This is a genomic window from Deinococcus aquaticus (assembly GCF_028622095.1).
GTDB classification, from domain to species: Bacteria; Deinococcota; Deinococci; order Deinococcales; family Deinococcaceae; genus Deinococcus; species Deinococcus aquaticus.
Map to the genome: position 1 here is coordinate 57672 of NZ_CP115167.1, position 51743 is coordinate 109414.

At 67.6% G+C, this 51743-nt stretch carries 74 protein-coding genes and 1 pseudogene (2 of these 75 cut by a window edge); 17 read left to right on the plus strand and 58 right to left on the minus strand.

Going from position 1 to position 51743, the window contains the following annotated elements; genetic code table 11:
• The 3 genes from M8445_RS17120 to M8445_RS17130 all read right to left on the minus strand — a co-directional run.
• Positions 1-324, minus strand: the beginning of a protein-coding gene (locus M8445_RS17120; protein ID WP_273991436.1) for a ParB/RepB/Spo0J family partition protein. The gene continues 594 nt to the left of window position 1, outside the view; the window shows 324 of its 918 coding nt (coding positions 1-324); its start codon is at positions 322-324; its stop codon lies beyond the left edge, outside the window.
• Entirely contained in the window at positions 321-1487 is a 1167-nt protein-coding gene (locus M8445_RS17125) for a type II toxin-antitoxin system prevent-host-death family antitoxin (protein ID WP_273991437.1), read from the minus strand. The genes M8445_RS17120 and M8445_RS17125 overlap by 4 nt, the downstream gene beginning before the upstream one ends.
• 199 nt (positions 1488-1686) lie before the next feature.
• Entirely contained in the window at positions 1687-1878 is a 192-nt protein-coding gene (locus M8445_RS17130) for a hypothetical protein (protein ID WP_273991438.1), read from the minus strand.
• A 227-nt stretch (positions 1879-2105) separates the two neighbouring features.
• On the opposite strand from M8445_RS17130, the pseudogene M8445_RS18360 reads away from it, so the two are divergent.
• Positions 2106-2180, plus strand: a pseudogene (locus tag M8445_RS18360) (hypothetical protein); the annotation flags it as partial.
• A 45-nt stretch (positions 2181-2225) separates the two neighbouring features.
• Entirely contained in the window at positions 2226-3422 is a 1197-nt protein-coding gene (locus M8445_RS17135; protein WP_420704114.1) for a hypothetical protein, read from the plus strand.
• Here the strand turns inward: M8445_RS17135 and M8445_RS17140 are convergent.
• Together M8445_RS17140 and M8445_RS17145 are read right to left on the minus strand one after the other, a co-directional pair.
• Positions 3415-3639 carry a hypothetical protein gene (locus M8445_RS17140; protein ID WP_273991439.1) on the minus strand — a complete coding sequence of 75 codons (225 nt, stop codon included), beginning with the start codon at positions 3637-3639 and terminating at the stop codon, positions 3415-3417. The two genes, M8445_RS17135 and M8445_RS17140, sit on opposite strands and share 8 nt — an antisense overlap.
• Positions 3636-3854 (minus strand): hypothetical protein, encoded by a 219-nt coding sequence (locus M8445_RS17145; protein WP_273991440.1) that lies wholly within the window; start codon positions 3852-3854, stop codon positions 3636-3638. The genes M8445_RS17140 and M8445_RS17145 overlap by 4 nt, the downstream gene beginning before the upstream one ends.
• 84 nt (positions 3855-3938) lie before the next feature.
• On the opposite strand from M8445_RS17145, the gene M8445_RS17150 reads away from it, so the two are divergent.
• Together M8445_RS17150 and M8445_RS17155 are read left to right on the plus strand one after the other, a co-directional pair.
• A complete protein-coding gene (locus M8445_RS17150; RefSeq protein WP_273991441.1) occupies positions 3939-6779 on the plus strand; it encodes a class I SAM-dependent DNA methyltransferase in 2841 nt (946 codons plus the stop codon).
• Between the two features lie 22 nt (positions 6780-6801).
• Positions 6802-7008 (plus strand): hypothetical protein, encoded by a 207-nt coding sequence (locus M8445_RS17155; protein ID WP_273991442.1) that lies wholly within the window; start codon positions 6802-6804, stop codon positions 7006-7008.
• A gap of 54 nt (positions 7009-7062) precedes the next feature.
• Here M8445_RS17155 and M8445_RS17160 read toward each other — a convergent pair whose 3' ends face one another.
• Entirely contained in the window at positions 7063-7848 is a 786-nt protein-coding gene (locus M8445_RS17160; RefSeq protein WP_273991443.1) for a hypothetical protein, read from the minus strand.
• A 266-nt stretch (positions 7849-8114) separates the two neighbouring features.
• Here M8445_RS17160 and M8445_RS17165 point away from each other — a divergent pair, with 266 nt between their 5' ends.
• The 7 genes from M8445_RS17165 (at position 8115) to M8445_RS17195 (ending at position 14063) form a co-directional block, all read left to right on the plus strand.
• On the plus strand, positions 8115-9119 hold the full coding sequence (locus tag M8445_RS17165; RefSeq protein WP_273991444.1) for an AAA family ATPase: 1005 nt from the start codon (positions 8115-8117) through the stop codon (positions 9117-9119).
• Between the two features lie 17 nt (positions 9120-9136).
• A complete protein-coding gene (locus tag M8445_RS17170; protein ID WP_273991445.1) occupies positions 9137-11611 on the plus strand; it encodes a S8 family peptidase in 2475 nt (824 codons plus the stop codon).
• A 248-nt stretch (positions 11612-11859) separates the two neighbouring features.
• On the plus strand, positions 11860-12501 hold the full coding sequence (locus M8445_RS17175) for a hypothetical protein (protein WP_273991446.1): 642 nt from the start codon (positions 11860-11862) through the stop codon (positions 12499-12501).
• Between the two features lie 71 nt (positions 12502-12572).
• Positions 12573-12785 carry a hypothetical protein gene (locus tag M8445_RS17180; protein ID WP_273991447.1) on the plus strand — a complete coding sequence of 71 codons (213 nt, stop codon included), beginning with the start codon at positions 12573-12575 and terminating at the stop codon, positions 12783-12785.
• 66 nt (positions 12786-12851) lie between these two features.
• Positions 12852-13460: a hypothetical protein gene (locus tag M8445_RS17185; protein ID WP_273991448.1), complete on the plus strand. Its 609-nt coding sequence runs from the start codon at positions 12852-12854 to the stop codon at positions 13458-13460.
• Positions 13461-13477: 17 nt separating this feature from the next.
• On the plus strand, positions 13478-13630 hold the full coding sequence (locus tag M8445_RS17190) for a hypothetical protein (protein ID WP_273991449.1): 153 nt from the start codon (positions 13478-13480) through the stop codon (positions 13628-13630).
• Between the two features lie 115 nt (positions 13631-13745).
• Positions 13746-14063: an HU family DNA-binding protein gene (locus tag M8445_RS17195; RefSeq protein ID WP_273991450.1), complete on the plus strand. Its 318-nt coding sequence runs from the start codon at positions 13746-13748 to the stop codon at positions 14061-14063.
• A gap of 52 nt (positions 14064-14115) precedes the next feature.
• Here M8445_RS17195 and M8445_RS17200 read toward each other — a convergent pair whose 3' ends face one another.
• The 9 genes from M8445_RS17200 to M8445_RS17240 form a co-directional block, all read right to left on the minus strand.
• On the minus strand, positions 14116-14451 hold the full coding sequence (locus M8445_RS17200) for a hypothetical protein (RefSeq protein WP_273991451.1): 336 nt from the start codon (positions 14449-14451) through the stop codon (positions 14116-14118).
• Positions 14448-14624: a hypothetical protein gene (locus tag M8445_RS17205; RefSeq protein ID WP_273991452.1), complete on the minus strand. Its 177-nt coding sequence runs from the start codon at positions 14622-14624 to the stop codon at positions 14448-14450. The genes M8445_RS17200 and M8445_RS17205 overlap by 4 nt, the downstream gene beginning before the upstream one ends.
• A 17-nt stretch (positions 14625-14641) precedes the next feature.
• Complete coding sequence (locus tag M8445_RS17210) at positions 14642-15448, minus strand: hypothetical protein (RefSeq protein ID WP_273991453.1); 807 nt, start codon at positions 15446-15448, stop codon at positions 14642-14644.
• Positions 15449-15508: 60 nt separating this feature from the next.
• A complete protein-coding gene (locus tag M8445_RS17215; protein ID WP_273991454.1) occupies positions 15509-16054 on the minus strand; it encodes a hypothetical protein in 546 nt (181 codons plus the stop codon).
• Positions 16055-16168: 114 nt separating this feature from the next.
• On the minus strand, positions 16169-16726 hold the full coding sequence (locus M8445_RS17220; protein WP_273991455.1) for a hypothetical protein: 558 nt from the start codon (positions 16724-16726) through the stop codon (positions 16169-16171).
• A 94-nt stretch (positions 16727-16820) separates the two neighbouring features.
• Positions 16821-17450, minus strand: coding sequence for a hypothetical protein (locus M8445_RS17225; RefSeq protein WP_273991456.1), 630 nt, complete (start codon positions 17448-17450; stop codon positions 16821-16823).
• Positions 17447-17833 (minus strand): hypothetical protein, encoded by a 387-nt coding sequence (locus M8445_RS17230; protein WP_273991457.1) that lies wholly within the window; start codon positions 17831-17833, stop codon positions 17447-17449. The genes M8445_RS17225 and M8445_RS17230 overlap by 4 nt, the downstream gene beginning before the upstream one ends.
• A complete protein-coding gene (locus tag M8445_RS17235) occupies positions 17830-18261 on the minus strand; it encodes a hypothetical protein (RefSeq protein ID WP_273991458.1) in 432 nt (143 codons plus the stop codon). Before M8445_RS17235 ends, M8445_RS17230 begins: the two co-directional genes overlap by 4 nt.
• Before the next feature lie 79 nt (positions 18262-18340).
• Positions 18341-18616 carry a hypothetical protein gene (locus M8445_RS17240; RefSeq protein WP_273991459.1) on the minus strand — a complete coding sequence of 92 codons (276 nt, stop codon included), beginning with the start codon at positions 18614-18616 and terminating at the stop codon, positions 18341-18343.
• 62 nt (positions 18617-18678) lie between these two features.
• Between M8445_RS17240 and M8445_RS17245 the strand changes: the two genes are divergently transcribed.
• The 3 genes from M8445_RS17245 to M8445_RS17255 all read left to right on the plus strand — a co-directional run bounded on the left by M8445_RS17245 (position 18679) and on the right by M8445_RS17255 (position 20502).
• Complete coding sequence (locus tag M8445_RS17245; RefSeq protein ID WP_273991460.1) at positions 18679-19317, plus strand: hypothetical protein; 639 nt, start codon at positions 18679-18681, stop codon at positions 19315-19317.
• Between the two features lie 94 nt (positions 19318-19411).
• Positions 19412-20038 (plus strand): ParA family protein, encoded by a 627-nt coding sequence (locus M8445_RS17250; RefSeq protein ID WP_273991461.1) that lies wholly within the window; start codon positions 19412-19414, stop codon positions 20036-20038.
• A complete protein-coding gene (locus M8445_RS17255; protein ID WP_273991462.1) occupies positions 20035-20502 on the plus strand; it encodes a hypothetical protein in 468 nt (155 codons plus the stop codon). Before M8445_RS17250 ends, M8445_RS17255 begins: the two co-directional genes overlap by 4 nt.
• 67 nt (positions 20503-20569) lie before the next feature.
• Here the strand turns inward: M8445_RS17255 and M8445_RS17260 are convergent, their stop codons facing one another.
• From M8445_RS17260 to M8445_RS17415, 32 genes are all read right to left on the minus strand, one after another.
• Positions 20570-20938 carry a hypothetical protein gene (locus M8445_RS17260; RefSeq protein WP_273991463.1) on the minus strand — a complete coding sequence of 123 codons (369 nt, stop codon included), beginning with the start codon at positions 20936-20938 and terminating at the stop codon, positions 20570-20572.
• A 52-nt stretch (positions 20939-20990) separates the two neighbouring features.
• Complete coding sequence (locus M8445_RS17265; RefSeq protein ID WP_273991464.1) at positions 20991-21203, minus strand: hypothetical protein; 213 nt, start codon at positions 21201-21203, stop codon at positions 20991-20993.
• 38 nt (positions 21204-21241) lie between these two features.
• Positions 21242-21619, minus strand: coding sequence for a hypothetical protein (locus M8445_RS17270; RefSeq protein ID WP_273991465.1), 378 nt, complete (start codon positions 21617-21619; stop codon positions 21242-21244).
• A gap of 63 nt (positions 21620-21682) precedes the next feature.
• The gene (locus M8445_RS17275) at positions 21683-22135 is read right to left on the minus strand and encodes a hypothetical protein (protein ID WP_273991466.1); all 453 of its coding nucleotides are present in this window, start codon (positions 22133-22135) and stop codon (positions 21683-21685) included.
• A gap of 95 nt (positions 22136-22230) precedes the next feature.
• Entirely contained in the window at positions 22231-22557 is a 327-nt protein-coding gene (locus tag M8445_RS17280) for a hypothetical protein (protein ID WP_273991467.1), read from the minus strand.
• Positions 22558-22654: 97 nt separating this feature from the next.
• Positions 22655-23443, minus strand: a complete 789-nt coding sequence (locus M8445_RS17285; RefSeq protein WP_273991468.1) for a hypothetical protein — start codon at positions 23441-23443, stop codon at positions 22655-22657.
• A gap of 361 nt (positions 23444-23804) precedes the next feature.
• Positions 23805-24224, minus strand: a complete 420-nt coding sequence (locus tag M8445_RS17290; RefSeq protein WP_273991469.1) for a DMP19 family protein — start codon at positions 24222-24224, stop codon at positions 23805-23807.
• Positions 24225-24313: 89 nt separating this feature from the next.
• On the minus strand, positions 24314-24883 hold the full coding sequence (locus M8445_RS17295; protein WP_273991470.1) for a hypothetical protein: 570 nt from the start codon (positions 24881-24883) through the stop codon (positions 24314-24316).
• A gap of 155 nt (positions 24884-25038) precedes the next feature.
• A complete protein-coding gene (locus tag M8445_RS17300; protein ID WP_273991471.1) occupies positions 25039-25548 on the minus strand; it encodes a hypothetical protein in 510 nt (169 codons plus the stop codon).
• Positions 25549-25551: 3 nt separating this feature from the next.
• Positions 25552-25710 carry a hypothetical protein gene (locus M8445_RS17305; protein ID WP_273991472.1) on the minus strand — a complete coding sequence of 53 codons (159 nt, stop codon included), beginning with the start codon at positions 25708-25710 and terminating at the stop codon, positions 25552-25554.
• Complete coding sequence (locus tag M8445_RS17310) at positions 25707-26159, minus strand: hypothetical protein (protein WP_273991473.1); 453 nt, start codon at positions 26157-26159, stop codon at positions 25707-25709. The genes M8445_RS17305 and M8445_RS17310 overlap by 4 nt, the downstream gene beginning before the upstream one ends.
• Before the next feature lie 20 nt (positions 26160-26179).
• Positions 26180-27061, minus strand: a complete 882-nt coding sequence (locus M8445_RS17315) for a hypothetical protein (RefSeq protein ID WP_273991474.1) — start codon at positions 27059-27061, stop codon at positions 26180-26182.
• Between the two features lie 37 nt (positions 27062-27098).
• Positions 27099-28130: a hypothetical protein gene (locus M8445_RS17320; protein ID WP_273991475.1), complete on the minus strand. Its 1032-nt coding sequence runs from the start codon at positions 28128-28130 to the stop codon at positions 27099-27101.
• 66 nt (positions 28131-28196) lie between these two features.
• On the minus strand, positions 28197-28538 hold the full coding sequence (locus M8445_RS17325; RefSeq protein WP_273991476.1) for a hypothetical protein: 342 nt from the start codon (positions 28536-28538) through the stop codon (positions 28197-28199).
• Positions 28535-28777: a hypothetical protein gene (locus M8445_RS17330; protein WP_273991477.1), complete on the minus strand. Its 243-nt coding sequence runs from the start codon at positions 28775-28777 to the stop codon at positions 28535-28537. Before M8445_RS17330 ends, M8445_RS17325 begins: the two co-directional genes overlap by 4 nt.
• The gene (locus M8445_RS17335; RefSeq protein WP_273991478.1) at positions 28774-29019 is read right to left on the minus strand and encodes a hypothetical protein; all 246 of its coding nucleotides are present in this window, start codon (positions 29017-29019) and stop codon (positions 28774-28776) included. The genes M8445_RS17330 and M8445_RS17335 overlap by 4 nt, the downstream gene beginning before the upstream one ends.
• A gap of 16 nt (positions 29020-29035) precedes the next feature.
• Positions 29036-29389 (minus strand): hypothetical protein, encoded by a 354-nt coding sequence (locus M8445_RS17340; RefSeq protein WP_273991479.1) that lies wholly within the window; start codon positions 29387-29389, stop codon positions 29036-29038.
• A complete protein-coding gene (locus tag M8445_RS17345) occupies positions 29382-32015 on the minus strand; it encodes a ParB/RepB/Spo0J family partition protein (RefSeq protein ID WP_273991480.1) in 2634 nt (877 codons plus the stop codon). The genes M8445_RS17340 and M8445_RS17345 overlap by 8 nt, the downstream gene beginning before the upstream one ends.
• Positions 32012-32548, minus strand: a complete 537-nt coding sequence (locus M8445_RS17350) for a hypothetical protein (RefSeq protein ID WP_273991481.1) — start codon at positions 32546-32548, stop codon at positions 32012-32014. Before M8445_RS17350 ends, M8445_RS17345 begins: the two co-directional genes overlap by 4 nt.
• Positions 32545-32805 carry a hypothetical protein gene (locus M8445_RS17355; protein ID WP_273991482.1) on the minus strand — a complete coding sequence of 87 codons (261 nt, stop codon included), beginning with the start codon at positions 32803-32805 and terminating at the stop codon, positions 32545-32547. Before M8445_RS17355 ends, M8445_RS17350 begins: the two co-directional genes overlap by 4 nt.
• On the minus strand, positions 32802-33284 hold the full coding sequence (locus M8445_RS17360; protein WP_273991483.1) for a hypothetical protein: 483 nt from the start codon (positions 33282-33284) through the stop codon (positions 32802-32804). The genes M8445_RS17355 and M8445_RS17360 overlap by 4 nt, the downstream gene beginning before the upstream one ends.
• The gene (locus M8445_RS17365; protein WP_273991484.1) at positions 33281-33853 is read right to left on the minus strand and encodes a MarR family transcriptional regulator; all 573 of its coding nucleotides are present in this window, start codon (positions 33851-33853) and stop codon (positions 33281-33283) included. Before M8445_RS17365 ends, M8445_RS17360 begins: the two co-directional genes overlap by 4 nt.
• The gene (locus M8445_RS17370; protein ID WP_273991485.1) at positions 33853-34092 is read right to left on the minus strand and encodes a hypothetical protein; all 240 of its coding nucleotides are present in this window, start codon (positions 34090-34092) and stop codon (positions 33853-33855) included. The genes M8445_RS17365 and M8445_RS17370 overlap by 1 nt, the downstream gene beginning before the upstream one ends.
• A complete protein-coding gene (locus tag M8445_RS17375) occupies positions 34089-34304 on the minus strand; it encodes a hypothetical protein (protein ID WP_273991486.1) in 216 nt (71 codons plus the stop codon). The genes M8445_RS17370 and M8445_RS17375 overlap by 4 nt, the downstream gene beginning before the upstream one ends.
• Positions 34301-34546, minus strand: a complete 246-nt coding sequence (locus M8445_RS17380; RefSeq protein ID WP_273991487.1) for a hypothetical protein — start codon at positions 34544-34546, stop codon at positions 34301-34303. Before M8445_RS17380 ends, M8445_RS17375 begins: the two co-directional genes overlap by 4 nt.
• On the minus strand, positions 34543-35238 hold the full coding sequence (locus M8445_RS17385) for a 3'-5' exonuclease (RefSeq protein WP_273991488.1): 696 nt from the start codon (positions 35236-35238) through the stop codon (positions 34543-34545). Before M8445_RS17385 ends, M8445_RS17380 begins: the two co-directional genes overlap by 4 nt.
• The gene (locus M8445_RS17390) at positions 35235-35426 is read right to left on the minus strand and encodes a hypothetical protein (protein ID WP_273991489.1); all 192 of its coding nucleotides are present in this window, start codon (positions 35424-35426) and stop codon (positions 35235-35237) included. Before M8445_RS17390 ends, M8445_RS17385 begins: the two co-directional genes overlap by 4 nt.
• 12 nt (positions 35427-35438) lie before the next feature.
• Positions 35439-35648, minus strand: a complete 210-nt coding sequence (locus M8445_RS17395) for a hypothetical protein (protein WP_273991490.1) — start codon at positions 35646-35648, stop codon at positions 35439-35441.
• Positions 35645-35875 (minus strand): hypothetical protein, encoded by a 231-nt coding sequence (locus M8445_RS17400; protein ID WP_273991491.1) that lies wholly within the window; start codon positions 35873-35875, stop codon positions 35645-35647. Before M8445_RS17400 ends, M8445_RS17395 begins: the two co-directional genes overlap by 4 nt.
• Positions 35872-36108: a hypothetical protein gene (locus M8445_RS17405; RefSeq protein ID WP_273991290.1), complete on the minus strand. Its 237-nt coding sequence runs from the start codon at positions 36106-36108 to the stop codon at positions 35872-35874. The genes M8445_RS17400 and M8445_RS17405 overlap by 4 nt, the downstream gene beginning before the upstream one ends.
• Positions 36108-36467, minus strand: coding sequence for a hypothetical protein (locus M8445_RS17410; protein ID WP_273991291.1), 360 nt, complete (start codon positions 36465-36467; stop codon positions 36108-36110). The genes M8445_RS17405 and M8445_RS17410 overlap by 1 nt, the downstream gene beginning before the upstream one ends.
• Positions 36468-37074: 607 nt before the next feature.
• A complete protein-coding gene (locus M8445_RS17415; RefSeq protein WP_144012424.1) occupies positions 37075-37758 on the minus strand; it encodes a hypothetical protein in 684 nt (227 codons plus the stop codon).
• Between the two features lie 335 nt (positions 37759-38093).
• On the opposite strand from M8445_RS17415, the gene M8445_RS17420 reads away from it, so the two are divergent.
• On the plus strand, positions 38094-38645 hold the full coding sequence (locus M8445_RS17420; protein ID WP_078305857.1) for a recombinase family protein: 552 nt from the start codon (positions 38094-38096) through the stop codon (positions 38643-38645).
• A gap of 7 nt (positions 38646-38652) precedes the next feature.
• Positions 38653-41598 (plus strand): Tn3 family transposase, encoded by a 2946-nt coding sequence (locus M8445_RS17425; RefSeq protein WP_078305856.1) that lies wholly within the window; start codon positions 38653-38655, stop codon positions 41596-41598.
• Here M8445_RS17425 and M8445_RS17430 read toward each other — a convergent pair.
• The 6 genes from M8445_RS17430 to M8445_RS17455 form a co-directional block, all read right to left on the minus strand.
• The gene (locus M8445_RS17430; RefSeq protein WP_273991292.1) at positions 41588-42532 is read right to left on the minus strand and encodes an ABC transporter permease; all 945 of its coding nucleotides are present in this window, start codon (positions 42530-42532) and stop codon (positions 41588-41590) included. The genes M8445_RS17425 and M8445_RS17430 overlap by 11 nt on opposite strands.
• A gap of 71 nt (positions 42533-42603) precedes the next feature.
• Complete coding sequence (locus M8445_RS17435) at positions 42604-43326, minus strand: ABC transporter ATP-binding protein (protein ID WP_273991293.1); 723 nt, start codon at positions 43324-43326, stop codon at positions 42604-42606.
• The gene (locus M8445_RS17440; RefSeq protein ID WP_273991294.1) at positions 43319-43993 is read right to left on the minus strand and encodes an ABC transporter ATP-binding protein; all 675 of its coding nucleotides are present in this window, start codon (positions 43991-43993) and stop codon (positions 43319-43321) included. The genes M8445_RS17435 and M8445_RS17440 overlap by 8 nt, the downstream gene beginning before the upstream one ends.
• Positions 43990-44556, minus strand: a complete 567-nt coding sequence (locus tag M8445_RS17445) for a hypothetical protein (protein ID WP_273991295.1) — start codon at positions 44554-44556, stop codon at positions 43990-43992. Before M8445_RS17445 ends, M8445_RS17440 begins: the two co-directional genes overlap by 4 nt.
• Before the next feature lie 129 nt (positions 44557-44685).
• On the minus strand, positions 44686-45279 hold the full coding sequence (locus tag M8445_RS17450) for a DedA family protein (RefSeq protein ID WP_273991296.1): 594 nt from the start codon (positions 45277-45279) through the stop codon (positions 44686-44688).
• Between the two features lie 98 nt (positions 45280-45377).
• Positions 45378-46184 (minus strand): COG4705 family protein, encoded by an 807-nt coding sequence (locus M8445_RS17455; protein ID WP_273991297.1) that lies wholly within the window; start codon positions 46182-46184, stop codon positions 45378-45380.
• A gap of 333 nt (positions 46185-46517) precedes the next feature.
• On the opposite strand from M8445_RS17455, the gene M8445_RS17460 reads away from it, so the two are divergent.
• Positions 46518-47342: an undecaprenyl-diphosphate phosphatase gene (locus tag M8445_RS17460; protein WP_273991298.1), complete on the plus strand. Its 825-nt coding sequence runs from the start codon at positions 46518-46520 to the stop codon at positions 47340-47342.
• A 175-nt stretch (positions 47343-47517) separates the two neighbouring features.
• Here the strand turns inward: M8445_RS17460 and M8445_RS17465 are convergent, their stop codons facing one another.
• The 5 genes in view from M8445_RS17465 to M8445_RS17485 are tightly spaced (at most 57 nt apart) and all read right to left on the minus strand, a layout consistent with a single transcriptional unit that may run on beyond the window.
• Entirely contained in the window at positions 47518-48471 is a 954-nt protein-coding gene (locus M8445_RS17465) for a S8 family serine peptidase (RefSeq protein ID WP_273991299.1), read from the minus strand.
• A gap of 57 nt (positions 48472-48528) precedes the next feature.
• Positions 48529-49470 carry a PIG-L deacetylase family protein gene (locus M8445_RS17470; RefSeq protein ID WP_273991300.1) on the minus strand — a complete coding sequence of 314 codons (942 nt, stop codon included), beginning with the start codon at positions 49468-49470 and terminating at the stop codon, positions 48529-48531.
• A complete protein-coding gene (locus tag M8445_RS17475) occupies positions 49467-50135 on the minus strand; it encodes a hypothetical protein (protein ID WP_273991301.1) in 669 nt (222 codons plus the stop codon). Before M8445_RS17475 ends, M8445_RS17470 begins: the two co-directional genes overlap by 4 nt.
• Positions 50132-51427 carry a sensor histidine kinase gene (locus M8445_RS17480; RefSeq protein ID WP_273991302.1) on the minus strand — a complete coding sequence of 432 codons (1296 nt, stop codon included), beginning with the start codon at positions 51425-51427 and terminating at the stop codon, positions 50132-50134. Before M8445_RS17480 ends, M8445_RS17475 begins: the two co-directional genes overlap by 4 nt.
• Positions 51424-51743, minus strand: the end of a protein-coding gene (locus tag M8445_RS17485; RefSeq protein WP_273991303.1) for a response regulator transcription factor. It continues 352 nt past the right edge of the window; 320 of the gene's 672 nt are visible here — the last part of the coding sequence; its start codon lies beyond the right edge, outside the window — the gene reads right to left on this strand; its stop codon occupies positions 51424-51426. Before M8445_RS17485 ends, M8445_RS17480 begins: the two co-directional genes overlap by 4 nt.

Consider the following 51743-nt stretch of genomic DNA (forward strand, 5'->3'; position numbering starts at 1 on the left):
CGTGAGCCCGGCCAGGATGGCTGCGCGCAGGCGCCGGTGCCCGGCAACCAGCTCGTAGTGTCCGGGCGCAGCGTTGGAGTTGGGACGCAGGAGCAGGGGCGAGAGGACGCCCTGACTGCGGATGCTGGGGAGCAGGTCTGCCAGATCGTCCTCGGGGGCGTCCGGCGTGTCGTTGACCCGGCTGTACCGCGGGTTGTGCCTGGGGATGACCGAGATCGTCGACACCTGCACCATGCGGGCGTCAGTACCGGCGTTGGTCTGGGCCATGACGGCCACGTTCCCCACGGCGCTCAGCATGTTCGGCCGCTTTGGCTTGCCGCTCACGCGCCTACTCCCATGAAGCCGAGCAGCTCGTCGGTAACCTGGTTGAGTTCCCTCACGGCCGGATCTTTAGGCTTCCAGCACGGGACGACCGTGCGGCTGATCATGGCGTCGTTAAAGACGGCCTTCCGGTTCGTGATCGGTGATGTGGTGGGCGCCAGTTCTACGTAGTGCTCATTCAGGATCTGAAGTACCTCGCGGTCGTGGTTGACGGCCTTGTTGAAGGACGTGACGACGAACGCGCTGACTTTCAGTTTCGGGCTGAAGCGCCGGCACTGCGCGACGACTTCTAGGACGTGGTTGAAGTTCTCGATGCTCTTCATGGAGCTGTTGACCGGGATGAGGATGTGATCGACGGCGCTGAGGGCCGCGCGGGCGAGGCCGCCGCGCGAGGGAGGCGTGTCGATCAGGATGATGTCGAACCGCCCTTCGAACTGATCGAGCATCTTGCGGAGGTTGCCGATGTCCTCGTCGTTCATCAGGAGCGTGGCGTCGATCTTGCTGAGCTTGTTGTTGGAGGGAATGACCTGCAGCTCCGGAAAGTTCGTCGCGGTCATCGGGGTGGGCGGTGTTTCTTCGGGGTCGTTCAGGTAGTTGCCGACGGTGGAACTGATCCGGTGGGCTGGGCTGGTGGGATCGTCCATGAGGCCCAGGCGGCGGGTCAGGCTGCCCTGCGGGTCGGTGTCGATCAGCAGGACGCGGTTGCGATCGCCGGTGACGGGATTGGTGCGCTGCGCGAGGAGGTAGCCGATTTCAACGGCGATCGTCGTTTTTCCGCTGCCGCCGGACTCGTTCCAGATGGCGATGCGAAGTGCGGGGCTGGTCATGGGGCTCTCCTGGCGGTCTGGTGGGTCGATGGGGATCAGAGCGGCGATCGGGGCGGTGTAGTGGGTGATCTGGTACGGCTCGCGGTGCGTGTTCAGATCCCAGAGCGTGGCGGTGAGTTCATCGCGGAATCTGCGCATTGCAATGGACCGGGTGGGCTGGTTTGGGGGTAGGTCACTGAGGGGGACAAGGCGCGCCACGGGGGTGCCGTAGTTGCTGATGGTGACGCTGTGCTGCGTGGCCGCCACGTAGTCGAGCAGGTCGGGTAATTGGGCACGGATGTCACGCAGTGGGACAGGGTTGGGTGGCGGTTCGTCCGAGAACCGCTTTTTATGGGTCATGTTGCCCGGATGGTAAAAGGTTTACCAAATGATTGTCAAACTGACAGTTGCTCCGGGACCGGGCGCATCTGGCTAGGTCACCGTGACCTAACCTCCCAGCCCTGTCGGCGACGGAGCATGACCCGGCCTGCCTCTTCGACGCGTTGCGCTTAACATGCGGCCCCCTGCCCGCGCTGTGGCGTGAGGCAGGGGGCCTTTTTTACTTCCAGTCGGCCGCGCGCACCAAGCGATAGGTGTCATTGACCTTCTCGATCTTGTCAACCCTTTGGGCCTCTTCGAGCATCGTCCGGGCCGTGTTGTATGGCACCGGCTCGGAATAGCAGATTTCAGGCGTGTCCGGCGAGGAGCGGACAACCACAAGCCAAAGCTCCTTGATGGGTAACTGTGTCATCTGAAAATCCATCTTAGACGGCGAGTTCGTCAACAGCGGATGGATAGGCGGCTATCAAGTGATCCCGTCCTGCCCTCCCGATCCTTTCTGTGGCCCGAGAGCTGGCGGGAGGAGCCTTTGTGCTGCTGGCCAGCCGGGATTCCCATGCCTGTGTATGCTGGCTCATGCCCCGCGCCGTCCCATACGCCGCTGATGCTCAGGGCGCTCTCGTAGACCCCGCCCTGGTGATGGGGCGAGGGGCGTTCTTCTGTCTGGAGTGCCATGAGCCTGTCTCTCACCGACGCGAACATCTCCGACAGGGCCGCACCGTTGTAGCTCACTTCTCCCACCAGTCTGGAAGCTCCTGCGTGGGCGAGAGTGTGCTGCATATCGCCGCGAAGATGCGCCTCCTCGAAGCCCTGACCCTTCGGGAGCGGCCATTCATGATTCGCCGCGTATGTCAGCGTCTCGCCTGTGAAGTCACGCAAGATGAACCGTGGGAATTGCCGCCCTTTGAGATAGCGGAAGCTGAGCGGGTGCTGGGCACGTATCGCTTGGATGTCGCAGCTCTCAATGAAGGCGTTGTCAGCGTCGGATTTGAGGTGTACGTCAGTCACAGGGTGGACACGGTTAAAGCGGCGAATTTGACTGTCCCCTGGCTGGAATTACAAGCTGACGCAACGGCCCGCGACCCCTATGTACTTCAACCAGTCGTGGACTCCCTGCTGACGGGCGATGAGGAAGCCGATATTCGGGAAAGTCTCAGAGTGACACGTATGCAGCTCGCCCAACGACTTAAAGAACGAATTGCACTGGCATGCACCTTGGATGTTCGTGTGAATGGCTATGCCGTTCCAGGCCGCCTAATCAACAAGCTTTTTCGGAGTCGACAGGAGGGCATTTCGTTCTTGAGCCCTTGGTGGTGTCCGGAATGCGCGGCCAAGCGCGAGCAGCAGGCGCAGGCAGCTCTGCTGGCCGAACAGAATCGGATCATTGCCGTACGAGAGCAGGCAGAACGCGCAGCCAGAGAGGAGGAGGAGCGCTTGCGGCAGAGAGAGGTACATCTGGCAGAGCAGCGGTCGGTGTTCGGACCTTGGCTGAGTGAACCATTTCCCACTTGGTACGCTGCCGATCTGGAACAGCATGCACCTGTCCTGCGGGCCGTCTGCCAGTACCTCCATCAATACTGGCCAGGGGCTGGGCAGCGCATATCGGAGTGGGCGGGGGAGACCCTCATCGCTCGCCGATGCTGGAAGTGTCAGCAACCGATCATCTGCCTGGACAGTCGGGGCTACATTGAGAACTTCAGGGTTTTCTACCCTATGGTGGAGTACTTCAAGCCTCAAGACGCGCGGCGTGGGTACTTCATCAGTAAGTGCCTAGCCTGCCGCCAGCGGCAACGGCTTCAAGACATACGCGAAGGTAAGCATGTCGTTTTACGGGATGACATGCTGCCGAGATGGGTGGCAGCTTTCGGTGGACTAGCCCGGGCAGCTGTCAGGCCGGACCGACAGACGACCTCGGGTGGATCGCCGAAGGGTATTGAAGTCGGGCATCTCAACTGAGAGCAGTGGTATCGGCGGGGACGTGGTACGCGAGCGGGTACTTCTCTGCTCGCCAAGTTTCCGGGTCGCGGGTCCAGGTGAGTGGTTGGCCTGCTTGCTCGCCGGCGGCTGTTCGTGCGGCGGCAGCGGTGTCGTAGGGGCCGAGGTGACGGACGACTTCTCCGGTGTCGACGTGCGTGACGGTGACGTAAACGCCTGGCTGCGCAGGTTCGTTCATACGGCCTCCCCTGCTGCTGGCCGGAGCAGGCGCGGGACGTAGATCAGCACCCCGGCGCCCCAGATCACTCCGAAGGCGAGGAGGACCCATTCCGGGCCGCGCGTCTCCGGCTGCGTGCCCATCTGCCACAGCAGGTACAGGCAAGCAGTAACGCTCGCCAGGCAGATCAGCAGCAGGTAGAGCAGCACACCGACTCGCACGCGATCCATCGTCATGCCTCACAGCCTACCCGGACCAGCCGCGCACGCCGTCCCACATGCGCTACCCGCACGAGTGGCCCTGACGCATACTGCGCCTTGATGCAACCCCAGGAATTCACGGCCAAGTGGCGCAAGCGGGCCTTCGAGGTCACCGAGGAACAGGCGTACCAGGAGCACTACGCCGACGTCGCCCGCCTCGTTGGCGGTCCTATCCCAGGTCAGGCCGGCGCGCCACACGGCCTGACCTTCCAGGCCGGGGTGAGCAAGGTCGGCACCACGGACTTCGGGAAGGCCGACGTGTACCTGCCGGGCCACTTTATCTGGGAAGCGAAGCGCGCCCAGAAAACGGCGGGCGCCCGTGCGAAGAAGCTCGGCGAGGCCCTCGCGCAGGCCATGCTGTACGCGTACGACCTAGGCAGCCCGCCCCTGATCGTCGTGACGGACTTCGTGGAGATCCGCGTCCACACCCTGTTCAACGGCACGATGCCCCGCACCTTCCGTATCACCCTCGACGACATCGAGCACAACCAGGTGCTCGAAGGCACTAGCCTGCGCGCCCTGGACGTCCTGCGGTTCGTGTTCCACGCCCCCGCCGAACTGGACCCCCGCCTGACCCGCGAGCGCATGACCACCGAAGCGACCGGGCAGGTCGGCGCGGTCGCCCGCGCCATGGTGAAACGTGGTCACGACCGCCCGGCCGTGGCGCACTTCATGCTGCGCGTCGTGTTCGCCATGTTCGCCGAGGACATCGGCCTGCTGAAGGACCGCCTGCTGACGGCGGTGCTGGAACGTAGCGTCACGAAACCCGCGCAGAGCGAGTCATACCTGACTGAGCTGTTCGCGGCCATGGCGACCGGCGGGGAATTCTGGGGGCATGACGTCACGCACTTCAACGGTGGCCTGTTCGACGCCCGCCCCGCCTTTCCGTTGACCGTCGAGGACGCGACGGCCCTGCTCGAGGCGGCGAAGCTGGACTGGTCGCAGGTGGAACCCGCGATCTTCGGGGGGCTGTTCGAGAGCAGTCTGGAAGCGGAGGTGCGTGGGAAGCGCGGCGCGCACTTCACGGGCGTGCAGGACATCGAGCGGATCGTGGAACCAGTCGTGATGGTGGACCTGCTGCGGCAGTGGGACGCCGTGCGCGAGGAAGCGCGCGCGCTGGTCACCACGGCAGAGGCCCAGGCAGCTCAACAGGAGAAGGACGGCTCTGCCCGTAAAGCAGCGAGCACCCGCGAGAAAGCCCGGCTCGCCGCAGCGAAGCTCGTCACGGACTTCCAGGCGCACCTGGGGGCCGTGCGTGTCCTCGACCCGGCTTGCGGGAGTGGGAACTTCCTGTACGTCGCACTGAAACGCCTGATGGATCTGGAGGCGCTGGTGCTCGCTGAGGCGGGCCTGTACGGCGTGGGCAGCTTCGACCTGCCTCCCATCGTTCACCCACGCCAGATGCTGGGCATCGAGATTGAGGGGTTCGCAGCGGAGCTGGCGAGCGTGACGCTGTGGATCGGGTACATCCAGTGGAACCACACACACGGCGGGTACTACCAGGTGCCCGTGCTGCAGCAGCTGGAGAACATCGAGAACCGGGATGCGCTGCTGAACGAGGACGGAACCGAGGCGGATTGGCCAGCCGCGACATACATCACGGGTAACCCACCGTTCCTGGGTGACAAGGTGATGCGCGACCGCCTGGGCGCCGAAATCACCGAGGCGATTCGTAAGGTGTACGGGGACCGACTGCCCGGGCAGAGCGACCTCGTGTGCTACTGGCCGGAGAAGGCCCGCGCCATGGTGGAGGCGGGCATTACGCGCCGGGCGGGTTTCGTCACCACGAACAGTATCCGGGGTGGGAAGAACCGCGTGGTCCTGGAACGCATCAAAGCGAGTGGGGACCTGTTCATGGCGTGGCCGGATGAACCATGGCTGCAGGACGGGGCGGCGGTCCGCGTGAGCCTGTTCGCCTTCGACGGCGGCAGCGAGCAGGTCAAAGTGCTGGCCGGGCAACCCGTTGCGGACATCAACCCCGACCTCACCGCACACGCTGATGTGACTCGCGCAGTGGTGCTCGCCGAGAATCGAGGGCTGTCGTTCCAGGGGCCGGTCAAAATTGGCCCGTTTGAGGTTGCTGCCGAGGTGGGCGCCCGATGGAGGAACGAGCCGAATCCCGATGGAGTGGACAACAGGAACGTGGTGCGCCCGTGGGTGAACGGCATGGACCTGACGCGGCGCCGGTCCGGAAAGTGGATTGTTGATTTCGACATCATGGATGAAGTCGAGGCAGCACGCTTCGTCGCTCCTTTCCAGTACGTGCTGGAAAAGGTCAAGCCCGAACGGCAGAACAATGCACGTGAGGTTCGTCGCCGCTTGTGGTGGCGGCTTGGAGAGACGGGAAGCGCACTGAAAACCGCCGTTGCGCCCCTCAAACGGTTTATCGGCATAGCGAGAGTCGCGAAACACCTTATACCTGTGTGGGTTGATGGAGAAACACTGCCTGACAGTGCGGTAGTCGCGATTGCTCGGGATGACGACTTCACGTTTGGAGTGCTGGCCTCGACCATTCATCGCTTCTGGGCTTTGAAACAGGGAACGGCATTGGAGGATCGCCCTCGCTATACGCCCTCAACCTGCTTCGAAACATTCCCCTTTCCTAATCCGACCGATGAGCAGCGCGCTGAGATCGAGAAGTGGGCACGGTATGTGGTGACGATGCGGGAGCACCTGCTGGCGCAGGACGCGAAGGCGACGCTGACGGGCCTGTACAACGACGTGGTCCGCCTTCGGGCCGAGCCGGACGCGACGCACCCGGTGACGGCACTCGTGAAGGCCCACGCGGATCTGGACCAGGCAGTGGCCGCCGCATATGGCTGGGAGTGGCCGCTGAGCGAGGACGAGGTGCTCGCGCGGCTGCTGGCGCTGAACTTGGAGCGGGCAGGGCACGCGTCCTGAGAGTGGGGCGTACCCTGCCCCGATGACATTCACCCCTGGCCGCCCCCTTCCGTCCGACCCACAGAGCACGCAGGAACGCACCCTGTACCACGCGCCCATGCAGTCCGGAGAGATGGGCAGCATGACCCGCGAGGGCGGTACGTGGCAATGGCGGCAGCTACGTGGGGGAGGGCCGGAGGCGTACGGCAGTGGCGGCTGGAATGACCTGCAGGCGTGGCTGCAGCGATGAACGCAGGGCGGCCCGCACCGGGATCTACGGGCGGGCCGTTTCATTGCCTGATGTTCAGGCGGGGAGGTGGCGGCTGTCGCGCTGGGGTTCGGCAGGCTGGAAGCCCAGGTACGTCGCGCGCCACTGGAACGAGTCCATCGGGCCACTGATGATGGTGGGGCGGCCGTCGTCATCCACGCCCCTGACGTGCACGACGGCACTGAGCACGCCCTGGTAGGTCACGTCGTACAGGCGGTTGTGGAAGTGAACGGCGCGGCCGTCGTGCGCCACGGCGCTGAACTGCACCGGCGTCCGTCCCCACTGGTTGACGGGCCCGGCCCGCTTGCGATCCTCGGCGGGTACGACCGCGAGGGCCAGGCGGCCCAGCTCGTCGAACAGGCCGCGCTGGCGTTCGCCCAGGGTCGCCTTGTCGAGCGTGCGCTGGAGTTTCTCCACGGTGGCGAGGGTCTGCCCGAAGTAGAAGGGGTCCTGCAGGCGGCCCACGGCGGCGGGGCTGGTGCCCATGCGCCGGGCAATCTCGCTGTCGCTCAGGCCGCTCGCCTGGACAAGCTGCTCGATGTGCAGGCTGTAAGTGTTCACGTCGGCCGGTTCGATCAGTTCGGTTTCGGGGTTCGGGAAGTCCACGAGGATCTCGGCGGGCAGGTCGTCCGCACTCCGGTACTGACCTTCGGGGCGGGGCAGCTCCTGCCGGTCGTATTCGAGCAGGGAGAGGGCGGCGCCCTGCTGGAGGCGCTGGCGCACCTGCTCGCAATCCTTGCCGGTGACGGTGACGCGGAGTTCGGGGATGAGGCCGCTGTGGGCGTCGCCATCGTGGATGTGCAGACCGAGGTACTGGGTCATGGGTACTCCTAGTGGGTAGGGTGCAGAGGAGACCTAAGCCGAATGGGGGTGGAGCCTGCGACTCCTAGGGAAAACCCGCGACAGCACGTGGTTCGGAGGCAATTTAACGACGTCTGTGGCAAGCAGTGTGCGAGGACAGTCAGACGCCTCGCGCTAGGTTGAGTGGGGATCTCAAGGCCACTTCACAGCTTTGGGACACCGACCCTGTACCCAGCCCGTATGCTTAACCCACGGGTGACGCGTAGATCCCTAGCCCTGGAGGCATTATGAGTACGGCCAATCACGTTCTCGCGCTCGTTAAGAGCCACATTTCTGGAGACGACGATGCATTCCTGTCGGTCGTCCTGCAGGTAGCTGCCCGGGAAGCGAGATCAGGCCATAGTAATGTCGCCATAGAGCTGCGTAAATTGATTGATCAGGCACGGGCCCGCGACGGACTGCCTAAACCCGAAACACCATTACCGATTGCCTTCCAGCCCACGCCACCAAAAGGCGACCTAGCGACGCTGCTCTCAGTATCGCATCCACGGCAACGTCTGAAGGATCTGGTCGTCGAGGAATCAGCCGATCGCAGGTTGGCTCGCATCGTTCATGAATACGCTCAGCAGGACCAACTGCGGTCGCACGGCCTGTCTCCGCGACGGAAAATCCTGATGATCGGTCCGCCTGGAAGCGGCAAGACGATGACGGCGCACGCCTTGGCTGGTGAGCTTTCCCTGCCACTCATGACCATCCTGCTAGAGGGCATCATCACAAAATTCATGGGCGAGACTGCTTCCAAACTCCGCACGGTGTTTGAGGCCATGGCCTCCATGCGCGGCGTGTACTTCTTCGATGAATTTGATGCAATTGGTGCCAGACGGAGCAGCGGGAACGATGTAGGCGAGATCCGTCGTGTCCTCAACTCGTTCTTGCAGTTCCTGGAAAAGGATGAATCCACCAGCCTGATCATGGCAGCCACCAATCACCCGGAGCTGCTGGATCCAGCCCTATTCCGACGATTTGATGATGTGATCGAATACGGGCTGCCAGATGCGAAGGTCGCCGAGCGTATTTTGAAAGTCCGACTCGCGAGGTTTGCTCCCGGCCGATTCTCCTGGACCTCAGCTGTTGAGGCTGCTGACGGCCTTAGTCACGCGGAAATTACCCGTGCAGCCGATGAAGCCGCTAAGAGTGCGGTGCTGAGCAGTCGCATGAAGATTTCGACGAAGGATCTTCTGGAAGCGATCGAAGAACGGAAACTTGCACGACAAAATCCTTCAGGTCGCTAGAATGCCGTCGAAAACACATGTCAGACACTCCCCGCGACCGCCAGCACGTCTACCTCGAACGAGTAGGCAAACCCCTTCCGTTCTCGCGTCGCGGTGGAGGCGGACCGGAACCAGTTGAGCGAGACCGAGCACGCCATGCCGCCCGGTTGGAAGCTGCGCTGACACAAGCTGTGAAAGCCTCTTTAGGCCAGCGCGACCCAGCCATGCAGGTTGGCCTACAGGGGACATACCTTGACTTTGAGTTCGCGTCCAGGGACGCCGCCAAGGATCTCCTCAAAAGCCTGGATTCCAAACGGCCAGGTATGAACCTCGCCTCGGTACATCAAGATGACGGAACTGGAACCGTTCGCGCCACAGTGGCGATCACCGACGCCTGGATTCCGAGGCTGACTCAAAAAATTACCGACTATCGCGACAAGGAGACAAGAGGCGGAAACCCACAGAACGCGCCGTTGATCACCAATATCGAAGGCATCCGCCACGCTGCTCTGCTCTCCATCTTCGTCGGGGATCGGAGTAGGCTGCCGCCACCGAACGAATCAATCTGGTGGGAAATCTGGATTCGTCGAGATACCCGTGAGGAGTTCACTGAATTGGCACGGCGGGCTGAACTCAATGTTTCAAGCACCACCCTGACGTTCCCTGATCGAGAAATTCTTCTTGTTGAAGGCACTATGGATACGCTGAGTCGGATCTTCGTCAACTCCCTGATGATGACTGAAGTGCGGCTTGCCCTGGACACACCCAGCGCGTTCATCAATATGCGCAACGACGAGCAGGTGGAATGGAGTGATGAAGCTGCTCAACGGCTACTGCCTCCAGATCCGATGGTCCGGAGTTCTGTATTGATTCTGGACAGCGGTGTCAATCGGAGCCACCCGCTGATCGCACCTTATCTCGACCCTAAGCACTGGGACGCTTGGCACCCAGCCTGGGGTCCGGACGACATGGCGAGATACGAGGGCCACGGCACAGCTATGGCTGGTTTGGCACTACACGGCGATCTCGAAGGTTTTCTGAAAGCCACCACGCACATGCAGCATAACCATGTGTTGGAGTCAGTGAAAATTCTGCCTCCAGCTGGGGCCAATCCAAAGCATCTCTACGGCCGGATTACGCAGGACGCTGTCCTGCAGATGGAGGCCATTAATCCTGAGCACTGGCGCGTCACCTGTCTTGCGGTCACGGCCATTGATGACGCCAAGGGAGGCCGCCCGACGGCTTGGTCCGCAGCCATTGACCAGCTTGCTAGTGGCGCAGATGATGAACCGCAGCGCCTCATCGTGGTGTCCGCGGGTAATTCTCAGCCAACGACAAAGGATGTTTTGGGGAATTATCTCGATTTTGCAGATCTCTCTCAGGTGCATAGCCCAGCGCAGGCCTGGAATGCGCTGACTGTTGGCGCCTATACCGAGAGAACCAACGTGGTTGACGCTAGATACGCCCACTGGTCTCTTGTAGCACCGTTCGGCGATCTCTCTCCTACCAGCAGCACCTCGCAGTCGTGGCATGAGCAGTGGCCCATAAAGCCTGATGTAGTCCTTGAGGGCGGGAATCTGATTGCTAACGCGGCGATGGCTGCCCACGCGCCGCATTCGGACGTGCGGCTGCTGACGACAGACTTTGATTTACCTACGGCTCAGTTCCGGGAATTTGGAGATACCAGCGCCGCCGCAGCTCTCGCGTCTCAGATGGCGGCTCGCTTGGCGTCGGCGAATCCTCATTATTGGCCAGAAACTGTACGCGGGATGCTGGTCCACTCAGCAGACTGGACCGATGCGATGAAGGGCCACCGAGTCCATCCTCCTCTATCCGGTAACCGCCTGCTCTTGCGGCGGTACGGCTATGGTGTTCCGAATCTCGACCGTGCGCTCCAGAGTGCCAGCAACGATCTGACCATGGTCATCCAGGACTCCCTTCGCCCTTTCAAGTTTGAGGATGGGCGAACGAAGACCAACCAGATGAATATTCACCGGTTTCCGTGGTCCAGCCTGGATCTCACTGCTTTAGAGGGAATAGAGATGGAGTTGCGTGTCACGCTCTCCTACTTCATCGAACCCAACCCCAGCGAGCGTGGATTCATCCAACGTTTCCGCTACGCATCCCATGGCTTGCGGTTTGCGGTGAAAGGTCCCCTGGAAACCGAGGAGACCTTCAAGGCTCGAATACAACACGAAAGCCTTCCTGATGAAGGCGCAGGCATCCGGGATGCCGGAAACGAATATTGGGAACTGGGACCTAAGCTCCGAACATCGGGGTCGCTGCATTCTGACCGTTGGCGAGGCGATATTGCGTCGCTACAGCGCTGTGAGTCTATTCTGATTTATCCAGTAAGTGGCTGGTGGAGAGAAAAACGCGGCGGCACTCCAGAGTACTGGGACAGGGATGCCCGCTATTCCCTGATGGTGAGCCTGCGGGCGCCTGAGACCGATATCGATATCTACACACCTATTGCCACAGCCTTGACAGTGCCTGTTGAGATTGAGAACTGAGCCATTACGCAGCTCCAGTCTGATGGGTGAGATGCACAGCGTGGACGGCGCGTAGGCCCTGACGGACAGTCTGGTGGACGCGGAGGTGCCGCTGGATCAGGTGGCGCTGCATCTTAACGCGGACGAGCTTCGCTACCGCCAGCGCGGCGGCGTTTGACCAGATTGATGGGACATACGGCAACGCCTGGGAGTGACGAGAGCGCTCATATGAGTCACCGCTCATCGTGACCCACTGCTAGTGTGACGGCGTGACCACGACCGCACCAGCCGACATTCCCGAGGTCCAGCTTCACAACAGCAGCAACCACGCCATGCTGGCCCTTGGCCTCGCACAACAGGGCGCCCTGAATGGCAAAAGTGTGCAGGCTCAAGGAGAGCAGTTCAGCAGAGTGGTGGACAGACTGGCGAACGACCCTGGATTCGATGTGGTAGCAGCGGAAACTGCGGCGGAATACCTGAAGACTCAGGCGATGCGCGTCGATCAATTCTGGGCTCGGTTCGGCCTTCGCCGGGGCACGTACCTGGCACTGCTGCCCGCTCTGCTCCTGTACGCCGTCACCGAAGGACAGCCGTACGAGTTGCTCGTTGGCCTGGGGGTGGCCCTAGCCACGCTCACCTTCGTAGCCGGGCACTATGCTGATCTCATCCAGATCGACATGAAAACCGGTGAGTCCCTGCTCAAAGCGGCCACCAAGCGGCGCACACAGCTTCAGCAGGCGAATCAGCTGGTGCCCGCCGCGGTGGGTATTAATTTGGTCGCGGTTGAAAAGCGCGTGAGAAAACAGCATCAAGCGGTGAAGTGGATCATGGTAGTCGCTCTCGCTGCGTTTCTCATCTTCGGGGTCGCTGTCTTCCTGCATGTCAGGACGGCTGGCTTACCAGCAGCGTAGGGTGAGCGGCAGGGACGTCCGAGACCTAACCTCCATCGTAGATCGCAGACCTGCTGGACGCCGCGTGGCGCGTGGATCAGGGGGAGGACGCCAACGCGCTGGATCTGGACGTTCGCGTAGCGCTGGCCGACCGCCTGAGCTGCGACAAGAACCTGCGGGCCGAGGCCTGGGCAGCGTGGCGCGACGACCGGTTTGCGCACGGCTCCAACGTGAACGAGGCGGAGTACTGGCTGGACGTCGAGTTCGTGCAGCCCTGCCCGGAGGACTGGCCCACTGAGGACTAACGCCCCCAGTGGGGGCGGCGCGCAGATGAGCGTGGGCGCGGGCCGCGGCGCGTATAGCCTGCCCACATGACGGACGCCGCGCGCTTCGTGCAGGACCACCCCTACCAGATGCTGTACGGCCTGATCGGCCTTGCGGTCCTGCTGGTCATCAACGAGATCCGCCACGCCATCGAGAAGGCCGCGATGCGCCGCGCGTTCCTTCGGCCAGCCGCTAGCATCCCAGCCGCCACGCCAGCTGCGCCCGCAGCCGCCAAGACGGGCGGCGCGCTGGGCAGTCTGGCGGTGGCCGTGGTGATCCTGGGCGGGGCGTTCTACGTCCTGCCATTCCTGCAGGGCCAGCTCGGGCAGGGGGGTGGCGCGGCGGCCGTGGCGGGAGCCCTGACCAGCGGCACCTACCGGGGCCTGGGGAGCAGCCCACTGGGCAGCGCCGACCTGACCCTGGAACTGGACCTGCTCAGCAGCCCCAAGCAGGTCACCCTGACCAGTCCGACCGCGGGGCGATTCCGCCTGGACGGGCAGGTCACGCCGGAGAGCGGGGGCACGTACCTGTCCGGCACGCTGGTGAATGACCAGGGCGTGGGGCTGGGCACGATCAAGGCGCATGTGACACCGAGCCGGGTGACCGGAACGGCGGGCATCGGGCCGGCGCAGTGGCAGCTGGACCTGCGGCGCTGAGCGGGTACGCCAGGGGCATGACCGCGACCCTGACCCGTTCGACCCGAGCCTTCCTGGTGGGCGCCACGCTGCTGCTAGCGGCGCTGGGCGTGTCCGGCACGGGCCATACCCTTCAGGTCTGCCCGGAGTGCATCAGCGTTCAGCTGTTCGACCCCTGCCTGGGCTGCTGAGGGGAGGCCGCGTCCGGCACTGGAGCTGGGGTGCGTGCCACACGAGCGGGCGAGATTGGGTACTGCTACGCAAAGTACCTTGCGGTGCGTGCTGCACAGACCCCAGGATGCGGGCATGCCGAAACCATCCCCGACTGCCAAACCCGCCACCACTGCCTCCAAAATCGCCAAGACCGAACTGGTCGACCGGGTCGCCGCCGAGACTGGCCTGACCAAGAAACAGGCCGGTGATGCATTCGACGCCCTGATCGATGGCATCGTCAGCGGCCTGAAGAATGGCCAGAGCGTGGGCCTGCCCGGCCTGGGCACCCTGAGCGTCCGCGCGACCGCCGCCCGGACCGGCGTGAAGCCCGGCACCAGCGAGAAGATCCAGATCCCGGCCGGCAAGAAAGTCGGGTTCAAGGTTGCCAGCGCCCTGAAAGACACCCTGTAACGCGGCAAGACTAGCGCCGGGCCTCACGTTCGAGGCCCGGCGCTTCGTGTGATCAGTCGCCGAGGGGCAGCGGGCTGGTCAGGGGGCGGTCGCGCTGCCCGGTCAGATCCTGTCCGGGCGTGGTCTGGGCGAAGCGTTCGGCGAGGGCTGTGAGCTGGGCGGTGCTCACCAGGGCGCCGAGCAGGCGGGAGCGGGCGCTGAGGCTGGGGGTGGCGCGGTACAGGCCGGGCTGGACGGCCTGGGCGCTGCCGACGTGCCGACCGTTCCAGGTGAGGGCCGGGGGCAGGCCGGGGCGGGTGACGAGCCCCACTCCGGTGGGCGGGGCGCGCAACTCCTCGGCAATGTAGGCGTCGGGGGTGGGGGACGGCTCGACCTGGGCGGGGTTCATGCGGTCGCCTCCTGGCCGTGCTCGTCGGTTTCCAGCTCGCAGCTCAGGCATTCGTGGCCTTCGAGCTGGCCGGTGGGGTCGTGGTGCAGGGCGATGAAGGCGGGGTGGCCGCAGCGGGGGCAGCTGGGGCCGGGTTCGAGGTGGGGGCCGGGCTGGGTGAAGGTGTCAGGCATGAGTATATGATTTCTCTTTATGCGGGCGGGGTGGTGTGTCTATTCTGTGGCAGCAACCGCCGCGCCACGCTGGCCTGCGACGCGGCTGCGTCGACCAGCTGCACGCCCCGCTCGACCGCCTGAAGCGCGTCGCGCACCTCGGGATTCCCGGCCGCATCCAGGGCCAGGACGCGCAGCAGGCGGCGCAGGTCCGGGCTCAGGCGGGCCAGGGCGTCCTCCAGGCGCGCAAGGCGCACCTCGGTGCTCTGCTCCGCCAGCGTGGTCATCGCGGCCGCGAACGCCCGCGCCTTGGCCTCCTCGTGCCGGGCGTAATAGCGGCCGTCCAGGAACCAGCCCCAGAACCGGGCACGTGAGCCCTCGACCTGCAGGCGGAAGCGGCGGGTACTCACCGGCAGGCGGCCCTCGCCGTCGTCCAGGATCGCGGTGACGCTCCCGTCCCGGCTCGACCCGACCAGCCGCTCGCCCTGCCCGTCGCGGACCGCCTCGAACGGCACGAACTGGCGGCTGAGCCCGTCCCAGGTCGCGCCCCGGCTCTCGGTGCTGGAGAACAGCTGCAGGTCAGAGAACGCCGCGCTGTACGCCGCCTGCAGGAACACGTAATCGGTGGGGGTGCCGCCGGGCAGGGTGAGCGCGCCGGTGATCACGCCCCCCTGGACGAACACGGTGAGGTGACCGGACCGCGCGCGGGCCTCGGCGAGCTGGGCGGCGGCGCCGGGGGCCACGGGCAGGTGCAGGTCGAGGCCTTCGAGGATGCGCAGGTGGGCGAGGGCACCCTCGACGAGCGGGCTGGGGAGGATCACGGTGGCGTTGCGGTAACTGGTCATGGGGTCTCCTGGGGAAGGGCCCGCCCCGGCCGGTCGCGCGGGGCGGGCAGGGGAAGGGGTTCAGGCGGCGCGGCCGTCGCGCACGGTCAGGTGGAGTGCCCGGTGGGTGAGCTGGAAGCCCGCGAGGTTGCGCGGGACGCCCTGGCCGGAGTCGCTGATGAACAGGGCGTGGCCGCTGGGCAGGAGGCTGTGCAGTCCGAGGTGGCGGGGGCCGTCCTTGAGGATGTCGAACTTCAGACCGTGCACGAGATCCGCCCAGCTGGTCACGCCTTCACGGTGGGCGACCGCGTCACACCAGGCGGGCGCGGCGCGGCTGGCCTCCAGTAGGTAGGCGTGTGGTTCGAGTTCGTCGGCAGGCGTGACGTTGATCGCGACGATGTGCAGGCCGGTCTCGTCGGTGTGGAGGGTGACGCGGTCGGCGTGCTGGGCGTGGCGGGTAGCCGCGGCGCGCAGGTCGGCCTGGATCTCGGGCGCGACGGTCATCATCGCCTCGACGTCGTCGGTGGTGCGGACGTGCGCGGTGCGCTGGCCGTCCCAGTCGTGGGGCAGGGTGAGCAGGGCGTTGATGATGGTGCGGCGGCCGGTGGGGGAGATGAGTTCGTTCATGGCTATATGATCTCATTTAATGCGGAGGTATGGTGTGCCACTTGTGTGTCGGAGCCGGACAAACGAGCGCCGGACCCGGCAAGTCACGCGGGTCCGGCAGCAGGGGGCGGGGGCTCAGGCCGCGGGGAACAGCTCGGTCACCTCACCGCCCCGAACGAACAGGTAGAACGTCTCTTCCGCAATGGACTCGTCGGCCACGCCCACGTAGAAGTCCTGCAGGGTGTCCGGGAGGCGCGAGTCCCCGTTGGTCAGGCTCATGGCGTGCCCGTTCGGCAGCGGCGCGACCAGGGCGGCACACCCACCCCCGGTGTCCTGCGGCGCGAACTCCAGGCCGTGGGTCAGGTCCGCCCAGTCCTGCGCGCCCTCGCGGCGGGCGACCGCGTCACAGGCCTCAGGGGACGCGCGGTAGGCCTCGGCCAGCAGCGCCTGCGCCTGGACCTGCGCGGCCGGCACGCGGCGGACCGCGACGATGTGCAGGCCGGCCTCGTCGGTGTACAGGGTGGCGCGGTCCCCGAACTTCTGGCCGTACGCGGCGGCGCGCAGGTCGGCCTGGGCGTCGGGGGCGACGGTCATCATCGCCTCGACCTCGTCGGGGGTGGTGACGTGGATGGTGTGAACGCCATCCCAGTGGGCGGGTAGGGTCAGGGCGGCCGTGATCAGGGTGCGTTTCATAGGTACCTCCGGTGCGCTGGACACGTTGTAATGATGGCATTTTATGCTGTGCATGTGGTGTGTCGTTTGTGTGTGGCACGGCGAGAACGCCGCCCTACACCGCCCGTGCCAGATCGAACAACCCCGGCTGCCCCGCTCCCGCCTCCACCCACCCCTGCACGTCCCGCAGGCCCCGCTCCACGCCGGTGAAGCGCAGGTAGGTGCCGTCACACGAATCCGCGCCCAGCGCCACGCAGGCCTGCACCCGCCGCGCACTGTTCACCCGCCCCACGTGCACGCCCCAGTACCCCAGCGCCCCCGCCTGGGCGATCAGCGCCGGGCCGTGCCGCCCCCGCCACGCGTCCGACCCGGCAAGGAACAGCCAGTTCGCACTTTCGGGCAGCGCCAGCGCCTCCTGACCGTCCTGCGCCACGACCGCCACCGGGAAGTCGTGCGCCTCGATCACGGACCGCCAGCGCGGGAACAGCGCCAGGGTGGCCGCCGCGTCCCCCACCACGTCCGGCGCGGCCACGAACAGGCAGCGCGGGGCGAACGGCCGCAGCCGCTCCAGATGCGCGAGAAACGCCGCCGCCTGGAAGTGCCCGGTGAACCCGTCGTTGTCACTCGCCCACCAGCGACCCTCTGCGAGCGGCGCCAGTCCCCGCACCCGGGGGCCCACCATGACCCCGACGTGCGGCGACGCGCCCCCCAGCCGGCTGCCGGTGGCCACCAGGTACATCGTCACGCCGCCACCCGCAGCCGCAGGAGCATCTCGCCCAACTCGCGCCGCCGCGTGAACACGTCGAAGATCCGGTCCAGCGCGGCCCGCTCGTCGGGCGTGAAGCGGGGACCGTACACCCACAGCAGCTGCGCGGTGTGCGCCCGACCCCACGCGAGGAGGGCTCCAAGCGCCTCGTCCCGCGCGGCCCGGGCGGCGGTCAGACCCAGCTCATCGTCCGCCTGATCCATCAGCTCGGCCCACTGGTCCTCGGTGCAGTCGCCGTGATCGAGGCGCAGGGTCAGCAGGTCCTGCACGAAGGCCACGTCGACCGCCACCCGCCGCACCTCCTCGCGGGCCAGGGCGTAGTTGCGCTGCACGGGGTGCAGGTGCGCCCAGCGCCCGCTCACGCGGCCCCCCGGATCAGGCGGGCCGCGTAGCCGCGCACCTGCTCGGCCTCGTGGGGCTGCACCTGGGTGAGGCTGCTGATCACGCGGCCCAGCGCGGCGCTCGCCACGGCGTAGTGATTCCCGGCCAGGATGCCAGCCAGGGCGAGGTCACGGTGCAGGCGGCTGGCGGCGGGCTTGGGCAGCCCGATGCGGACCTCCTCGCGCAGCTGCACCTGACCGTCGCGTTTGGCGCGGTTGAGGATGGCGACGGCGGCCGCCTCGGTCGCGTCCCGGCCGTCCACGCTGGCGCTGATGACGCCCTGGCCGTCAGCGGCGAGGGTCACGCGGTGCTGGCCGAGGATGACCGGGGCGGTGCCGGACTCGTAGCGGCCGTAGAGGGTGACGTTCCAGGTGCGGGTGATGTGGCGGGGTTTGGTATGGTTGCGCATGGCCTTGCTCCTTGATGGGGGTGGGGTTTGAGGTGGCGCGGTGAATCTTGGCGGACGATCCGCGCCCTTCTCTTGTTAATTATGATGGCAGATTGTGCGCGTGTATTGGTGTGAATAACCTGTGCTCCCACGGGTCCGGCTCGAACGGAAAGCGGCCCCCCGCCTGCGCGAAGCGCTCGACCGTCACCCAGGCGTACTCGACTGGCGCGAAGCCCTCCACCCAGATCGACGGCCACGCCCGCTCCGCCCCGATCACCCGCGCCGGACGTTCCTCCCCGCCCGGCAACACGGCCGTCCAGGCGGCCAGACCGACCAGCTCGTACCTTCTATCTCGGGAAATATCGCTGTTTCTCATACCTGATTGTTGCTCTGACACGATGGAAACAGGTGTGTCTCATCTGTGTAAGATTGCTTTTCATGCGCCCGGTGCGCATGATGACGGACATGCCCACCACCACGCCCGCCGCCCCACCCGACCGCGACCAACTGATCGCCACCCTGACCGCCGCCGCCCGCGAGCGCGCCGCCGCCCTCGGCCTGGACCGCGTGGAACTCGCCCGCCGCGTCCACGACACCAGCGAGCCCACCAGTCACCAGATCAGCGACCTCGACCGCATCCTGAACGGCCGCCGCCTGGGCCTGCTCGCCGCCACGGGCCTGAAACTGCTCGACGTGCTCGGCCTGCAGGAACTCCGCCCCGTCTGGGGTCCCGTGGACCCCGGGCCCAGCCAGCGGGCCGCGAACCTCAGCGCCGCCACCGACCTGCGCCTGGGCACCGACACCAGCATCCGCGGCCGCCTGACCTACGCCGCCGCGCGCCGCGCCGTGGAGATCGGCATGACGCGCGAGGAACTCGCCCGCCGCGCCGGCCTGGTCGACCTGGACCGCGACCCGCCACCGCCGGACCACACCCTGAGGGCCATCGCGACGAGGTACATGACCGGCCGGACCAGCCTGCTGACCAGCAATGGCCTGGACGTGCTGCGCGCCCTGGGCCTGGTGGAACTTCAGCCGGTCTGGCGTGCGCCCCGCAAGACCCGCAGCGGGAAGGCGTGAGCCTGCTCACACGGGTGCAAGCCCCCGCGCACGCGTGCTACCGTGGCCGCGTGATACCCGAGATTTCCGAGGCAGAACGCAGTCTGGAGCGCGTGTGAGTCGCGGTCCCATCCTCATCGGCATGGCCAGCCTGAAAGGTGGCGTCGGCAAGACCACCAGCGCCGTGCATATCGCTGGGCGCTTCGCCGAGCAGGGCCGGAAGGTCCTCCTGGCGGACGGCGACCGCATCCGCACCGCGACCACCTGGGCGGCCCGCGGGCACCTGCCGTTCACGGTCGGCAGTGAACGCAGCCTCGCGCGCGCCGCCGAGTACGACGTCGTGATCATCGACAGTCGCGGCGGACCCGAGACCGTGGAACTGGTGGAACTCGCGCAGGCCTGCCATCAGCTGGTGCTGCCGGTGCAGGCGGACATTCCCAGCATCGACGGAGCGCAGCAGACCGTGAACGTCCTGCGGGAGCATGGCGTGCGGGACGAGCAGTTCGTGGTGATGCTGACCCGCGTGAAGAAACAACGGGTGGGCGAGGGGCGCGAGGCGATCAGCAGCCTGAGCATGCCGCTGCTGACCGGGAAGATCCGGCAGAGTGACGCGTTCATCGACGCGGCGAACGAGGGGGTACTGGTGCGGGACGTGCGGGGCAACAAACTGGCCAAGAGCTGCTGGCAGGACTACATCGACGTGACCCGCGAACTCGAAGCGCGGATCGGGGCGCGGGCATGAGCGGCAAGCGCAGCGGCCTGCTCGGCGGGCTGGACGCCCTGCGGCAGAACCGGCCCCGGGACGACGAGGACGGCGGCGAGCAGCAGGCCGCGCAGACTCAGACCCCGCCCGCCCAGGCCGAGCCTGTCCCGGCGAAGCCCCGCGCGCCCCGGAAAGCCCCGGCGAAGGCGACTCCAGCCCAGAAACCGGCTGCAGCTCCGGCCCGCCCGGCCGGTGGGGTGACCCTGCCTGCGTGGGACGGCGGGACGGCCAGCCGGAACGGCGGGAAGAATCCGAACCTGGGGACGCGTGTGCGACCGGAGCTGAAAGCGGCCCTCGACCAGCTGGTGTACGGCCTGAAGCAACAGGGCTGGCCAGTGGATCATCATCACGTCGTGGAGCTGCTGCTCGAACCCCTGCTCGACCAGGACGGTGTCGAGCGGATCATCGCCGAACTACCCGCCCGCCTGGGCCACCGCGACTGACCCTGGCCCGGAACACGACCGCGCCCCCGCCAGCCTGATCAGGGCTGGCGGGGGCGCGGCGTTGGGCTCAGCGGGTCAGGGGGTGGATGAACGTCCAGGGCTGGCGCAGGCGTTCCTCCTGGCGCCCTGCCTCGGTGGCGGCGTCCAGTTCGGCCTGACGGCGGGCACGCAGGCCGGGCACGGTGAAGAACCCGAGGTGAGCGCCGGGCTGGCCGCGGTACGTGCCGGAGATCTCCAGGTCGTCGGCGGCGTAGCGGGTCACGTGCAGCGTGACGGGCTGCCCCAGGTCGGCGGGCGTGGACAGCAGCAGGGTCGGCTCTCCGGCCTGGGGGTCGGCGAAGCGCAGGACGTGCGTGACAGCGTCGGAGAGCGGGCCGGTGAAGGCGAGCTGCTGGGCGAGGCTGGGCTGGGCGGGCTGAGTGGTGGGGACAGACATCGGGACCTCCAGAGTGGGGAGTGCCCCGGCTTTGACCGGGGCGGGGGACGGTTCAGGCGAGGGTGATGATGACGGCGACCGTTTCGCCGTCCAGCTGCTCGCCGTACCCGGCCCACTGCGCGAGGCCTTCTTCGGGCTGCCCGGCGACCCCGTGGTCGGCACCGTCGTGGGTGGGGGCGAGCAGCACGGGCGCGTGGCCGAGGCCGCGGGCGTCGAGGGCCTGCAGGGCTTTGATCATGTCGCGGACGGTCAGGGTGTCTTCCATGCCTGTATGATGCCACATAATGCGTGAGTGTTGGTGTGTCAAAAGTGTGTGGCCACCGCATCCGCCCGCCACGCGAGGAACGCCCCGACCCCATCCTCGAAGGCCAGCTCCGCCGGGAGCGGGGCCTCCCGGACGGCATGCAACACCGCCCCCAAGTGGACGTGATCGACCTCCAGGTAGTAACGCTCCGGTGAGGGCAACACTCCCTCATCCGACGGCTCATCGTCGAACGGCACCATCACCGACACGGTCAGGCTGCTGGCCGCGCACGTGGCCGCCAGCACCCGCGTGCCGGGGCGATGCGCGCCGCCGCGCTCCTGCACGGCGGACGTGTCGAAGGTGCCCCCCAGCACGTCCCGCAGGCGGGGCAGGGCACTCAGGGCGTCGGTCAGGATGGACAGGAACAGGATCTGCATCGGGGGCCTCCAGGGGCTGGGGGCGCGGCCCTGGCATGGGGGCCGCGCGGGTCGGTGAGAGGATCAGGCGCAGGCGGGCGTGCCGATCAGGTTCAGCAGCTGCTCGCGCGCGCCGTTCAGCAGTTCCGGCACCAGCGCCAGCGACGCCGGAGTCGCCGGGGTCAGCGACACGTTCAGGTTCACGAAGCCCGCCGTCACGTCGAGCACGTCACCGGGCTGCCCCTGCGCCGCGCAGAACGCCAGCAGACCCGAGAGGTGCGCCAGGGCACCCGGCCGGTCGCCGAGGCCAGGGAAGGCCGCGTTCAGGCTGACCCGCAGCGCCGCGTCGATCTGGGAGCGGGGCAGGTCGAGTGGGACGAGCACGGCCAGGCGGGAGCCGCGGTGGCTGGTCACGCCGATCAGGTAGGCGACCTCGCGGCCCCCCTCGTGGGTGACGGTCACGCCGCGCAGGGGCTCGCCGGGCGCGGCGCAGAACGAACCGGCAACGGGGGTCAGGACGGGGAACAGGATGGGCATGGGGGGCCTCCGGAGGCTGGGGGAGAGGAACGGGGTGGGCCGGTCGGGCGGTGTGTGGGGGCGCGAGTCAGAGCTGCCCGCGCCCCCCGTGGCGGTTACCAGATGAGCGGCACGGCGCGCAGGGCCACGCCGCTTTCAACCGACACGCCGAACAGGCCGCCGTCCGGGGCGCACACGTACACCGGCAGGGCGTCTGGGGCGGCCAGCAGGGTCAGTTCGTTGTCGATGGCGGCGAGAACGTCCTCGACCGTGGCGTCCCAGCTGGGAGCGGCGGGCTGGGCGACGATGGTGGCGTGCTGGGGGGTGGTTTCGAGGTCGAAGCGGCCGGTGTCGCCGGAGGGGAGCAGCAGGGTGACGGTGGCGGTGCGGGGTTCGGTGGCGAGGTGGGCGCGCAGGGCGGTCAGGGTCAGCGTTTCGTTCATGGCTATATGATGCCGCTTAATGCGCCCCGCGTGGTGTGTTGAATGTGTGTGGGACGGCAGACCCCCGCCCAGACAGAGCGGGGGCCGGACAGTGGGTTCAGGCAGCGTCGACCTTCATGCCGCGCGCCCAGCGGCGCACCTGCAGGCTGTCCTGATTGGCCGCGTCGTACACCGGGCGCATCGCGGCGGCCCCGGGCAGCCCACGGCGGCGCGCGGCCCCTTCGCGGCTGCGGATGGCGGTCACGACATCGAACAGGCGGTCCCAGGCGGCGTTCGCCCCGGCGTAGTCGCCGCGCAGCGCGCAGACCTCCAGCTGGGCCTGCAGGGCGAAGCGCTCCTCGACGCGGGCGCGCCAGGTGTCGCGGGCGTCCTCGGCGTCGCCCTGGAGGCGCCCGTGGCGGGCGGCGTCGGCCTCGCGGGCCTCGGCGTCGGTGCCCTGGGCGCGCAGGGCCGCCGCGACGCGGTCCCAGCCCTCGTCGGGCAGGGCGTGGGGGGCGGCCACGCCGCGCACCTTGGCGGGGGCGTCCACCTGGGCGACCGGGGGCAGCTCGGTCTCGGCGGGCTCGGGCAGCGCGACCGGGGCGGGGGCATCGACGGGCTCGTCGACCGGCGCGGCCTCGGGCTCCTGAACGGGCTCGGCGGCGGGCTCTTCAGTGCTGGGCTCTTCGGCGGCGGGCAGCAGGGCCTCGACGCGGGCCTGGATGCGGATGATCTTCAGGCGGCGGTTCATCAGGGCGGGGTTGCGGGTTTCGCCGGCGGTCAGGCCGGTCTCGACCACTTCGAGCAGGGCGCGGGCCTCGTTGAACTGGCCAGCCTGGGCGGCGGTTTCGGCTTCTTCGGCGGCGGTGAGGGCTTCGGCGAGGGCGGTCTTGATGACTTCGTTCATGGGTCTATGTTGTTATTTCTTGCGCGCCGCGTGGTGTGTCGAACGTGTGTGGAAAAAAGCCGCTGCCGTGCGCGTTTTCCCTGTTCTGAAGCGGAAAAAATGTGTGCGGAGAGGCCGTGTGCAGATGCGCCGGCGCGGGCGAGGGGGCCGCGCCTCGACGCCCTGACTGGGGCCTAACGAACCGGCCCCCTGGCAGGGGGGGCGCACCAGAGGGCCAGGAAGGGGACTGCGCGACGCTCCGCGCCCCGCAGTCGCCCCGGCAGGTCCGCTGGGGCCGCAGCGGGCAGCGGGCGAGGCGCGGCGGGCATCACGGGAACCGGCCCCCCTGGATGGGAGGGCCGGTGCGGACTGCGGGGGGTGGTCACTGCCAGCGCAGCAGGTACTCGCCCAGCGCCGTGCGGAAGTCGTCGGTGAGGGCATAGAACCGGTCGTCGAGCGTGGCCAGATCATCGGCCTGCTCGTCGGACAGCAGGTGGAACGACGGCGGGGCGAAGCGGTGGGTCTGATCGATCAGCGCGAGGATCTCGGTCACGGTGGCGCGCTGGGCGGGGCAGTGCTCGGCGAAGCGGGACAGGGCCACGCGCAGCACCGCCTCCTGGTGGTCGCGGTACCCGAAGTTCACCCACTGGGCGAAGCCGCCGTTCCCGACCGAGGCGATCAGGGTGTGCAGCACGATCAGGTGGCGGTCGCGCTGGCGCAGGGTGTCGACCCAGGCGTTGAAGTCGAAGTTGCGGGCGGCGGTGAGCAGGCGGGTCAGTTCGGATTCGAGGGCAGGAATCATGGATTTATGATGCTGTGAAATGCGGCTGATGTGGTGTGTCAAACCTGTGTGGGAGCGGGCCGGGGTGTCAGCGCCCCGGCCCCCGCTGGTCAGTACCAGACCGTGCCGACCGGCTGCGTGCCCGCCACGAGCAGGATCATCCGGCGATCGCGCTGGGGCCGCGCGAACACCGGGGTCTCGTCGGCCTGCCCCGTCCAGTTGAGCGCCACCTGCGTCACCGCTGGGCAGAGCAGCCGGATCTCCCACAGCAGGTCTGCGAACGTGGCGGCGAGGGGGTGGGCCTGGGCGACGTCGCAGGCTTCCTGCGCCACGGACACGTTGTCCAGTGCCGCGGTCCGGACCGCGACGCCGGTGCGGGTGAGGGGCAGGGTGCGTGCCCGGGCGGCCAGCGCCAGGGCGTCCTGCAGGTTCTGTTCGAGGATGAAGCGGCGCGCCCCACCGATGACGTCATGGGCGACGGGCTGCCCGGCGGGGACGGCCGTGGCGATCTGGGAGAGGTGGTCGTGGGTGAGGGCGTACGCGGCGCGGACCTCGCGCAGCAGGCGCTTGGCGCGGGCCTGATCGCTGGGGAGGCGGGGCAGCCCGGCAGGGGCGCGGGTGAGCGGGTCGCGCAGGGCGGCGGCGAGGTGGGCGTGGCGGTCGGACAGGTTGGTTTCCATACCTACTATGATGGTTTTTCATGCGCGGGGTGTGGTGTGTGGCTTGTGTGCGGATAACGCCTTCTCAGACGCAAAAAATGAAGCATGGACCATGACGCTGCCGTGACCCCCCGCGCCTCCCATAACAGGTAAGGGGGCCGCTCGAAACGGCCCCCTTACCTGTGGTGAGACTTGGCCTGCAGCGCCCCCGGCGGAGGCCCCCGCCTCGCCCACGCCTGGAACACGTGCGGCCGCACCTGCCACCGGTCGTAACTCCACACCTGCCGCCGCCCGCGCCGGGCCTGCACCATCAGCAGCGTCACGCCGCACCGCGAGCAACGCCAGTGCTCCCCGAACTCCCGCTTCCCGTCGACGTGAATGGGTGGGGGCAACGTGTGCTCGCACAGCGGCCCGGCATACCCTTCCGCGATCAGGTGCGCCCGGGGCCACTCCGTGAACGCGAACGGCCGCACCACCGGATCGACGAAACCCGCGTCCTCCCCGATCTCCTCGCACTCCAGCGCGCCCAGACGGCCACCGTCCTCCACCCACACCCCGACCAGCAGCCGCTCACCCCGCACCACGACCTTCAGGTGCAGGCCTTCGAACACGCACAGCGCCGCCTGCCCACTGGCCCGCGCTGAATCCGCGAGCGCCGCGATCACTTCCGGCCGGGTGAGCTGCATCGCTCAGGCCACCTGCGCTGGCGCGGCCGTGATCCGCTGGCCGGACGCATCGACCAGGTAGTCCCGCCCGAGCACCGGGTCCAGCACATCCTCCAGGAACACGGTGGATATTTCGCGCGTGGCGCGCTGGACGCCGAACAGAATGCCGTTATCGGGTCTCACTCGCCTTTCCCCCCCTGGGGCGCCGCAGCCCGGGCCGGGATCAGCGCGAACCGGAACCACAGGCCTTCGTCCTCCGACTCGTCGTGATGCTCCCACTCGCCGTTCTCGATCCGCTCTGCAGCATCCCGGAGGAGGCGCGCAATCTGGTAGTAGTTGCTGCTTCTTGCCGCCAGGACAAAATTACCGCCGTTCATCAGGCGGTCCACCGCCGCCTCCCAGGACATGTCCTGAGGCGCGTCGGTTGCTCGCGTGGCGCTGGCATGGCCGACATAGGCCGGCACAACATCGGATGCAGCGGCCCCATGCAGCAGGCCAAACACCGCGCGGTTGAGCAGGAACCGGGCGTCGCTGTCGTTCGGGTTGACCATACCGATCGTGATCTGGAGGACGTGAGTGATCGGGCGGGGTAGCTGCGCACTGGGGAGGGCGGGAACGGTGTCGTTGGGCATAAACATCTCCAGGTGAAGGGTCAGGCGGAAGGGGAGACTACCTGCAGGCGGCCTCCCACCTCCTCGATGTGATGGAAGGCTTCAAGGGCGGCGATCACGCGGTCGGTGCGGCTGTTCGACCAGTTCAGGCGGGCGCCCAGCAGTCGTCGGGAGAGGCCGCACGGTTCGCGGCGCAGCGCTTCGAACATGCACCGCTCGTCGAACGTCAGTCGGGCCGGGAGTGGCACCGGCGGGCGACTCTCCGCGGAGAGCGGCGGCTGCGGCGGGGTCGTGTTCAGGCTGTAGGCCGGATCGCGCGCGTCTCCCGTACGAGCGACCACGCCTGCAATCAGGAGGGCGTTCAGGGTGCGGTCGACCACGTCGCGGGTCAGTTCCGTGCAGGCATGGATCTCCTCGGGGTACCACTGCAACGACGGCCGTTCCTGCAGGAGCGTCAGGACCTGCGCGCGCGGGGATAATGACCAGGTGGGCTGCGTGTCAGGCTCAGGGGGTGACGGCACCCCGGCCGGGTCAGGCTGCGTGGGAACTTCGGCGGGTACAGCGGCCGCTGGGGCAGGGGCAGGGGCAGGGGCCTCCGGGAGATCCGCAGGGGGTTCCTCCTCGCGGTCCTGCTCGTCCTCCGGTAGGGGCATGGACGGCACGGCGGGTAGTGGCTCCGGCAGGACGGCCAGTGATGCGACCCGCTGGAACTGCAGGGGCCGGGCCTTTCGGCCCGTGCCGGGAACGATGGTCACCAGATCCGGCGCGAACCTGGGCAGCTGGCGCCTCACCGACCGGCCCGCCAGCTCCAGAGTGGAGACAGCGTCCTGCACGGTGAACACGTACCCACCCGGCAGCTGCTCGATCCAGGCCTGCAGCACCTCGGCGGTGTCCCACCGCAACTCCAGCGGCTGCCCCGTCACCCGGACCTCTCCCGGTCTATGCCGCGCGGGCCGCCCTTCACGCGGCGATCTGCGCGACGACGGCGCGGAGCTGGGCGCGCTGCGCGGCCGCGTCGGGGAACAGCGCCCGCCACGCCTCGACCGCCGCGGCGGAGATGCCGGCCGGGCAGGTCACCACGGCCCGCTGCACCGTCGCCGCGAGTCCCTGGTCGACCAGGAACCGCCGCAGGCTCATGGCTTCGAGGACGCTGCCCAGCGTCATGGTTTCCTGCACGTCGGTCAGGCCCTGCGCCTCGTCCCGCTGCTGGAGTTCGGCGTTGAGTTGCGCCGCGACCCGCTGCGCGGCGGCCTTGTCGTCCTCCAGGCGGCGGCGCGTTTCGTTCCAGGTGCGCTCCCGCGCGACCATCGCGGCGCGCTCGCTGGCCAGGGTGCGTTCCAGTTCCGCCTCGCGGGCCGCGGCCTGAGCTTTGACCTGTTCCAGCTTGGTCTGCAGGGTGTCGGCGCGGCGCCGCTCGGCGGTCGCGTCGGCCTGAGCGCGTTCGGCCGCGCCGCTCATCAGTTCGCGTTCGTCGTTCAGCAGGCCGTCCAGTCGCACGAGTTCCTCGCCGAGCTGGTCGTTCACCAGCTGCGCCATCAGACTGCCGATGCGTTTCTCGACGTCCTGGAACATCGTCACGAACTCCGGGAACTGCCCCACGAGGCGGCGTCGGGTGGTTTCCTCCGACTGGCCGATGGTGTGGATCAGGCCGACCTGACACATCAGTTCGACGTACGCGTCGATGGCGACTTCGAGCAGGGTGCCCGTCGCGCCCTGGCCGTGCTCCTTGAAGTACTCGGCGGTGAACTGGCTGGCCAGCTGCGTCAGGATGCCCTTGTCCCGCATCGGCATGCTCTGGAGCTTGCGGGCCAGTGCGGCGGCCTCCGCGACGTGCTCCTCCTTCACGCCGGGCGGGACGGGCACGGTCATGCCGTGCGCCACGACCTCCTGCACGGGCCTGCCCAACGGGGCGCCTGCCTTCTTGTGCGCGAGGAATTCCTTCAGGGTGTCGCTGACGACGGGAAACGGCTTGTGGCTGCTGAGATTGAACATGGAAGGCCTCCAGGCGGGGTCAGAACAGGGACGGCATGATCGTGGGGCGGGATGGGACACGCCGGTTCACGCGGATCTCCGGAGCGCCACGCCGGTGCGGTGGCGCGGGGCGGCGATGTCGTCCAGCCAGGCGGTGAATTCGCGCCCTCGTGGGTTGCTGGTGAGTTCGTAGGCGTGCAGCGGCAGCCGCTCGACGCCCTGCCGGGTCAGTTCGGCCCGGATCAGGGGCGTGACCGGCACGCGGCGGATCACCTGATGGGCTCGCAACATATCCACGGCTCGCCTCAGTGCCGAGGACCTGATCGGCCCGGCGGCCAGACGCCCGGGCAGTTGCTCGACCGCGAGGGGGGCCCGCTCGGCGCGCAGCGCGGCGGGGATGTAGTGCAGCAGGACGTGGAAGGCGCTCACGCTCGCTCCTGGCGGCGCTGCTGGGCGGCGCGGGTGAGGTGCCGCTTCGGGGGCAGACCAGCCGCCTTGCGCAGGGCAGCGCCGTAGGTCTGCCAGTTCTCGTACCCGGCCTGCAGGCTCAGTTCATGCAGGCAGGTCGTGTGACCGACGTCCGAATGACCCTGGGCCCTGAGCAGGAGGCTCATCTGGCGGGCCCTGGCCTTGACCTCCAGCACGGCGGGCGGGTCGGGGGGCGTCATGCGCTCACCGGCCACCGGACCTGCGCGGTGACGAGGTGGGCGAGGTACGTGTTGGCGTGGTCCCAGCCGCGCCGCCACTGGCGGAGCGTGCCGGGCTGGTTGCGACGCTGTTCTTCAGTCCGGGCCTGCCAGCCCGCCTCGAACAGGGCCGCGCTGTGGGCGCTGGCGACGTGCGCGACGATCACGCCGCCGAGCACGGCCAGCCCCACCCGCTCGGGCTGCCCGGGGAGGGGTGCGGGCACGCGGGTAAGGGTCAGGTCAGGCATCGGTGGTGCGCTCCCCGAGCAGATCGACCGTCGTGACGAAGCCATACGGGCCGCGCTGGGCCAGCACGATGGCGGTGGCCACGGACAGCGCCACGCCGACCTCCAGCGGAGCAGGCTCCCGCCCGATGCGGCCGTTCACGGCGGTGAGCTGGTTGCGATCCGTGAAGCGCACGCTCAGACGGCACGGTTCGTCCCCTGCCAGGCCGAACACGTTCAGCAGCGCCTGCGAGTAGGCCACCTCGGTAAAGCGGTCGGGGTGTTCGAACAGGGGAGCCAGGGCCGCGTGGATCTCCAGTTCGAACTGCGTGTCGACCGTCCGGGTGAAGGGCTGGGCCGGGTCAGGCATGCGCCGCCCCCTCGGCGTCTTCGGGGCGCAGCGGCCGGGGCAGGAAGTGGCGCTCGGCCAGTTTCGGGGCCTCGTCGAGCAGCATGGCCCGTAAGTACTCGTCGGTGGTGTTCGCCCGGTCGCCCAGCCCCGCGTCGTCCCAGATCTCGTGCAGGGCGAGGGTGTTGCAGCCCGCGAGGTACGTCTCGGTCAGCGTCCACCCGGCCTGCCCGGACTGGACGAGGTGGCCGGCGCTGTCGGCGTCCAGCGCGATCTCGATCATGCTGGCGGCCAGTCCCTGCCACACGTCGAGCAGCACCTGCTCCGGCGCGGCCAGCAGGGCGGGCAGGACGTGATGAAGTCCGTACTGAACGCCGACCTTCAGGTGATGACCGCGTTCGATCTCCATCAGGCCGCCGGTCAGTCGCACCAGTTCCTGGGCGGCCGTGCGACTGGCCTCCGTTTCCAGGTATCCCTGCCCGTCGTAGGTGCACGCGTAGATCAATGCGGCAAGGCCTGCGGTGGGCACAGCGCTGAGCTGCGTGGCAACGTGTGAGGTCAGGCCGTACGGGGTGTACCTGGGCGTCCCTGACACCGCCGAGGTGGCCTGGGATGCCGCCGGAGCCTGAGCCGCTGCGGGCCGTTCCGGTGCAGGTTCGGCGGACTGGTCGGGCGTCTCGTGGATCGCGGCCCGGCGGGGCGCTTCGAAGCGGTACTGCGGGGCGGGGTAGGACGGGCTGATCAGGTACCCGGTGTGGCGGGCCAGTTCGCCGGTGCGGGTGTTGACGGCGTACACGACGCCCGAGTCGCCCTGGGCGGCCTTCACGTACCGCCACAGCTGGGTCTCCGGACCTTCAGTGACGTCCGCGAACACCGCGCCGTTCTTCACGTCCTCCTGCGCCTGCGCCACGGCGTGCTTCACCTGAAGACTCATCGCCAGATCGAAGTCGTCGAAGCGTTCGGGCATGTCCCCGAACAAGTCGGCGGCCGTGACCGTACCCGCGTACCAGGTGCGGGGGAACTGCGCGCGACTGGTGGGGAACACCGCGTCGTGGATCAGGAGTTTGAGTTGCTCGGGCGTGGTGCTCTGCGTGTACTTCAGCTGGCGGCGCAGCAGGTCTTCCTGCAGGCCAGGCGTGGCCTGCGCGAGGATCTCGACCTGCCCGAGGGTGAGCTTCCCGGCGTCGTACAGGGCGCGCAGGTCAGGGATGAGGTGGCGGCTGATCTCGACGCGGCGGGCGATGGTGCGCTGGCCCAAGCCGAAACGGGCGTGGAGTTCCGGGACGGTGGCGCCCCGGTCGATCATGGCGGCGAACGCGTCGGCCTCCTCGAGGGGCGTCATGCGGCGGCGCTGGACGTTCTCCGCCGTGGCGACCTGCAGGAGTTCCAGGTCCGTGAGTCGCTGGACCAGGACGTTGACGGGGTACGTGTCCGGCACCTCGACCCACTGGTGCCCTTCGCGTTCGAAGCCGGTGACGAGCAGGCCGATGGCGCGGTAGCGGCGCTCGCCGGCGGCGACCTCGTAGAAGCCGTGGCGGTCAGGGTGGGGGCGGACGACCAGGTTCTGCTGGAGGCCCTCGGCGTGGATGCTGATGGCGAGTTCTTTCAGGGAGGCCGCGTCGAAGGCCTTGCGGGGGTTGAGGGGGCTGGGCAGGATCTTGTTCCACGGGACCTGCTGCAGGCCCAGGGGCGTGGGTTCGAACGCCGGCACCTGGAAGCGGACGGCGTCGCCGGGCTGGTCCTCTGTGGGGAGGGGGGCGTCCTGCTGCTCCGGTTCAGCTTCCGCCTGGGCGTCGGCGGGGGTGAGGTCGCTGAAATCGCGGTAGTAGAAGGCCTTGCCGTACCTGATCTGGCAGTCCTTGTTGTAGAGGCGATGGCCGCTCTCGAAGATCTTCTTGATGACGCCGGTGGCGCGGGTGTCAGGGTTGGGGAAGCCGTACGTGAATTCCACGGGCATGCCGACCGCCCAAGTGACAGCGGGGGCCTGCGCGGCGGGTTCGGTGGAGGTGACGCCGAGGTCCGCGAACATGCCGGCGAGTGTGTCGCGCTGGATTACGTGCACATCGCTCTGATCGAGCGTTCTGGTGATCGCTGGCTCTTGTGTCCAAGCGCACTCAAACGTCCCTGTCTCCGTGTCTACGGCAGTGACCATCCACTCGCCGGAGTTGCTCGGGTTCAGGATCAGATCACGAGGCGTAAGAGCTGTGCGCGGCGGCAGCGTGGTGGGGGTGCAATCGGCACGCGACACCTGCGCGTGCCGGCCGTTGGGCTGCATCACGACGACGATGTCGTCGGTGACCATCAGGACACCGGCGACGATCTCCTGGCCGTTTACGGTGGCGCGGACGTAGTGGCGGGGTTGGAGCTGGGTGGTCAGCTCGGCAGGGTCGGTGCTGGGCCGGGGGGTGGCATTGGCGGGCGCGGCAGGGTGCAGCTTGGCGACGGCGGCGCTGCACTTCAGGCACTTCTTCACGTCGGCGTGCGGGTCGGTGTTGACCACCTTGGTGCCAGCGGGGATGCTGCGGCCGCACAGGACGCGCGTGCCGTCAAACCAGTGGGCGAGGGGGCTGTTGTTGGGGTGCATCCAGCCGTTGCTGGGGGCGGGGTTCTGCGGGTCGGTGCGGGTCGCTTCTGCGGGTGCGGTCACGGGGTCCTCCGGGGTGCCGATGCGGGCAAGGCGGTATCTGGGCGGGGCCCGAAGCGGCGGGCGGCGTTGCGGTGCTCGCTGATGACGCGCAGGGCGTCGTCCAGCGCGTCAGCGCGAGTGCGGGACTGGGTGCGCAGCGCCTGATCGCGCATCGCGACGAGGTCGGCGTGCATGGCGTGGATGTGTGCGGTCACGACGAACCACATGCGGGCGACCGGCGTGTTCGCCTCGGCCCGCACGTCCTGGAATTCCGGGCTGAGCAGGGCGGCGACCATGGCGCGGTGGCGGGCGGCCACGTTGTAGAGGGCGCTGGCCACGGCCGTGATGTCGGCGTCAGGACCCTGGATGATCAGGAGGCGTTCGTCGGGCAGCTGTTCGAGGGGGGTGTGATTAAAGCTGTCGTGGAAGGCGATGACGATCTGGTCGTCACGGCGGTGCAGGCTCTCACGGTCCGTGAGGATCGGCTCCAGGATCTCCTGCCACTGCGCGAGGGTGGTGTTTCCGGCCGGTTCGGTGGGTTGCGCGGCGTTCACAGAGCGCCGCCGCGTGGGGTGGTGGCGCGCTGGAAGGCGTCCCACGCGGCAGTGAGACTGGCGTAGTAGATGAAGCTGGTGCAGGCGCGGCTGCTGGTGGCCAGGACGCACCGCACCTCACTGCGCTGAACAGGCTCTGCGCGGTCCGCGACGGCCATAAGCGGGAACTTCCGGCCGATCACAGCCCCCGCGAGGGTGTACGTGGTGCCGCCCACCTCGCGCCACGCGAGGGGATTCAGGACGTCCGTGAGGGTCACAGGGCACCGTCCGCGCGGAAGCCGTCCAGCAGCGCGAGGGTGCGAATCTTCAGGTTCTCGTCGTTGCTGGAAGCGACAGCGAATACTGTCTGTTGCAGCTCCCAGTGCTCCCCTGGATGAGCCCGGAGTTGGCAAGGTTCCCAGTGCTCGAGTTCATATTCGATGCCCTCGTCCGTCAGAGCCGTTCTCAGGGCAGCGCCGCACACGCCGCAGTGCCCGACGGTGTCTTCGCTCGGGGAGTAGGGGTTGTATTCGATCTCGCCGCCGTACTTGGCGGTAAAGGCCTCGGCATGGGCTTCGCACAGCCAGCCGTCGTTCTCGAATTCCCGGCCGAAGTAGTTCTCGACTTTGACGTAGTGCGGCACCTCGACCGGCCACGTGCCAGCCAGGACGCCCAAGCGGTCCGCGTACGAGAACAGCCGTTCGCTCAGCGTCTGCTGGCGCTCCTGCGGGGTGGAGAGGGGGGTGGGCAGGGTCACAGGAGTGCTCCGTCCTGCTCGGCGGCGCGGGCGTACATCAGGAGGTTCGTGGCGACGGCCGTGGCCTCGTCAGCCGCGAGGATGATCCGCTTGCCCTGCTCACCAATCCGGACTGTCATGCGGACGTAGCCGTCGTCAGTCAGGTCGATCCAGACGCTGCTGGTGCCGTTATCTGCGCTGACGCAGCTGACACGGTTGATCAGGCTGACGACGCTGGGGTCGCAGGCGCTGCACAGGTCCTCTTCGATCCATTCACAGCCGCCTTCACAGGCCCACTGGTCGGTGCAGCCGCAGGTACGGCAGGTGCGGGCTCCACTGAGGCGGGCGTATTCACGGCGGGCGGCGGCATCGGTGTCATCGTTCAGGCTGGGGTAGTACCGCAGATCATCGAAGTGGATCAACCCGGCGTCCTTGAAGGCGTCCAGCGCGGCCGCCACGATGCCTGCACGTACCTCCAGAGTGCGTGTCAGTTCGGCGCGCGTCACGCCACTGCCGTGGTACACGTGGCGCAGGATCTCGGCAGCCGTGGGGTTCGGAGCGGCCAGGGCGCTACTCACGGAGAGGCCCATCAGGGTTTCCCCTGTTCGGCCCGGTCGGCCATCTCAGTCAGGGCCTGGGCGACTTCGCGAGCCTGAGCAGGACTGAACCAGCCGTATACCACGGCAGGGGGGAAGTCCTCGCGCGTGTCCACGTCGATGCCCTCCGCCTGGACGCGCACGTCGCCAGCCTCGCCGGTTAATGAATTACTGAAGTCGGCTTCGATTTTCAGTTCGAAGTCGCCGTCCCCTTTAAGCAGAATGGCCTTCACTTGTTCACTCTCCCCTGGTGGGAGTCCAGGTCGATCAGGGCGGGCAGCGCGCCTCGCAGGACGTCCTGAATGCATCCGGCGAACGAGCCGAGGATGCCGCTGGTCTGGTTGTGGTGCAGCGGGCGGGACGCGTCGACCTGGGCCTGTGCGGCCTGCACTTCGCGGAGCAGCTGGGTCAGTCCTTCCTCGGTGAGTATTGGGGTGGATGTCATCGGGTCATTCCTTCGGTCAGGGCGCATGGTTCGGCGGGGCGAGTGAAGCCGGTGCGGGGGCGTCCGCGGGGCACGGGGACCGGGGCGGCCCGGATGAGGTCGCCGCGCCGCAGCAGGGTCTGCACCAGCGCCCACGCCCGCGACACGGGCAGCCCGTACCGCTGTGCGATGCCGGGCAGGGTCACCGGGCCCCGCGCGGCAAGCAGGGTGATGCCTTCGAGCAGCGCTTCACGTTCCGTCACGCGCGCCCCTTGCCGTCGCACTCGCACAGCGACTCCGGAGCGCCGCAGCCCGGGCAGTTCAGCTCGACGATCCGTTCCGGCTCCTGAACAGCTACGCGGCCGACCGCGTAGTGGCGGAGCATGGCCAGGGTGCGCTGCGCGTTCCCCAGCGCGGTGCCCTCGGGCGCGACGTCGGCGGGCAGCGTCACGCCTTCGAGCGCCTTGCGGCGCGACACGTCCAGGAAGTCGAACCGGCGGTGGCTGTACGTGCCGTGCGCCTCGGTGACCAGGATCTGCAGGCCGGGCTGCCAGTGCCGGAACGGCAGGCGGGGCAGCCCCTCGGCCGCCGCGCCCCGGTTCAGGCTGGCCTGGATGAACGGCGCGGCCCACACCAGCACGTCCAGGCCCGGCACGAGCAACTGCCCGAGGATCTCGTGCGCCTCGGCGAAGCTCGGCTCTCCCAGCAGCATGCTGGCGCTGATGCCGTGCACGGCCTGCGCGCCGTCGTCGATGGGGAGGTCCGTGCGGATCAGGGTCTCGTACAGCACCGCGCCCTGGCCGTCTAGGACCACGGCGGCGATCGGCACGCCGCCCAGGTTGTTCGTACTGATCTCCAGCACGCGCAGGTTCGGGGAGTCGGCAAGCTCGCGGATCTTCCGGTCGGCGCGGTGGGCGCGGTAGATGGCGGCGTCGGGCAGGGCAGGAGTGGTCATGAGGTCACCTCGGGGGCGGGGGGATGCGGGTGAGCGGAGGGGTCCGGCGTGGCGTCGTCCAGAGCCGCTGCCTTTCCAGGTTTTCGAGGCGTGCTGGTGAGCAGGAGCGTGATCGCCCAGGCGAGCAGCAGGGACAGGCCGGTCACCCAGGCGGCGAGGAACAGCGCGGCGGCAGTCACGTCGTTCATGGATGGGCTCCTTCAGCGGCGGCCATCACAGGAGGGGCACAGGGAGTGCCCCTCGGGTTTGAGCCAGCCGCACCCGCAGCGCTTTTCGCCGGAACCGGCGTGCTCCGCCGTGCTGGTGACGTGAACGGACCAGCTGCTCGTGACGCTGTGCATCCCGAAGCACGCACTGGTCTGGGGATGTTCAGGGTGGTTGGTCGGGGTGATGGGGGTGGCAAGCGTCATGCTGGTACCTCCTGCAGGTATTCGGAGCTGCGGCGACGCACCTCGGCGCGGGTGCTGAGGCGCCGCGCGGCGTGGCCTTCCTCGACCAACTGGTCAGCGGCGACGCGGCACTGGTTAGGCGTGAGGTCCTGTAACGCTGCGCTCAGCTCGTTGGCGGTGTAGGCCCGGCCGGGGTGCTGGCTGAGCAGCTCCGCGATGCGTCCGGCGCGGTGGGTCACGGCGCTCATGCCTGCCCCGTGCCGCGGCACTCGCGGCAGTTCAGTTCTGGCGTGCAGTGGCGAACGCACCGGCATGCTGAGGTGATGACGTAGCTGGCGCCGCAGTGGGTCAGGTAGCCGCTGCTGGTGATCAGGCCGCCGCTCTGCGCCTGGGCGCGCAGGAAGGTAACTGGGCGCTGCAGGGCGCGTGCGCGTGCGCGGATCAGGCCCTTGGCCTCGCGCTGGTTGATCTGCTGGGGCATCACCGGGGGCGCGCTCCCAGCAGGGCGTGACGCGCGTTGCGAAGCAGGTCGGTGGTGCGGTGGCCGTCCAGGCGCGCGGCTCCCCAGCACAGCAGCAGCAAACCGGTGGCGATGATCAGTGCGCAGAGGGCCAGGCTGGCCACGCCGCCGCCAGCGAGTAACAGCAGCATTCCTGCGGCGCCGCGCAGGGTGCCCTGGTGGCACCGGGTCAGCGGGCGGCACCGGGCGCAGAAGCCGGGGTGGGTGACCTGTTCGGTCTGGCAGCCATCGCAGACCAGGATGGACTGACCTGAACCCCTGGGGTACACCTTGGGCATGTTGATGGCAGGGGTGGCCGGAACGTGCTGTGCGTGGGTCATCGCGTAACTCCTTGGGCTTAACCTAGCGAAAGCCAATATTTTGGCCAAGTCGTTGAAGTCTCCAGAGTGGAGCCCGGGAGTCCTCCAATCGACGGCATCGCTGCCCCTGAGATTAGGTTTTAGCTGCGAACTTCACCTTGAGCGCCACGTCACCAAGCGGACATAGGTGAGGGCACCATCGATGCGCCACCAGGAGGGGTCTTCACCCGGGATGCCTACATTGATGCGTAAGACCAACTGATATGCCGGATGACAGTACGCCAAAACCGGACTTGCTGGTGCTTGCTTGAGCTGAGACAACGGTTGCCATCCACAGGTTGCAAATGCCCCTGGGTCGGCTATGACACTCGGATCATTCGTCCCCAATAACACGATTGCTTGGTATGACTCGTTGACTGTTTGGGTCGAGTAAGCTCCCTGAAAATGCGCAAGTGCGGCTTGGGGAAGTGGTGCGGGGCAGTTGAAATCGGACGCGGCGGATGCGACGCACAGATCACCTCCAAGTCCACTAGCAACAGCAAGTAGATCCATCAACGCCTTCACATCAATCCCCATAGGCAAAACCATAACAGAGGTGCCATGAGGCACCTCTGTTCCTACAAGCATCTCAATAAGGTTGAAGCACGAGGGGCTGCACGACGCTAGCGCGGTTGGCGGCTACGCTCCAGATACTCTCGCCTCGACCGAAAGTTTGTGCGCCATCACAGGACGCCTCGAGAAAGTACGCGAATGCGTAGCGTCCGGTCGCTGTGGTGTTTCCGCCCATAAACTTGCGTGCTGTCTGAGCGAAGCCATACCCGGTGCCAGTCGTAGAAGTGTACGGACCGAAGGTACGGTTGTTTGGGCCAACGACGGAGATGCTGTGGGTGACGGTTGCTCGAGCATCAATGCCGTCAAATGGGCTGGCATCGACGCAGCTAATACTGGCTCGTGACCAGGCGTCCAGACGACCCGCAACGATGCCGTTTACTTCCTCGGCAATTCGTGGCACTCCCACCCCAAGTTGCTGAGCACCGAGCTTGGGGAGATCCACAACGGAGGTTTCCTGCACCTCGCCTGTCGGCAGGATCGTATAGAGTACATCCTTCTTCATATCCTGAATCGAGTTCAGCCCGAGTTTGCGAAGCGCTGACTGTACTTCGGGCCGCTGGGTAACAATTTGGTCGTAGGTGGCGTCAAGCTGCTGCTGCGTGAATTCAGCAGTGGGCGCTTCGACCACATCCTGGGACTGTCCACAGGCGGTCAGGGCGGCAGCGATGACTGCCCAGCACAGCATTTGTTTGTGTAGCATACGGCTCCTTTGAGCAACCAGTGAGATTTGGGGATGCTCGTTGGCATCATACGGGGGCTTGCCTGGTACGGCACGCAGATATGACCGCCAGCCCTGAAAAAATATTCTGAGATTTCACAGCTTCAGCTCAGAAGGCTAGCCCTACATGGGGTCAATAGGTGAGGCGTCAAGCGAAAGCCACGATATGACTGGACCGCGACTGTGCGCCAAGCTTGCGGAAACGACCGTCTGTGCAATGTCTTGGACCATCTGATGGCAGGCTACTTCCCACATTGCGAAACTATGTTGCACAATGAGCTGAATTGGCAACCTGTTTTCGCAACCCTGGAGGCCCCATGCAGATTGGCTATGCCCGCGTCAGCAAGCAACACGAACAGGACACCGCCGCGCAACTGCGGGCGCTGAAGGACGGTGGGGCTGAGCGCGTGTTCACCGAACACGCTTCGGGGGGCCGCTGGGACCGGCCCGAACTCCACAAGATGCTCGACCAGCTCAGAGAAGGGGATGTGGTCATCGTCTGGAAGCTGGACCGACTCAGCCGCAGCCTCAAGGACCTGCTTCACCTGATGGAGCTGCTGGGAGATCGGGGCGTAGGCTTTCGCAGCTTGACGGAGGCCATCGACACCACCACCCCGGCGGGCCGAATGATGATGCAGATGGTGGGGGCCTTCGCGGAGTTCGAGCGGGCCATGATCCGGGAACGAACCCGCGCGGGCCTGGAACAGGCCCGGCTGGAAGGGCGTGTTGGAGGCCGCAAACGCAAGCTCTTGCCCCATCAGGAACAGGACATCCGCGAGTCGGTGGGGTCCGGGCGGCGGACAGCGGCGCAGTGTGCCCGCCTATTCGGGGTCCATCCCAGCACCATCACCCGACTGCTCCGGCGTTAGCTGGCGCGTGAAACACGACTGGTCCCCCGAAGAGCTGGCTGGGCAGTTCACCCTGACCCATCCAGAACGGGCGTTCCTGGGCTTCAAGGGCGAGGCGGCCTCGCTAAGTCTGGCTGCGCTGCTCAAGACCTTTCAGCTCCAGGGCGAGTTTCTGGACCATCCCCAAGGGGTGCCCGGTGTGGTCGTCGATTTCCTGGCCCAGCAGCTTGCGGTCTCCCCGGCATGCTGGGCGGAGGTGGACTGGTCCACCCGAACCGCTCGGCGTTACCGCGATGAGGTGGCACACTTCTGTGGCTTCCGGGCCTTTCGGGGGCTGGATGAAACCGCGTTGATCGCCCATCTCATGCCTCTGATCGCCGATCTCAATTCAGACTCGGAAACCTTGAAACAGCAGGGACGAGAGTTTTTGCGGGGAGAGCGCCTCGTTCCGCCCACGGCGGAACGCCTGGGACGTTGCCTGCGCGCTGCCGTGAACAGGCAGGAAGCCCGCTGGTTGCAAGGCATTCAGGCTCGCCTCAAGCCCCAGTCCTGTCAGTCCTTGGACGCTTTGATCAGCACTGACGCGGCGGCAGATGACCTGCAACCCCTTCTGGTCATCCGCTCCACGCTGGCCGCGCTCAAGGACACCGCCGGGCGGGTCAAGGTGGACACCGTCCTCGAAGAACTCGCCAAGCTCGACGAATTGCGCGCCCTGGGGCTGACTTCCGAGGTTTTCACTGGCGTTCCGCCCAGAGTCGTCGGGCAGTACCGTCGCCGGGCGGCCAGCGAACCGCCCCGCGAATTGCGACGCCATCCCGCCCCCTTGCGCCATGTCCTGCTGGCCGCGCTGTGCTGGCAACGCCAGACCGAAGTCACCGATGACCTGGTGGAACTGCTCATCCGGGTGGCCCACCACATCGGCACCCACGCCGAGAGCAAGGTGGAGGCGGAGTTGCTGCGGCAACTCCGGCGGGTCAGGGGCAAGAGTGCGCTGCTGTTCAAGCTGGCGAAGGCCGCCCGCGCTCAGCCGGAAGGAGCAGTACGGGAAGTGATCTATCCGGTGGTGCCGGAGCCGGTTCTCGATGACCTGATCCGCGAGATGGAGGCCGAGGGCAACTATGACCGCCAGGTGCGCCTGGTTACGCGCAATTCCTACGGCCACCATTATCGCCGGGCCATCTCGTTGCTGCTGGACGCCCTGACCTTCCGCTGCAATAACGACCGCCACCGGCCCATCATGCGGGCGCTGGAGCTGCTGGCGAAATACCGGGACCGCCGGACCTTGACCTTTCCCCTGAACGAGGACGTGCCGCTGGGTGGTGTCGTCAAGGACGACTGGCAGGCCCTGGTCCTCGATGACGTCGAGGGGCGCAAGGTCAACCGCGTCACCTACGAGATGTGCGTCCTGACCACGCTGCGTGACAAGATCCGCTGCAAGGAGGTCTGGGTCGAGGGAGCCGGGCGTTTCCGCAATCCCGATGAGGACCTTCCCGGCGACTTCGAGCAGAAACGGGCCGAGTACTACTCGGCCCTGGCCCAACCGGGTGAAGCTCAGACGTTTACCCGTCAGCTTCGCACCCACATGGAAACCGCGCTGGACGCACTGAACACCGATCTTCCCACCAACGCCAGAGTCAAGCTGGTCACGTCGAAGAAGGGGAAGGGGCGGCTGTCAATCTCGCCGCTGGCCGCCCTCCCCGAACCGCAGAACATCACCCGGCTGGCCGCGGCGCTGGTACAGCGCTGGCCGATGACCAACCTGCTGGATGTCCTGAAAGAAACGGAACTGCGGACCGGGTTCACCACCGCCTTCCATTCGGTGGCAGCCCGTGAGGTGCTGAGCCGTGAGGTGGTGCAGCGCCGATTGCTGCTGTGTCTGCACGGCATCGGCACCAACGCGGGCCTGAAGCGGATGTGCAGTGGGGGCGGGGAGGACAGCTTCGCTGACCTCCAGTACATCCGTCGTCGCTACGTCCACAAGGAACACCTCCGGGCAGCGATCAGCCGCGTGTGCAACGCCATCTTTCAGGCTAGGGACGCCACGCTGTGGGGCGAGGCCACCACCGCCTGCGCCTCGGACAGCAAGAAGTTCGGGGCCTGGGACCAGAACCTGATGACCGAGTGGCACGCCCGCTACGGCGGTCCCGGCGTGATGGTGTACTGGCACGTCGAGCAGCATTCGGTGTGCATTTACAGCCAGCTCAAAAGCTGTTCCAGCAGCGAGGTGGCCGCCATGATCGAGGGCGTGCTTCGGCACGACACCGAGATGGCGGTGGACAAGAATTACGTAGACACCCACGGCCAGAGCGAGGTGGGCTTCGCATTCTGTCAGCTACTCGGCTTTCAGCTTCTGCCGCGTCTGAAGAACATCAAGCACCAGAAGCTGTACCGCCCCAATAAGGGCGAGCCAGAAAAATACGTCCACCTGCAAGCGATCCTGACCCGCCCGATCCAGTGGGAGCTGATCGAGCAGCAATACGATGAGATGATCAAGCTCGCCACCGCCCTGCGGCTGGGGACGGCGGACGCCGAGAGCATCCTGCGGCGCTTTACCCGCCAGAACGTGCAGCACCCGACGTACCGGGCGCTGGCTGAGTTGGGGAAAGCGGTGAAAACCGCTTTCCTGTGCGACTATCTGCGCCAAGAGAGCCTGCGCCGCGAGATCCACGAGGGCTTGCAGGTGATCGAGTCGTGGAACAGCGCCAACGACTTCATCCTGTACGGCAAGGGTGGCGAGTTCACCAGCAACCGCATCGAGGAGCAGGAAATCCAGATGCTGGGCCTGCACCTGCTCCAGGTCAGCCTGGTCTACGTCAATACGCTGATGATGCAGCAGGTGCTGTCAGAGCCGGAGTGGCAGGGGCAGTTGACCGGGGCGGACCTGCGGGCCTTGACCCCACTGAAGTGGCAGCACATCAATCCCTACGGCACCTTCACGCTGAATATGCATGAGCGGCTGCCACTCAGGGTCTAGCGGGTACAGGCGAGTTGGACAAATTTTTGTCCTTCGCTAGGTTAAGCCCCAGCAGGGCGGCCTCGCCGGCCCGCTGGGTGCCGCTGCTCGCCGCGACGCTGACCGTCAGGGCCGCAGCGAGCAGCGCGCCGGGCAGGCCCAGAAACAGGAACAGCGCCTGCGCGTAGAGGGCGCCCTCACGCGCGCCGTCCAGCGTGGCGCCCAGGGTGTTGCCGACCACGGCCGAGCCAGCCAGGCGGGCCTCCACATTGTTCGCCAGGCGGCCGACCAGCGCGAAGGCCTGTCCCGGATCCGCCGGTAGGGTGGTGGCCAGGCGCACGTGCAGCTGGGTGCGCACCGTGTCCGGCCGGGCCGCGCGTTGCGGCGCGAACAGCCGCTCGAACTGCGCGCGCGGCAGCAGCAGCACGTTGTCCGGCGGGGCCTGCGGAGCGAGCCCCTTCGGGGCCCCAACTGCCTGGAACAGCGAGTCGGCGGCTGGCAGGTCAACCACACCCGCAACCGTCACGGCCACCGGCGGCGCGCCGTAACGCGTGACCATGACGCGGTCGCCGACGCCAGCGTGCAGGTTGGCGGCGGTCTGCTGCGAGACCAGTACGCCCTGGGTCGCCCCGACCAGCGCCCGGAGTTCAGCCGGGAACGCGGCGGCGTAGCCGGGCGGCAGCCCCAGCACCTTGCCCGCCCCCGTCGTCTGTGTGGTCATCTGCCCGGCGGGCCCGGTGACGGCGCTCAGGGCGGCGACATCCGCGTACCCGACCGGGAGAAGGGTCTTCACCAGCGTCGCGGCGCGGATGGCCTGCTCGGCCGCCGGCACGCTACCCTGCGGGCCCAGCAGCACCTGCCAGTCCACCGGCACCGACGCGGCCGCCCGCGCGGTCATGTTCTCCCGGCCCGTCGCGATGAACGCCAGCAGCAGCGCCAAGAAGGCGGTCGTCAAGGCCACGCCCGCAGCTGTGCCCCAAACGCGCAGTGGTCGCCGGGTGAGCAGACCACGGAGCCACGTGCCGGTCACGCTGTCCTCCGGGCCGAGCGGGTGATCAGAGACACGGCCCCGTCCCGCAGGTGCCAGACAGCATTCAGACGCGCCGCCACCGCCGGGTCATGCGTGGCGAGCACCAGCGCGGCGTTCGGTGGCAGGGCAGAAAGCAGCACGTCCATCAGGTGCTGCGCGGTCACGGAGTCGAGCTGCCCGGTGGGTTCATCGGCCAGGATCAGGCGCGGCCGGGTGACGAGGGCGCGGGCCACCGCCACGCGCTGCGCCTGCCCACCCGAGAGTTCCTCAGGGAGCTGGTCGGCCAGTGTCCCGAGGTCGAGCCGCTTCAGCCACTCCAGCGCCTCATGCAGGGCGCTGCGCGTGTCCTGGCCGTTCAGGATCAGCGGCAGAGCCACGTTCTCCAGGGCGCTCAGGGGCGCGAGCAGGCTCTGCGCCTGGAACACGAAGGACACCAGGCCGGGCCGCAGGTTCTCTGGCGCGCCCAGGGCCGGCCAGGACAGCGAGCCGGACGTGGGCGCATCAAGCGCGCCCAGCAGGTGCAGCAGGGTGCTCTTGCCGCTCCCCGAGGTGCCCAGCAGCGCGATCCGGTCGCCAGGCTGCACTCCCACGGACACGCCCCGCAGGGCGTGCACCGTCTGGGTGCCCACCTGAAAGTCGCGGGTCAACGCCTGTCCGGAGACCAGCGTCGTGTGCAGGTCGGGGGTCAGCTCGTGTGGCCGTTCGATCTCATCACGCATCGGCCCACCGCCCGTCTTTCAGGTACAGGACCCGGTCCGCCCGCCCGGCCAGGCGTTGGCTGTGCGTGGCGATCAGGGCGGCGCGGCCCTGACCGTGCACGAACTCGCCGATCACGTCCGTCACGCGGTCTTCGGTATCAGCGTCAACCTCGGCGGTCGGCTCGTCGGCCAGCAGGATCCGGGGATCGTGTGCCAGGGCGGCCACCAGCGCAGCCCGCGCGGTCTCCCCGCCGGACAGCTGGGCCGGGTAGGCGTGCAGGTGCGGCGCCAGCCCGACCCGCCCCAGGAGCTCCCGGGCCCGCACGTCGTCCCGCCGCCCGAGCAGCGAGCCCGTCAGCAGAGCGTTGTCCAGCACCGTCAGGTGGGGGATCAGGTTGCCGCTTTGCAGCATCACGCCCAGGTGAGCGGCGCGCAGCCGGGCCCGGCGCGCCTCCGGTTGCCGGGAGAGCCGTTCGCCACCGAGCTCTATCCACCCCCCGTCCGGGTCGTCCAGGCCGGCCAGGCAGGCCAGCAGGGTGCTCTTCCCGCTGCCGGAGGAGCCCAGCAGTACGGTCAGTTCGCCCGGCTGCAGCTCCAGGCTGACCCCGCGCAGAGCGCGGGTCTCGTCGTCACCCACTTGGTAGAAGCGGTACAGGTCCGTCGCGTTCAGCAGGGGCGCGCCGCTCACCGCCACCTCAGCGAGTCGGACATCTGCTTCCACGCGTCGACGTTGTCTGAGCCCAGCGGGGCCGAGAACCGCAGGAGCACCCGCTTCCCGGCGTGGGACAGCACGTACAGCTCGTTCTCCAGTGCCGGGGCGCGTCCAGTCACAGCGTTGACCGGTCCGGTGGACGTGAAGCTGGCCCGGACGGCTGGCCCGGACGGGAGCGTGACCGCCTTCACGACCGTAACCTTGAGCTTCGGAGTGGTCTTCGCCAGCGTCACCAGTTCTCCAGCCCGCACGCTGGCCGGCGTGGGTGTCCCGGTGGTGCCGGTCGTCCAGACTTCCACCGCGCCGAGCTTGGACGTGAAAGTCACGTGTGTGCCGCTGACGGTGCGGGCCCAGCCCTCGGGCACTTCCAGCGAGTAACCGCCGGCCGAACTGGCATACCGCACGAAGGCCTGATTGTCGGGAATGTCGCCGGCCGGATGGGTCTCCGGGGCGACCTGGGTGGACGTCTGGGCGTGGGCAGCGAGGGGGGCCAGGGACGCCGTCAGGAGCAGCGCGGTGGTGTGCAGGATCTTGGTCATGGTGAACCTCCACCGTGACCGTAGAACCGGGAGGTTTAGGTGCGGTAAAGATCGCGCTGGAGTGGACTGATCCGCGGGAGCATGGACAGTGGGGACAGCCGAGGTGGGCTGTCCCCACTGTCCATGCTCTCACTCCACGGTTGTGCGCGCCCGGCGGAGTTCCATGGCCACAGGGATGAAGCTCAGCACGACGACCACGCCCACAAGCAGCAGGATGTAACGGTCAAGATTCGGGATCAGGCCGCCCAGCGCGTACCCGAGCAGCGGCACGGTCAGCGCCCACAGCAGGCCCCCGATCACGTTGTACGTCAGGAACTTCGGGTATGACATGCCGCCCACCCCGGCCATGGTCGGAGCCACGGTGCGCACCACCGGCACGAAACGCGCCAGGATCAGCGCGCGGCTGCCGTGCCGGTCGAAGAAGACCTGGGTGCGCTGGACATACTCGGGCCGAAGCAGTCGGCTCCCCTCGCGGTTGAACACAGATGGCCCGAATTTCCGGCCGATGGCATACCCGACACTGTCCCCGAGGATCGCTCCGGCCGCCACCGCCAGCATCAGACCGGGCAGGTTGAGCGTGCCCTGTTTGGCGAGCAGGCCCGCCGTGATCAGCAGGCTGTCCCCGGGCAGGAAGAAGCCGGCCAGCAGGCCGGACTCGGCGAAGACCATGCCGAAGATGCCGGCATAGGAGACACTCTGGATCAGGTGCGGGAGATCGAACATGACGCCACCGTACTGACCGCAGGTAAAGGGCAGGTATACCTGCGAAGCAACAGATCCCGGACACCACGGGTGTCCGGGATCTCCTTCTGAGCCTGTGCTCAGGCCGCTTCGATGTCCGCCGGCGCGAGCGCCACCTGATCCCGACGCGTCACGGCGAGGTAGCTCACGACCCCCAGGATGGCGAGCAGGAAGATCACGCTGGTGACCGTGGTGCCCAGGCCCAGCCCGCCGTCGGCCTTCGCCTGCGACAGCGAGTCCCCGATGGACGCGCCCAGCGGCCGGGTCAGGATGTACACGGTCCAGAACGTCAGGATGCCGTTCAGCTTCAGGAACTGGTGGGCGAGTGCGGCGAGCACGATCAGCCCGGCGAACAACCCGACAGATACAAAATACCCGAGCTGCAGTTTTTCAGCCACCAGGTCACCGGTCGCAGTGCCCAGCGCAAACGTGAACAGCACCGCCAGCCAGTAGAACGCCTCGCGCCGGGCCGTGAAGATGGAATGGATCGAGAGGGTGCCTTCCCGCCGCCACCACGCGAAGAAGGTGGTCGAGAGGGCCACGGCAAAGATGGCGCTACTCGTCCACAGGCTGATGCCGAAGTTGTCGGTCATGTTGTCGGTGATCAACGTGCCGACCACGCTGATCAGGACGATGGCGACCCAGTAGATGCCCGGAACGTAGCGGCTGGAGCGGAACTGGGCGAACAGCACGGCAATCAGCAGGGCACCCATCACGAGGGTCGTGCCGGTCAGGCCGAGCTTCAGTGTGGTGTTCAGGTAATCGGCGGCCGTCTCGCCGACGGTGGTTGCGAGTACCTTGATGATCCAGAAGAACGCCGTGACTTCAGGCACCTTGCTGATCAGGGTGCGCAGCGAGGCGGACTGGGCGGTGAGGGTGGACGTCATGACCGCCCCGCGGCGGAACCGGACGACGGGGTGGCGGAAACAAGGCTGGACAGGACTTCATTCATGGAGCCTCCGGCGCGGGCAGCGCGTCGGAAGCGTATGGACGGCGGGTTAAGGGCAGGTATATCCAGGATCGGTACAGGAGGGCCGGCGCAGGAGATCGTTCAGGCGCGGTCCGTTTTCCGCAGGGTCGCCGGGGTGGGCGTTCACCGCAGGGCAACTGCCGGTTCCCGCTGTCGTTCCTCGCGTCCTCGGTAGCGACTTTCGGGGCGTTCACGTCGCCCGCGAAGTGGGTATACCCCGGCTTTACCTGCGTTCTCTACGGTCGCGCCCATGACTCCAGAACTCCAGGCGGTGATCCTCGGCGTGGTCGAGGGCCTCACCGAGTTCCTCCCCGTCTCCTCCACCGGTCACCTGATCGTCGCCGAGAGCCTGATCGGCTACCGTGATACCGGAGAGGTCTTCACCGTCGTCATCCAGCTCGGCGCGATCCTGGCTGTGATCCTCTACTACTGGCGGCAGTTGACCGGCCAGCTCACCCGGCTGCTGCGGGGCAGCGCGCCGGCCCGCACCTTCTGGCTGAACCTGATCGTGGCGTCCATCCCGGCCGCCGTGCTCGGCCTGCTGTTGGAGAAGGCCATCAAGGCGGCACTGTTCTCCCCGCTCACAGTGGCCATCAGCGCCATCGTGGGCGGCGTCATTCTGTGGTGGGTGGACACCCGGCGGCACGAGGTCACGGTCGAGCTAACCGAGCCGGACCTGGACAGCGTCACCACCCGGCAGGCGGCACTGATCGGGGTGGCGCAGGCGGTCGCGATCATTCCCGGCGTGTCCCGCAGCGGCGCCAGCATCGTCGGCGGGCTGCTCACCGGCCTGAACCGCGTGACGGCCACCGCGTTCTCGTTCTTCCTGGGCATTCCCATCCTGGGCGGGGCGGGCCTGTACAGCCTGTACAAGGCCCGGCACGCGCTGGGCAGCATTCCCGGTGGCAGCAGCACCCTGGTGATCGGCACGGTCGTCGCGTTCGTGACGGCGCTGGTGTCCGTGACGTGGCTGCTGCGCTACGTGTCCACGCACGACTTCAGGGGCTTCGCGGTGTACCGCGTGGTCATGGGCGCCGTCATCCTGGCCCTGCTTGCGGCAGGCGTCCTGCACTGAACGTGATCCACACCCACGGCGGGCGCCGTGACGCCCCTCATACGGATTCCGTTTGTTTCGTTAATAACCCGGGACAGCACCGGGTTGCCAATTCCACGTCCGGCAGTCCTCTTTTCTCCCACTCGCGTCCGCTCGGATGGAATGGTTTTTGCAAACCATTCCATCCGAGTCCGTATCAGGGGCCGTGGGACACACCGGTTCCGGCTTGGAGGGCCGCAGTGATGTCGAGGACGCCCGCGCCGCAGCCGCGCCGGGGATCCGGATCGCAGCGGCCACCTGCAAATGGCCGGGCGGTTCGCTGCAGGATGCGGCACACCTCCTGCGGACTCAGCCCCGGTTGCGCGCTGAGCAGCAGGCTGGCGGCCCCAGCCACCAGCGGCGCCGCGAAACTGGTACCCATCGATTCACGCTCACCGGTGCCGACGTTCAGGACATCCACGCCTTCCTTGTGGCTCCCTCCGGGGGCGGCGAGCGCCACGGCCGCTCCCCAGTTCGAGTAGGACGCCCGGACGCCGCGCTGATCCGTGGCGGCCACGGCCAGAACTCCCCGGCAGCCGGCCGGGGTGTTGCGGGCAGCCGGAGCATCCATGTTGCCCGCAGACGCGACGATGACACTCCCAGCCCGCAGCACCTCATCCACGGCCCGTTGCATGGCGGGGTCGCAGCCGGTCCGGGGCACATCGGCCAGTGAGAAGGACGCCGTGATCACGCGGGCAGGACGGACGTTCCTGGGGACACCCGACACGGGCAACCCGACCGCCCACCGCAGGCCCCGGATGGCCGCGCCCAGCGACGACTGCCCATGGACCCCCAGCACCCGGACGTCCAGCAGGGCGGCCTGCGGGTCGACACTGTGGACGACACCAGCCACCGCCGTGCCGTGCCAATCCGGGATCGAAGGGGACAGTCCCCGGCTGGTGAAGTCGTGTCCGGGCAGCCGCCTGCCCCCCAGGGCAGGCTGGATACCGATCCCACTGTCCAGCACCGCCACCATCATCACAGCGGCGTGAGGAGAAGGGTGCGGCATCCGCACCTGACGCAGGGGCCAGTTCACCTCGGCGTGATATCCGGTTCCGACACCCAGGCCAACCATCAGACTCAGACCCAGCATCCAGCACCGTCGCTTCATGTCACGAGGGTAGGGTGCCAGGATTGAGCCCTGGTATAGGCGCGGACACCGGGGGCCTCAGGGGGCGCTGAGCAGTTCGTTGCGGCGCACGAAGGCCCGCATGAAGCGGCCCATGATCCGCGTCTGCGTGCCGTAGGCGTTCACGGCCGCGAGCTTGGTCGCCTCCTGGGCAGCGTTCAACTCGACGCGGTGCCACGGGGTGTGGGAGGCCAGCGGCGGCACCGCCAACGACAGCTGCGGGTGCAGGCCCTTGGGCAGTGGCCACTCCACGCCGCCGTGCACCATCCAGAAGCGCAGGCGGTCAGTCTGGTGGCGCTGGGCGAGCAGGCGCTGCGCGATGAACGAAAGGGTGTGGTGATCCCGGTGGAAGTCGTGCGGGGACGGTGCGAGCATCAGATCCGGGCGCACCCGGTCGAGGACGCGGTTCAGGTCGGCCTCCAGCGCCTGCCCGGTGTACGGCGCGCCCGGCGTCAGCGCCCCGGTCACGTACACAGCCGTGGCCGCCGTGGTCGGGGCCGTGTACGCCTGCGCGTAGTTCGTGGTGGAGAGCCGCTCCAGGCCCCCGTCCGGGTAGCCGAGCATGACCGTATGGGCCGCGTCGACGCCCAGGAGCGAGGCGGCGTGGCGGGCCTCCAGAACCCGCGCGTTGCCGAGCGCGCGCATGTCCGCCGCGCTGAGATCGAGCACCCGGCGCGTGAGCATGGCGTCGAACTCGAAGCCGTCCCCGGCGGTCGCCCACACGATGGTCACGTCCGGGCCGGCCGCGCGGGCCTGCTGGATCATCCCGGCGCAGCACAGCGTCTCGTCGTCCGGGTGCGGCGAGAGCACCAGGACGCGCTCACCACGGGTGAAGGCCGGCGCTGGTGGGAGCGCCGCCACCCGGTCGGACCCGGCGTCGTATATCTGCGCCACCTGCGGGGAGTTGATCCACACGGCCAGGATCAGCAGGGCCAGCAGCGTCAGCGGAACGGCGATTGAGCGAAGCGTCCGGCGGTTCATTTGAGGATGTTCACCGCCCGGCTGGCGACCAGGACGACGGTCAGCATGGACGTGGCCGCCTGCAGCATCATCAGCCCCTTGGCCCGCCGGCTCAGCGGCAGCGCGTCGGTGGGGCTGAACGCCGAGCCGTTGGTGAACGCCAGGAACAGGGAGTCGACGTACATTGGCCGCCACGGGGGCGTGGTGGGGGTCAGCGTCATCTGCGGGAACAGGAAGTCCGGGGGTTTGCCGATCAGGCCGCGGCGCAGCGGGCCGCCCTGATCCAGCTCCCAGTACCACAGGCTGAAGACCAGCACGTTGGTCACCCAGATGTTCAGCGCGCCGGCCAGCAGGCTGACCCCGCTGGCGCTGCTGCCCCGCAGCAGGCTGAGCACCAGCAGCGCCAGCGAGGACAGGTTGGTCAGGTGGAGCAGGGCGATCACGGCGATGGCCAGGGCGCGGCTGTCCCGGGCCCAGGGCGTCACACGGGCTTCCAGCCGGATCAGGTGACGGCGGGCCTGGCCGCGCACGACCACCAGGGGCACGAGCATCAGCACCTCCAGACTGGGGAGCAGCCAGGTGGGCCCCAGGGTCAGGTGCTCGCTCAGCACCAGGTTCAGGCCCATGACGGCCAGGATGGCGAGGCGCGCCGGCCACAGCGATTCGGGCGGCGGGGGCGCCGTCATGGGGCCGGGAACCGCAGATGAACCTGGAAGGTGGACGCCGTCCACTGCGGGATGAGCTGGGCCTGCCAGCGCCGGGCGAGGGCGTCGACCAGCGCCAGGCCCAGACCGCTGCCCGCGACGGCCTGCTGACCGGCACCACGCTCGAAGGGCTGCAGCAGCCGCGGCCAGTCCTCCTGCAGGGGGCCGGGGCCTGCACTCTCCACCGTAAGCGCATGCCCGGCGGCCCGCAGGACGACGGTGTCGCCCTCACCGTATTTCAGGGCGTTCTCCAGCAGGTTGGTCAGGGCCCGTGCCACACCGTCCGGCTCCGCGTGAATGTGGGTGGGCTCGACCTGCAGGACGACGCGCTTCCCGTGCGTGGCGGCCGTGTCCTCCAGCGCCTGGGTGACACCGACGGCCACCGCGGCCAGATCGACGCTCTCCAACGTCGCCGGGGCCTCGGTGCGGGCCAGGGCCAGCAGACCCTCGGTGAGCGTCTGCAGCTCCTCCACCCGGCCGCGCATGCCGTGCAGCGCGCGCTCGTACTCGGCCGCCTCGCGCGGTTTCCGCAGCGTCAGGTCAAGCCGGCCGCGCAGCACGGTCAGGGGCGTGCGCAGCTCGTGGGCGGCCGTGCGGGCGAAGGCCTTCTCCCGCTCGATGGTGCCCGCGAGTCCGTCGAGCATGGAGTTCACGGTTCTGGTCAGGCGGGCCATCTCGTCGTTGCCCGGAGCCTGCAGCACGCGCTCGGCGTAATCGCCCCGCCGGGCGATCGCGTCGGCCGTGCGGGCCACCGCGTCCACCGGGCGCAGGGCGCGGTCCGCGAGCCAGTACCCGGCCGCGCACGCGGCAGCGATCATGAACACGCTGCCGATCAGGAGCAGTTTCGCCAGTGTCTCCAGGAAGCCCGAGAGCGCCTCGGTGGAGCGTGACACGCGCAGCACCAGGCCGTCGGCCGGCAGCGTCAGCACCCGGCGGGCATCTTCGGTGGTCAGGCCGGATGTGACGGGAAAGCGCGCCTGTGCGCCTTCCGAGGCGTTCCCGGCGCGCGCGACCACCCGACCATCGGGCCGCAGCAGTTCGATGCTCAGGTCGGCGCTGGGCTTGAGATCCGGCGTGAACGACGCCTGTCCACCCGCCCGCTCGATGCTGGCGCGCGCCACGCTGGCGGTCTCCTGCAACGTCTCGTCCAGGGACGTGCCCAGGGCCTGTTCGGACGCGAAGTACACGCCCCCGCCCCCGAGCATGATGGTCACGGCGAACACCAGCACGTACCCGAGGGTCAGCTTGACGCGCAGGCTCAGGTTCTGGATCACCCGCCGTCCCCCAGACGGTACCCGGTGCCGCGCAGCGTGACGATCAGCGCGTCGTCGGTCTTGCGGCGGATGATGCTGACGTACACGTCGATCACCTTCGCCTCCACGCCCGCCTCGCCGCCCCACAGCCGGTCGATGATCTCGTCCCGCGTGAACACACGCCCGGGGTGCAGGGCCAGGAGTTCCAGCACCCCGAACTCCCGGCGGGCCAGGTCGGCGCGGACGCCGGCGCGGTACAGTTCCCGGCCTGCCAGATCCATCACCCAGCCGCCGGGGAGCGTGAGGGTGTTCTGGGCGCTGCCACTGGCCCGCCGCA

Bases quoted from the DNA above. Each gene is read 5' to 3' on its own strand.
- M8445_RS17125 (WP_273991437.1), bottom strand. From the start codon at position 1,487: ATGACCCATAAAAAGCGGTTCTCGGACGAACCGCCACCCAACCCTGTC.
- M8445_RS17130 (WP_273991438.1), bottom strand. From the start codon at position 1,878: ATGACACAGTTACCCATCAAGGAGCTTTGGCTTGTGGTTGTCCGCTCC.
- M8445_RS17140 (WP_273991439.1), bottom strand. From the start codon at position 3,639: ATGAACGAACCTGCGCAGCCAGGCGTTTACGTCACCGTCACGCACGTC.
- M8445_RS17145 (WP_273991440.1), bottom strand. From the start codon at position 3,854: ATGACGATGGATCGCGTGCGAGTCGGTGTGCTGCTCTACCTGCTGCTG.
- M8445_RS17150 (WP_273991441.1), top strand. From the start codon at position 3,939: ATGCAACCCCAGGAATTCACGGCCAAGTGGCGCAAGCGGGCCTTCGAG.
- M8445_RS17155 (WP_273991442.1), top strand. From the start codon at position 6,802: ATGACATTCACCCCTGGCCGCCCCCTTCCGTCCGACCCACAGAGCACG.
- M8445_RS17160 (WP_273991443.1), bottom strand. From the start codon at position 7,848: ATGACCCAGTACCTCGGTCTGCACATCCACGATGGCGACGCCCACAGC.
- M8445_RS17165 (WP_273991444.1), top strand. From the start codon at position 8,115: ATGAGTACGGCCAATCACGTTCTCGCGCTCGTTAAGAGCCACATTTCT.
- M8445_RS17170 (WP_273991445.1), top strand. From the start codon at position 9,137: ATGTCAGACACTCCCCGCGACCGCCAGCACGTCTACCTCGAACGAGTA.
- M8445_RS17185 (WP_273991448.1), top strand. From the start codon at position 12,852: ATGACGGACGCCGCGCGCTTCGTGCAGGACCACCCCTACCAGATGCTG.
- M8445_RS17190 (WP_273991449.1), top strand. From the start codon at position 13,478: ATGACCGCGACCCTGACCCGTTCGACCCGAGCCTTCCTGGTGGGCGCC.
- M8445_RS17195 (WP_273991450.1), top strand. From the start codon at position 13,746: ATGCCGAAACCATCCCCGACTGCCAAACCCGCCACCACTGCCTCCAAA.
- M8445_RS17200 (WP_273991451.1), bottom strand. From the start codon at position 14,451: ATGAACCCCGCCCAGGTCGAGCCGTCCCCCACCCCCGACGCCTACATT.
- M8445_RS17205 (WP_273991452.1), bottom strand. From the start codon at position 14,624: ATGCCTGACACCTTCACCCAGCCCGGCCCCCACCTCGAACCCGGCCCC.
- M8445_RS17210 (WP_273991453.1), bottom strand. From the start codon at position 15,448: ATGACCAGTTACCGCAACGCCACCGTGATCCTCCCCAGCCCGCTCGTC.
- M8445_RS17215 (WP_273991454.1), bottom strand. From the start codon at position 16,054: ATGAACGAACTCATCTCCCCCACCGGCCGCCGCACCATCATCAACGCC.
- M8445_RS17220 (WP_273991455.1), bottom strand. From the start codon at position 16,726: ATGAAACGCACCCTGATCACGGCCGCCCTGACCCTACCCGCCCACTGG.
- M8445_RS17235 (WP_273991458.1), bottom strand. From the start codon at position 18,261: ATGCGCAACCATACCAAACCCCGCCACATCACCCGCACCTGGAACGTC.
- M8445_RS17240 (WP_273991459.1), bottom strand. From the start codon at position 18,616: ATGAGAAACAGCGATATTTCCCGAGATAGAAGGTACGAGCTGGTCGGT.
- M8445_RS17245 (WP_273991460.1), top strand. From the start codon at position 18,679: ATGCGCCCGGTGCGCATGATGACGGACATGCCCACCACCACGCCCGCC.
- M8445_RS17255 (WP_273991462.1), top strand. From the start codon at position 20,035: ATGAGCGGCAAGCGCAGCGGCCTGCTCGGCGGGCTGGACGCCCTGCGG.
- M8445_RS17260 (WP_273991463.1), bottom strand. From the start codon at position 20,938: ATGTCTGTCCCCACCACTCAGCCCGCCCAGCCCAGCCTCGCCCAGCAG.
- M8445_RS17265 (WP_273991464.1), bottom strand. From the start codon at position 21,203: ATGGAAGACACCCTGACCGTCCGCGACATGATCAAAGCCCTGCAGGCC.
- M8445_RS17270 (WP_273991465.1), bottom strand. From the start codon at position 21,619: ATGCAGATCCTGTTCCTGTCCATCCTGACCGACGCCCTGAGTGCCCTG.
- M8445_RS17275 (WP_273991466.1), bottom strand. From the start codon at position 22,135: ATGCCCATCCTGTTCCCCGTCCTGACCCCCGTTGCCGGTTCGTTCTGC.
- M8445_RS17280 (WP_273991467.1), bottom strand. From the start codon at position 22,557: ATGAACGAAACGCTGACCCTGACCGCCCTGCGCGCCCACCTCGCCACC.
- M8445_RS17285 (WP_273991468.1), bottom strand. From the start codon at position 23,443: ATGAACGAAGTCATCAAGACCGCCCTCGCCGAAGCCCTCACCGCCGCC.
- M8445_RS17290 (WP_273991469.1), bottom strand. From the start codon at position 24,224: ATGATTCCTGCCCTCGAATCCGAACTGACCCGCCTGCTCACCGCCGCC.
- M8445_RS17295 (WP_273991470.1), bottom strand. From the start codon at position 24,883: ATGGAAACCAACCTGTCCGACCGCCACGCCCACCTCGCCGCCGCCCTG.
- M8445_RS17300 (WP_273991471.1), bottom strand. From the start codon at position 25,548: ATGCAGCTCACCCGGCCGGAAGTGATCGCGGCGCTCGCGGATTCAGCG.
- M8445_RS17310 (WP_273991473.1), bottom strand. From the start codon at position 26,159: ATGCCCAACGACACCGTTCCCGCCCTCCCCAGTGCGCAGCTACCCCGC.
- M8445_RS17320 (WP_273991475.1), bottom strand. From the start codon at position 28,130: ATGTTCAATCTCAGCAGCCACAAGCCGTTTCCCGTCGTCAGCGACACC.
- M8445_RS17330 (WP_273991477.1), bottom strand. From the start codon at position 28,777: ATGACGCCCCCCGACCCGCCCGCCGTGCTGGAGGTCAAGGCCAGGGCC.
- M8445_RS17340 (WP_273991479.1), bottom strand. From the start codon at position 29,389: ATGCCTGACCCGGCCCAGCCCTTCACCCGGACGGTCGACACGCAGTTC.
- M8445_RS17365 (WP_273991484.1), bottom strand. From the start codon at position 33,853: ATGGGCCTCTCCGTGAGTAGCGCCCTGGCCGCTCCGAACCCCACGGCT.
- M8445_RS17375 (WP_273991486.1), bottom strand. From the start codon at position 34,304: ATGACATCCACCCCAATACTCACCGAGGAAGGACTGACCCAGCTGCTC.
- M8445_RS17385 (WP_273991488.1), bottom strand. From the start codon at position 35,238: ATGACCACTCCTGCCCTGCCCGACGCCGCCATCTACCGCGCCCACCGC.
- M8445_RS17390 (WP_273991489.1), bottom strand. From the start codon at position 35,426: ATGAACGACGTGACTGCCGCCGCGCTGTTCCTCGCCGCCTGGGTGACC.
- M8445_RS17395 (WP_273991490.1), bottom strand. From the start codon at position 35,648: ATGACGCTTGCCACCCCCATCACCCCGACCAACCACCCTGAACATCCC.
- M8445_RS17400 (WP_273991491.1), bottom strand. From the start codon at position 35,875: ATGAGCGCCGTGACCCACCGCGCCGGACGCATCGCGGAGCTGCTCAGC.
- M8445_RS17405 (WP_273991290.1), bottom strand. From the start codon at position 36,108: ATGCCCCAGCAGATCAACCAGCGCGAGGCCAAGGGCCTGATCCGCGCA.
- M8445_RS17410 (WP_273991291.1), bottom strand. From the start codon at position 36,467: ATGACCCACGCACAGCACGTTCCGGCCACCCCTGCCATCAACATGCCC.
- M8445_RS17415 (WP_144012424.1), bottom strand. From the start codon at position 37,758: ATGCTACACAAACAAATGCTGTGCTGGGCAGTCATCGCTGCCGCCCTG.
- M8445_RS17420 (WP_078305857.1), top strand. From the start codon at position 38,094: ATGCAGATTGGCTATGCCCGCGTCAGCAAGCAACACGAACAGGACACC.
- M8445_RS17435 (WP_273991293.1), bottom strand. From the start codon at position 43,326: ATGCGTGATGAGATCGAACGGCCACACGAGCTGACCCCCGACCTGCAC.
- M8445_RS17445 (WP_273991295.1), bottom strand. From the start codon at position 44,556: ATGACCAAGATCCTGCACACCACCGCGCTGCTCCTGACGGCGTCCCTG.
- M8445_RS17450 (WP_273991296.1), bottom strand. From the start codon at position 45,279: ATGTTCGATCTCCCGCACCTGATCCAGAGTGTCTCCTATGCCGGCATC.
- M8445_RS17455 (WP_273991297.1), bottom strand. From the start codon at position 46,184: ATGACGTCCACCCTCACCGCCCAGTCCGCCTCGCTGCGCACCCTGATC.
- M8445_RS17460 (WP_273991298.1), top strand. From the start codon at position 46,518: ATGACTCCAGAACTCCAGGCGGTGATCCTCGGCGTGGTCGAGGGCCTC.
- M8445_RS17465 (WP_273991299.1), bottom strand. From the start codon at position 48,471: ATGAAGCGACGGTGCTGGATGCTGGGTCTGAGTCTGATGGTTGGCCTG.
- M8445_RS17470 (WP_273991300.1), bottom strand. From the start codon at position 49,470: ATGAACCGCCGGACGCTTCGCTCAATCGCCGTTCCGCTGACGCTGCTG.
- M8445_RS17475 (WP_273991301.1), bottom strand. From the start codon at position 50,135: ATGACGGCGCCCCCGCCGCCCGAATCGCTGTGGCCGGCGCGCCTCGCC.